The following is a 55,009-nucleotide window of genomic DNA, read 5'->3' as shown; positions in this document are numbered from 1 at the left end:
AGATCACCGGCGGTCGCGTGCGCTTCGTCGACGACGGCGAGGTCGAACGGGGCCATGGACTGTCCGTACAGCCGCTCCCCGCCCGCCAGCGCGGCCTCCAGCGGCCCGCGGACCTTCGCCAGGCCGGTGACGTCCTCGGGGTCCTCCCGGTCCACGAGCGAGGCGTACGTCGCGAACACCACCACCGGCCCCTCGCCCGCCCACAGGGCCAGCTGGATCGGGTGGGTGGTCGTCCGTACGCCCAGCCGCTCCAGGACCTCGTCCTTCTCCAGCGAGCACACCGCGACCATCGGCCCCGTGTGGCCGACCCTCCGCCAGGCCTGGGCGGTCTGCACGAGCAGGTCGAGGGTGGGGACCATGACGAGGATCCGCCCGCCCCGGAAGCACTCCAGCGCCGCCCGCGCGGCCGTGATCGTCTTTCCGGACCCGGTCGCCGAGACCACCGTCGCCCGCAGCCCCCGTGCGGACGCGGGGACCCGCACGGGAAACCCCGCCCACGCGCGGATCCGCGAGACGGCGTCGGCCTGGTGCTCCCTGAGACTGATCACGAGGCACGAAACCGCTGGTCAACGTAGGTCGCCATGAGGGGCATCATACCTACGGGCGGATGCTGCGGACCCTGCGCACGGGCACGCCGACCGCATGGAAACGTCCCGGCGGAGCACATCTCCAGCATGGGAACAGTGGTGCACGTACCGCAGACGAGGGACATGATCGGCGACGAGCTGTCCGGAGACGAGGCGTGGACCGCGCTGCGCCGCTACGGAAGCCGCCGGCTGGTGGCCGACGCGTTCCTGCGCTTCCGGTACGCCGACGGATTCAGCTTCGCACGGGCCCTCGCGTTCCAGCTGGTCATCGGGATGGTGCCGCTCGCCATCGCCCTGGTCGGGGTCTCCGCGGCCACCCACACGGAAAGCGTCGGGCGACTGATCGAACTGACCTTGAGCGACATCGTTCCACCCGCCAGCGCCGACCTCGTGAGCGACGGACTGCGGACGACCCGCGCGCACGCCGGTGCCGACGCGGCGGGCACCGTGGCCATGTGGACGGGCCTCGGTTTCGCCCTGCTGAACCTCGCGTCGGCCATGGGGCAGATCGAGCGGGGGTGCAACCGCATCTACGGGATCGAACGCGACCGCCCGTTCCTGGAGAAGTACGGCCGTAGCCTGCTGTTGGCGGTCGGTGCGGGCGGGCCGCTGGTGCTCGGCTTCCTCGTGACGGTGGCCGGCGGGCCGGTGGGTAGCGCGGTGACCGAGGTGTTCGGCCTGCCCGGGGCGTGGCTCGGCTGGTGGAACTGGGGGAAGGTCCCGCTGGGCGTGGCGCTCGCCTGCATGGCATCGGCCGTCATCCTGCGCTGGGCGCCCCGGCGCGACCAACCCGGCTACACCTGGCTGGTGTTCGGGTCCGCGGTCCAGCTCGTCCTGTGGATCGCGGCGACCTGGCTGCTGGCCCTCTACGTGGGGCACAGCGGCTCCTTCGGTTCGCTGTACGGACCGCTGACCGCCCTGATGGCCCTGTTCCTCTGGGCCAACCTGGCCGGCGTCGCCCTCTTCCTGGGCGTGGCCTTCGCGGCCCAACTGGAGGCCACTCGCGCGGGCATCACCACCCCCGTGCACCCGGACCCCGGCTCCGACCCCCGGCTGCCCGGTCAACGGGGCGGGGCGGAGGAGGAGTCGCGGCAGCACTAGGGCCTGTCCGGCGGATCTTCGATCGGTAAGGTCAGAGCCCTATGAAGGCCCTGATCGTGCTGTCCGCTGCGTTCGCCGTTCTCTTCTTGCCGACGTCCCTGGTTTGGCTGCTGGGGCGGCGAGCAAAGAGCCCTACCTGGATGCTGATCGTGTTCATACTGGCCGGGTGGGCGACGGTCTTCGCGGGCTGGTTCCTCTCGCAGCGTGCGCAGCCGAGCCTGTTTCCCGAAACGTCCCCCTGCCACGGCATCAGTGCCACCCCGGTCTCGCAGTACTTCCCGCCCGACTCGTTCTGCCGCCACGCCGACGGAGAGTTGCGGACAGTCAACGGGCCGGACTCCAGGTTCGTGTTCTGGGCCGCCGCCGGCACCACATTGGCGATGCCGATCACCGCCGTCCTGGCGCGGCGCCGGCAACAAGCCTGATCACGCTGGCCTCGCCACAGGCGCCCCGGACTCGACCGCGGCCCGGGAATCGCCGGACAGGTCCTGGGCCGTGCCCCTTCGGTCCCGGGCCGGCTCCGTGTGCGTCGGCGACGGCGCGCACCTTGTCGTGCTCGGCCCGAACGGGGCCGGCTTCGCGGCCTTGGCCGGCGATGGCGAAGAAGTGTACGAACGCGATGCCGTGCGCCGCGCATTCGTGGAGCATCGGTTCGCCGACGGGCATGTCGAGACCGAGAGCGTGCTGCTGGACCGGCTGCGTCACTACCGCGTGGTGGCCACCGTGGACGACGCCCCCGCGACCCCGGACCCCGCGTTCGTCCAGCGCCTGCTCGACGAACGCGCCCCCGGCCAGGCCGAGGTCACCGGGTCGACCTGGTCGTCACGGTTCCGCGTGCACCACCGCGTCGCCGACCGCTACCGCAACGGCAGGCTGCTCCTGGCCGGCGACGCCGCCCATGTCCACAGCCCCGCGGGCGGCCAGGGAATGAACACCGGCATCCAGGACGGCCACGCCCTGGGACACGCGATCGCCGCCGGACGCCTCGACGACTACGAGGCACAGCGCCGCCCCGTCGCCCGACGCGTGGTCGCCTTCACCCACCGAATGACCCGCGTGGCCACCGCCCGGTCCCGGGTCATATCGGACCCAGCACCTCGCCCGGCACGGCCGTCAGCTCCAGGGTCTCGAGCACGGTGAGCAACTGCCGCTCCTCGTAGCGGAAATGGCTCTCCATGATCGCGGCGATGCCTTCGAGGTGCTGGTCGAGCTCTTCGGGCGGAGCGGTCCGGTCGACCGCGGCCTGGAGGCCGCCCAGCAGATGGGCGATCATCGAGTGGTCCTGCTCCAGCGCGCGCAGCACCGGGCGCAGTTCGGGGTGCGCGGCCGCGATGGCCGGGAAGAGGGTGCGGTCCTCGCCCCGGTGGTGGCCGTCGAGAGCGGCACAGAATCCGTGGCAGTACAGCAGCAGTTCACGGGTGGCCGCCTCACCGGGTGTGCCGTCGGCGAGAGCCGCGCGGGTCACGGCCATCGCGTCCCGCAGCCGGTGGTGGACGTTACGCAGTTCTTGGCTCCAGGCAACCAGCCTGGTCGTCTCGCGCTCAGTCACGCGAGGACGAAGGGTGCGACGAGAACATCGTCGGCCTCCTTCGGTACGGCGCCTCCATGCCTGACACGGTCTGTCACCGGCACGCGACGCTTGTCATACCGTAGCGCACCCGTCGCCTCGTCAACACCGGTTTCCCGAGGAGCCCGTCGGCCCGACGAGTGCCCGCTCCCATGAACGACCGCCCCGCATCCGATATCGTATTGCGGAAATCAAATATCGTTTTATGGAAGTATCGGGGGCGGGTCGTGGAACGGTCGGTACGGGCCCGGTGGGCGTGGCGTCCGGCACACGCGCCGGACGTCTTCACCCGCGTACTGCGCGCTCTGGGACAGGTGGTGTTCCAGGCGAATCCGTGGACGGGCGGCATCCTCGTCGTCGCCCTGGGCACGGCCGACTGGCGCTACGCCGCCTACGCGGTGGGCGGCGCCGCCCTGGGCGCCGTTACCGCCCGCGGTCTCGGTGTGCCGAGCGACCGGCGGGAGGCGGGCCCCGAGAGCTTCAACTCCGCCCTGCTCGCCCTCTGTCTCGCCGTCCTCCTAGACCCGGGCCGCCCGGCGACCGCACTGCTCGCCGCCGCGGGCTGCCTCGTGGTCACCGTCGGCACGGCGGCGGCGGTGCGTCTGCTGAGCGTCTGGAACCTCCCGCCGCTGACCCTGCCGTACTGCCTGGTGGCGGTCTCCGTGACCGTCGCCGCCCCGGCCTTCCGGCGGGTCTGGCCGCACGACGGCAGTCTCGCCGCGCTGCCCGGCGCGGCCTCCGGGCGCAGCGCCCTGCGCGCGGGCGACGTGGCGCGGGCCTTCCTCCACAACGTCTCCCAGATCCTCTTCCTCGAACTGTGGCACGTAGGGGCCCTGTTGCTCGCGGCTGTCTTCCTGGCCGGCAGGACGGCCGGGCTCGTCGCCTGCGCGGGCAGCCTCACGGGCATCGCGACGGCGTGGGCGCTCGGGGCTCCGGCCGAGCGGATCGCGGACGGCACCCTCGGGTACAACGCCGTCCTGGTCGCGCTCGCGCTGTGCGGGGCGTTCCTGCCGGCAACACCGGTCACGCTGCCGTACGCCTTGCTCGGCGCCGCCGCCTCGACGGCTCTGACCCCGGCCGTCGCCGCGCTGCTCGCACCATCCGGCGGACACGTCTTCACGTGGCCGTTCGTCCTGACGACGCTCGGCTTCCTGGCCGCCGCACGCTCCTTCCCGCGGCTGACCGCCACGGAGCCGGGCGCACGCGCGGTGCGGCCGGGGCGCGCGTCATCTGTGAGACAGCGGTGACAATTGCTGATTTGTCTTGGATCATTGACGACGTTTCGTGTCTGAACGCGTGCCATGCGTGCACGGTGGCGCGCCGACATCAGGGGTGGGATCACGGGTGGGATCAGTGTTGGGCAACACGTTGGGAAGAGGCGGCGGGCTGACGGCCGTACTGCTCGCCGGTGCGCTGGCCGGGACGGTGCTGACGGCGGCTCCCGGTACCGCGTTAGCGGCCCCGGGCGCCGCCGACCCGGGCGGCGTCACGACGGCCGTGGTGCCCTCGGGGCCGGGCACGGAACTGCCGGCCGCGTCGTTCACGCAGATGGCGGTGGACGAGGCGAGCCGGCGCGTGTGGCTGGCCGGTGACCGCGCCTACCCGGACGGATCCCGGGACGGGGAACTGGTCGGCATCCTCTACGGAGGCGCCGGGCGGGCCACCGCGAGCGCCCATCTGGCGGCCCCGTTGTCCGGCGTCGCGGTGGAACCGGACGGCTCGAAGGTCTACGCCGGGCAGTCGGACCACATCGCGACCTTCCAGCACGACCGGGGGTCACTGGACCCGCTCGACCCGATCGCGGCGCCGGCCGACGACTGCGGGCGGGAGCTGGTGCACACCGGCGGGCGGCTGTTCTTCACCAGCCGGCCCTCGGTGTCACCCGGGGGCTGCGCCGACGGGCTGGGCAGCGTCGGCGTCGCCGCGCGAGCGGAGGGCGGCGGCGCCGGAGAGGTCTTCTACTCGGGCGCCCCGCTCCATCTCGAGGGCGGGCCCGGTGGCCTGCTGGTCATCGCTCCTGAGCGTCCCACCCCGCTCGACGACCCCGACCTGGGCATCTACCGGGTGACGGACGGGGCGGACGGCCAACCGCTGGAGTTCCTCGGCGAACGCCGGTTCACCGAGGACGGCACCGGCCCGGGCATGGACTTCCGGGACGCCGACTTCTCCGCGGACGGCTCCGTCCTGGCGGTGGCCGACGCGGGCCGCGGCACCGTACTGCTCGGCGGCCAGGACGCCCGCTTCCTCGAGAACCCCTACACGCCGCTGCCCCAGGGCGTGGCGCCCACGGCCGTCGCCTTCAGCCCCGACGGCAAGTGGTTCGCCCAGGGCGGCGCGGCCTCGGGCGACGAGGCCGACCTGACCTTGGCGTTCGCGGATGCGTCGATCGAGCGGCAGCCGCTGCGCATCAGCTTCGAGGACGAGGCCGCCGGCCACCGCGTGGTCCCGCGCGGCATGGAGTTCTCCGGGGACGGCGAGCAGCTCTTCGTCGTGACCTCCGACCACGAGGGCACCAGGTTCTGGCTGCACACCATCCAGACGCGGGAGGCCCTGGCCGCGTCGCGCATCGTGGACGTGACGCACGGCCCGGCCGTCGCCGGGGAGCCGTTCAGGGGGACCGGACGACTCGACCTGGACGGACTGGCCCCCACCGGGACGCCGCGGATCACGGTGCAGCGTCTGAACGGCGCGGAGTTCTCCGACCTCCCGCCGCTCCCGGTCGCCGAGGACGGGACGTTCGTCCTGGAGGACGTACTGCCGGGTGAGGCCGGCAACGTCCAGTACGTGCTCGGCTACGCGGGTGACGAGGTGCACTACCGCGCGGAGTACTGGCTCGTGGTGGACACGGTCGAGGCGCCGAGCCCGGTGGCCCGCGGCGGCCGCCGGTAGTAGAGCGACGCCGGGGATCCTCCCTCTCCGGCGGACGGCCCGGACAGAAGTCCGTGGTCTCCGCCCGGTCCCTCCCACATGCGTGGGGAAGGCCGTCCTCCCGACCCCCGTGGCGGGAGGACGGCCCGGTCCTCACCCGATGGCCGCCCGCTCAGTACAACTTGGCGACGGCGGTGCTCGTGGTCTTCTTGAAGCCGGCCACCGGAGCGTCCCCGAAGTCGCCCAGCTGCGCCCACTGCACGACGGTGACGGTCCTGCCGTCCCGCCCGACCGACAGCAGGGCGATGTCGGTGGCCCCCCAGGACGTCTCGGTGTGCAGGCCGCGGACGCGGGCGCCCTCCTCGACCGGCAGCGTGCCGTAGTCGCGGCCCTCGGCCTCGACGTCGGGCGAGCCCTCCTCCAGGCGGTCGGCGCAGGTGCGGATCAGGTCGTCGTAGTGCTTGGCCAGCGCCTTGGCGTGGGCGGCCGTGTCCGCGACGACGGTCATCTGCACGGCGTTCGTGTCCAGGTCGGTGCGGAACGTGCGGTGCCGGTAGCCGTACGAGGGCACGCCCTCCGTGTGCACACACAGGTCGAGTTCGACCGGGAAGCCCTCGGTGACCGGCCCGGCGGTCCAGGACGACGTCGGGTGCGGCGGCAGCTGCGACGCCGACAGGAACTTGGGCGTGGCGGCCTGCGGCGCCGCGCCGGCGGCGGGTGCCGTGAGGACGGTGCCGACCGCGAGTGCGGCGACGGTGAGTGCGGTGACGGTGCCCGCTCGGCTGCGCATGGACATGGGAGTCCCCCCGTGGATGAATGCGTGGACGTTGACGCCGCGGTAGGACCGGCCGGTCCGGGCCTGGTCGGCGCGACACCCAGAGCATCGGCGCAAACGACACCCGTGCGCAACAGCCGACGCCCGATGGGGCACGGTGGAACCATCCCACCCCATCTGACGTGCGGTTTCGTGGGTGCCTGGGATACCTCTCGCTGAGGTCATCGACGCCGGCCCGCCGCCCCAGGGGGCGCGACCGGTCGAGGCGCCCGGTATGCCGGAATCCGGGCAGTGCCCTCGCACGCGGTCGTCCCGCCGTATGGACGCGGTGGGCGGTGTCCGCGCAGTTCAGACCGTGGGACGTCCCGGGACGAAGTCACTTCTGGGCCGGCTCTGGCCGGACGTCATGCAGGCCTCGCAGTCTTACCGCGGAGTCGGCCGGAACGCCGTGCAGTTCGCCGGCCCCACCTGTGAGGAGCGCGCGGTGCGTGCCGCTCCTCGAAGTGGTCAACCCCTGCCCCGCCGGTAGCGGCGGGACACCCGAGAGGACAACCATGCGACCTGCTGTGACGAGGACATTCGTCAGCGCTGCCACCATCATCGGAATCGCCGCCGGAACCCTGGCGGGCGGGGCGGTCGGCGCCGCCGCATCCGAGGCCCCCGCCCAGTCCGCGGCGAGCACCCAGAGGGCATCCGTCCTCGCGGTGAACAACCTCGGCCTGAACGTCGCCCGGGCGAAGAACTGGCAGTGCTTTCTGACCCGTTCCGGCTTCGAACCCTGGGAGCACAACGGCCTCCTGGGAACCGACAGCTGGAAGGCCGCGCAGCGCCTGTTCAACGCGCAGGGCTTCCACGGAGGCACCCGCTTGGTCGTCGACGGCGTCGTCGGACCGCGCACGATCAAGGCGCTGCAGCGCTTCCTGAACTCCTACGGCTTCCGTCTCGCCGTCGACGGCATCGTCGGAGACCTGACCACGGCGGCCTTCTGGGAGTTCAACGGCGTCCCCGTCCAGGACCGTCGATGCGTGTAGGACGTCGTTTCCCGTAACTCACGGCGGCGCAAGACGCCCAGGTCGTGAGCCACGACCTGGGCGGTCGTCCGGGAAGGCGAGAGGCCGGCGGGAAGGACGATCCCGCCGGCCGAGTCCGAGGAAGCGGCGGACGAACAAGCGGCTCAGGGACCGGACTGTCGCGCAGGTCCACGCCCCATCCGAGACCCTCCTCCACCGAGCGAAGCGCCGACAGCCGAACCACCCGGAGCAGCGCACAAGTTGACGCATCAACCATGCCGCACCTAGCTTTGGTGACGCGTCAACCAAATGGGGAGGCGCCGCGATCTGCGTGAAGGGGAATCCCGTGAGTGCTCAGAACAAGGCCGGCCTCGGCGCGCTGCTGACGCCCGAGGAGAGCGTGCTCGTTCTCATCGACCACCAGCCGTTCCAGGTCGCCAACCTGCACAGCCATGAACCCACGATGGTCATCAACAACACCGTCGGGCTTGCCAAGGCCGCCAAGGTCTTCGATGTCCCGACGATTCTGACGACCGTCCTGGAGGAGCGCGGGGGCCTCCTCGTCCAGGGGATACAGGACGTGTTCCCGGAGCAGAAGCCGATCAACAGGACCTTCATCAACACCTGGCAGGACGAGCGCGTCGTGGACGCCGTCAGGGCGACCGGACGCAAGAAGCTGATCATCGCCGGCCTCTGGACGGAGATCTGCGTGGCCATGCCGGCGATACAGGCGGCCGGCGAGGGCTTCGAGGTCGTCGTCGTCACCGACGCGTCCGGCGGAGTCTCCAAGGAGGCCCACGACATGGCGGTGCAGCGCATGATCCAGGCGGGCGTGACCCCGATCACCTGGATGGCGGTGCTGGGTGAGTGGCAGCGCGACTGGGCACGCGAGAAGACCGTGCCGGGCGCCGCCGAGATCCAGGCACAGCACGGCGGCGCGAGCGGAGTCGCCTTCGCCTGGGAGACGCAACTCCTGGCCACGCACGCCGGAAACGAGAAGGCCTGATCGTGACGCAGCACAACGTAGAGCGGGAAGAGCGGGAAGACCGGGAAAAGGCCAACGTCGACATCGTGCTCACCGCCATGCGCGAGCTGTTCGCCGACAAGGACCTCACCGCGATAGACCGCTACTGGGCCGAGCCCTACATCCAGCACAGCCCGCGAATGCCCAACGGGCTCGACACCCTGCGCAACATCGTTCCCGACCTGGAAGGCTTCTCCTGGGAGCCGCAACGGACCGCCGCCCAGGGCGACCTGGTCTTCACCCACAGCATCGTCCACGGCTGGGCCCCGAACCCCGTGGCCATCGTCGACATCTTCCGGCTCGACGGCGGGCGCATCGTGGAACACTGGGACGTGGTCCAGGACCTCGTCTCTCCCGCGGAGTCCGTCAGCGGCAATCCGATGGTGTAGGCCGACCGGTGGGCAGCCCGACCCCACCGGCCCGCGGCACGAGCCCGGCGCTCATCGTTCGAAGGCGCCGAACTCAAGGGACCCGCCGAGGCCGCAGCCCCGCCCCGTCAGTCCGGCAGCCTTTCCATGTGGTCCAGCACGCGCTTGGAGAGCCGGCCGAGTGTGCTGAGCTGATGCGGGGTCAGGGCCTCGATGAAGAGGCGGCGGACGTGCTCGACGTGCTGGGGCGCGGCCTCTTCGATCGCCGTGCAGCCGGCGGGTGTGGCCACGATGAACGCTCCGCGTCCGTCGTCGGGGCACTCTTCCCTGGCCACGAGCCCGCGCTTGGCCATCCTGGTGACCTGGTGGGACATCCGGCTCTTCTCCCACTCCACCGACTTGGCCAGATCCAGCAGACGCATCCGCCCGCCGCCCCTTTCGGTGAGGCTGGCGAGCACGATGTAGTCGGACGCCGACATGCCGGAATCGGTCTGGACGCGTCGGGACAGCCGTCCGATCAAGGTCTCCTGCATGCGAATGAAGTTGTCCCAGGCGACCTTCTGTTCAGGGTCGAGCCAGTGTGGCGGTGCGTCCATGCGCCCCAGTCTAACGAAATCGTTGACACCTCATCTACTCCAGCTTGGGCGCCACGTGCCGCCGTCGCCGGAGACGCGCCACCGACATGCAGTTGATGTATCAACTTTACAGGACTAGGCTGATGTCCTGGCTGACGGGATTCCGCTGACCAGAGCAGCAACAACCCACAAGCGACAACCCCACAAGGAGGACGCATGAGCGTCGAAGTGAGCGACGTGCCCGAGGCGAGGCGCTACGAGGCGCGTGTCGACGGAGCGTCCCGAGTGGCGGGTGTCGCGGAGTACATCCGTACGCCGGAACTCATCGCGTTCGTCCACACCGAGGTCGAAGCGGACTACGAGGGCGCCGGCGTCGGCTCCGCCCTCGTCCGCGCGGCCCTTGACGAGGCGCGCGCCGCCCACCTGAGGGTGCTCGCCACCTGCCCGTTCTTCGCGGGCTGGATCGCCCGGCATCCCGAGTACCAGGACCTGCTCTACCAGTCCCGCAGCAAGGTCAGCGACTGAAGCCGAGCTCAGGCAAAGGGGAGGGGGCCAAAGTCATGCACGACCGGCACCTTCGAACAGCGCTGCCAAGGATGTGAGAAGCGATGACCCCACCCGCGACGAACTGGCCGAGCCTCCGGGTATCGGACTGGACCGCCACCCGAGACACCCTGCACATGTGGACGCAGATCGTGGGCAAGATCCGGATGGCCCACGCGCCCCTGATCAACCACTGGTGGCAGGTGACCTTGTACGTCAGCGCACGCGGGCTGACGACATCGGCCATCCCCTACCGCGCCGGTGCCTTCGAGATCGAGTTCGACTTCGTCGGCCACCGGCTCGAAGTCCGCAGCAGTGATGGCGGAACGCGAAACTTCCCGCTCCGCCCCATGCCGGTCGCCGAGTTCTACACCCGGATGCTGCACGCGCTCGACGAGCTCGGGATCGAGGCCCCCATCACCCCGCACCCGAACGAGGTCGAGCCCGCGATCCCCTTCGCCGAAGACCACGACCACCATTCCTACGACCAGGAGGCCGCCGCCCTGTTCTGGCGGCAGTTGCTCCAGGCCAACCGGGTGATGGGCGAGTTCCGGTCGCACTTCGTCGGCAAGGTCAGCCCGGTGCACTTCTTCTGGGGAGCCATGGACCTCGCCTGCACCCGCTTCTCCGGACGGTCGGCCCCGCCGCATCCCGGCGGCGCGCCCAACTGCGGGGACTGGGTCATGGTCGAGGGCTACTCCCGGGAACTCTCCAGCTGCGGGTTCTGGCCCGGCGGGGGAGAGGAGGGTGCCTTCTACGCCTACGCCTACCCCGAACCCGACGGCTTCGCCGAGTACCCGGTAGGGCCCGATAGCGCCTACTTCAGCAGCGAGTTCAAGCAGTTCCTGCTGCCCTACGAGGCCGTCCGCACCGCGCCCGACCCGGATCGCGCCGTCAGCGAGTTCCTGCACAGCACCTATGAGGCCGCCGCAGTACGCGGACACTGGGACCGCGCCTCGCTCGAGGACGACCCGTTCCGGTGGGACGGGACTTCGTCGCCTCGCGGGGCCTCGAAGTAGCCCCGGACGGCAAACCGCCCGGACCGAAGCCGGCTCTGCGGGACGCCTCCCTCAGCCCCCGCTCACGGCCGAACTCAGCTGCCGCCGTGCCTGGTTGCGGAACTGGGCGGGTGATGAGCCGACCACACGGCGGAACGCGGTGCTGAACGCGCTCTCGGACTGGTAGCCCGTGGCCCGGGCGAGTTCGGAGATCGACATGGTGTCGCGGGTGAGGGCATCGCGGGCGAGGTTCATGCGCCATCGGATGAGGTACTCCAGCGGCGGGACGCCGACGTGGCTCTTGAAGACACGGGCGAACGCGGAACGGGACATGTGGCTGATATCCGCGAGCTCTTTGAGGCTCCAGGAGTGGGCCACGTCCGCGTGCACGGCCCGAAGGGCGGCACCGATGCCGTCCTCGTTGAGGGCGCTCAACCAGCCGGCCGGACGGTCTGTCCGGCCGGCGTGAGCACGCAGCATGTGCACGAGCAGGATCTGCGCGAGATGGTTCTGGACGAGCGGCCCGCCCGCGGCGGCGATCCCGACCTCGGTCGCCAGGTGATCGATCAGCTGCGCGAGCCGCGTCCCGTGAGGATCGGCCGCGCGGACGATCACGAGCGGCGGCAGGAGATCGGTCAGCAGGGCCGCGTTCTCCTCGTCGAAGCCGATGTGCCCGACACACAGGTAGAGGTCCTCCTCGGACTCCGGGCCGATCCGCACCAACCCGTCCTCGGCGCCCGCCCACACCGGTGCCGCGGGACGCGGCCTCGCGTCGAGCGAGCCGGCCAGGACGTAGGGCGGCGGATTGCCCAGCATGAAGGTGTCGCCCTCCCGCAGGAGCACCGGCTCGTGCCCTTCGAGGATCAGCCAGCACGTGCCGCGCACGAGGCCGCCGATCCGTACGTGCAGGAACGTGTCGAAGCGCAGAGCCCAGTCCCCCGTGGCCCTGAGACTGGGCCCGATCACCGTCCGAGGCCGCAGCAGCCCGATCGCGTCGGCGACCGGATCACGAAAACCAAGCACCGCAACCCCTCAGTGGGACGATACGTAAAGAATCGAAGACTCTGCATCATTGATGGTACCCCCGATGTTCCGCAGTATCGAAGCCGAAGCAATCGGCATCGAGAGACTGACGGAGACATCACATGGGACAGCTGGAAGGCAAGACGGCGGTCGTCACCGGGGGCAGCACGGGCATAGGTCTGGCCACCGCCGTGCGGTTGGCGGACGAGGGAGCGTACGTGTTCGTCACCGGCCGGCGCGAAGCGGAACTGGATACCGCCGTCAAGACCATCGGAGCCCACCGGGCCGCAGCGGTCGCCGGCGACATCGCGAAGCCGGCGGACCTGGACCGCCTCTACGCGGCGGTCCAGGCGCGAGGCGCCGGTCTGGACGTACTCGTGGCGAACGCGGCGACCGGCGCGTTCGTGACGCTGGAACAGACCACGGAAGAGCACTTCGACCAGACCTTCGCGGTCAACGTCCGAGGCACGATGCTCACCGTGCGCAAGGCGTTGCCGCTGCTCAACGACGGGGCCTCGGTCGTATTGATCGGCTCGACCGCCGCCGACCGCGGAGTGGCGGCGTTCGGCGCCTACGCGGCGTCGAAGGCCGCCGTCCGCTCCTTCGCACGGACCTGGTCCACCGAGCTCAAGGACCGTGGCATCCGCGTCAACACGGTCTCCCCGGCCTGGATCGAGACCCCGGGAGGCACCGCCGCCTTCGGCGACGAGGAAACCGCCAGGGCCGTCAAGGAGAACGTCGCCGCGACCGTCCCCAAGGGCCGCTTCGGACGCCCGGAGGAGGCAGCCGCAGCCGTGGCCTTCCTGGCCTCCGACCAGAGCAGCTACATCGTGGGCGCCAACCTCTACGTCGACGGAGGCGAAAACCAGACCTGACCCGGACTCGCCCCGCAACAGGAGAACCAGTCCACTTTCCGCGAGCAGCTCGCGCGTCGAGCTCCTGGTCGCCGGTCAGGGTTCGGGTAGTGGGGAATTTGCGACTCGGTGACCGGCTGCGGCCCCGGGGTAAGGAGCTGGGCCCCCGATCTCCCGACGAGCTCAGTCACCACTACGCAGTCAGGGGTAAGAGCCAGCTGGGCTCAGCCCCAGGTCTGGCCGGCCGGTTCCTTGATGGTGCGGTTGATCCTGTTGAAGAAGTTGGTCAGCGCGATCTCCAGGTTGATCGCGCCAATCTGCTCCTCAGTGAAATGGGCGTGCACCTCTTCCCAGATCTCCTCGGTGACACCCTCCGCACCGTCCTGCAGCCGGGTGGCGGCCTCGGCCAGCGCCAGTGCCGCGCGCTCCGCATCGGTGTAGAACGGGGCCTCACGCCACGCCGCTACGTTATGCAGCCGCTCGTCGGTGTTACCGACCTTCTTCCCCCCGGCGACACTGGCGTAGACGCACGCCGAGCAGCTGTTGATCTGGCTGGCGCGCAGGTGGATCAGCGCGAGCAGCTTCGGGTCGACGCCGCCGGCGGCGATCGCCTTCTGCAGGTGCCCGACCGCCTTCCGCACGTCGGGGTTGTTGGTGTTCTTGTTCTTCAGTCGGTTCTGCATGGCAGGGTGCTCTCCTTGGTCGGGGTTACCTTGCGGGGCTGGTGCCCGTCACCCCTATGACGGAGCAGCTTCCAGGGAGGTAACACCATGTCCGGCGCCCATCCCGCCGATCCGATCGCCGAGGCCTTCGAGGCACACCGCGCCCGGCTCACAGCCGTTGCCTACCGAGTGCTCGGCTCGCACGCCGACGCGGACGACGCGGTCCAGGAGGCGTGGCTGCGTCTGTCTCGCCAGGACGCCAACGCCATCGACAATCTCGGCGGCTGGCTGACCACCGTGGTCGGCCGCATCAGCCTCGATCTCCTACGCTCGGGCCGTACGCGCCCGACAGTCCCCCTCGACAACCAGCTGCCCGAATCCACTGTGACGCTCGACGATGGTCCGACTCCGGAAGAGCTTGTGGCACTGGGCGACTCGGTGGGTCTGGCGCTGTTGACGGTCATGGACTCGCTGCGTCCCGACGAGCGCCTGGCGTTCGTGCTGCACGACGTGTTCGCCGTGCCCCACGGGGAGATCGGCACCATCCTCGGCAGGTCCACCGACGCGATCAAGATGCTCACCAGTCGCGCCCGCCGGAAGGTGCAGGCCGTCCGGCACTCGGCAAGCGACCGACAGCAGCAACGCGAGGTGGTCGGGGCGTTCTTGGCTGCGGCCCGCGAGGGCCGGTTCGAGCGGCTGCTGGAAGTTCTCCACCCCGAGGTGGAGTTCACCGTCCACACCCCCGGCGGACGGTTCGTCACGATCGGGGCCACCGAGGTCGCCAGCCGCGCCCGAGTGGCCGGCGGCGCGGCACACGGACATGCGGCGACCGTCAACGGGCGACCCGGCGTCATCGCCTGGAACGAGGAAGGCACCCCGCTGTCCCTGCTCGCCTTCACCGTCGCCGACGGCCGCATCACCGAGATCACCGCCGTGGTCGATCCGGCCGAGCTCGCGCTCATGGACCTGCCCGACCCGGTGTGACTGAGTGAGCATGAAGCTGCGTAGGAGTCTGTCGGCGGATGAGGCCGACACCGGCGACCACGCGCGAGGCCGCGGCCTGCGGCCACTGCCGCGCACGCTCAACGGCAGTTGGGGGGTGGGGCGAGGACCAGGCAGGCATTGTGGCCACCGAAGCCGAAGGAGTTGCACAGGACGGGCGCCGGTTGGATCGATCGGGGCTCGGTGACGATGTCGAGGTCGACCTCTGGGTCGGCGGTGGTGTGGTTGGCGACCGGTGGGATGGTGCGGTGCCGCAGCGCCAGCACGGCCGTGACCGCCTCAATGGCACCGGCGGCTCCAAGCGAATGACCGAGAACACCCTTAGGCGCCGTGACGGGTGGGGGACCTTGAGGGAAGGCGAGCCGAAGGGCGGTCGCCTCGGCGCGGTCGTTGAGCTTGGTGGACGTTCCGTGGGCCTTGACGAAACCGATATCGGCCGGTGCGAGACCGGCGTCCCTGACAGCCGCGGTAATGCAGGCTGCCGCGCCGACACCACCGGGGTGAGGGGCCGTGAGGTGATAGGCATCGCATGTCTGCGCGTACCCGCTGATCTCTGCCAGGACTTCCGCGCCGCGAGACAGTGCGTGGTCCATGCGCTCAAGGTGCAAGAATGCCGCGCCCTCACTCAGAACGAGTCCGTCTCGGTTCAGGTCGAAGGGGCGAGAGGCCAGGGATGGGGTGGCGTTCGAACTCAGAGTCCCCAACCGGGCCAGACCTGCCACCATCACCGGAACGATCGGTGCCTCTGATGCCCCGGCCAGGACTGTGTCACAACTGCCGTCACGGATGAGCCGGGCCCCTTCTCCGATCACAGTCGTGCCCGATGCGGAAGAGGTTCCGACGCTGAGGCAGGGACCATTGCGGCCGGTAAGCCGGGCGACCAGCTGAGCGGGGGCATTCGGCATCAGCAGGGGAATGGTCATGGCCGCGACGCGGGCCGGGCCGCCGCCGTGGAAGACGGCCGGCTGAGTCGACCACGACTCCGTCGCAGCGGCCGCCGAGGCCGAGACCACCGCGTGCACGCGGCCCTTGTCCGACGGAGTCCCTGCCTGATGAAGAGCTTTGACGGCGGCCACCAGCGCGTACTGGGCGAAAAGATCACTCTGCCGGATGTCTCTGGCAGACATGTACGGCGTCGCGTCGAAGTCTTTGATCTCGCAGGCAGCCAGGTGGTCCTTGCCGACAATACGGGGATCGAACCGGCCGAGCCTGTCAGCGAGGCTCTCACCATAGAGCAACTGCTTCCAGTTGATGTCCGGGACGTCTCCGGCCGGTGTGACGAGCCCCAGCCCCGTCACCGCTACGCGAGGCCGGCCTCTGTGATCGACCAATGACACTGAAGACATGTCAAGTTCCGTCTCGACTAGTGCGGCAGAAACAGGGCACCACCCATAGCCTCATCCGCACCAATCGGGAGCACGAAGGCAGGCCGGGACACCCAAGCGGGGCAGAGTCGCGCTCACCGGAGACGCGCACGCCGCGCACGATGATCTTCCCAGTCGCCAAGCGGTTCCCTGCTCTATTACACGGGTGAACGGGGTGTACGCCGGGGGCGCGCGCTGCATCCAAAGTCGGAACGTCGGTAAGTTCTGCACGTCTTGGTGCTGGCCCGATGGCGAAAAAGAGGAAGCGCTTAGGCCCCCGAGGCGTTCGTTCTATTCTGCGTTCGAGGCGGTCGGTACCGGCCGCCGAGAAGAGGAATTGCCATGACCAGCCCTTTGCCGCCCGTAACGGACCCGGACACCTCCGCCCGCACCTGCCCCGGCGATGAGCGAGGCCCCGCGCGCCGCCGACCGCCCACAAGCACGGCCGCGGCGCGCACTCCCCGCTGCGCGAGTACTGCGACGAAGGCCGTGCAGCGAGGGGTAGGGCGCCGCGCGCCGGCTGACCCTAGCCCGTTGCGCCCGGCTGCTGGCCCTTGCTGAACTCCACCCTCTGCGTCGGCCTCAAGCGCGTGACCCCCTCACACCGCTCCGGCCACTCCGCCCTGCGCTTTACGGGAGCGGGTTAGCGGCCGTCCGCCGCCGGCTGCCGGCGGACGCCGTAGCGCAGGTGCAGGACCCGGCGGCCCTGGATGACCGTGTGCGGGCCTTCCAGCAGGTGCTGGGCGTCGACGGAGCCGAAGTACCGCTTGCCGGTGCCGACGACCACCGGCACGACGTCCATCGCCACTTCGTCCACCAGGCCCAGGGCGAAGGCCTGGCCGCCGACGTTGCCGGCCGCGATCGCCACGTTGCGCTCCCCGGCCAGCTCTCCGGCCCTGCGGACGGCGTCGGCCACGTCGTCGACGAAGTGGAAGGGCGCCTGCGGGTGCCAGTCGGCGGGCTTCGGCCGGTGTGACACGACGACGACGTGGTCGCCGGTCAGGGGCTGCCCCTCCCAGCCGTTGGTCATGTCGAAGACGTGCCGTCCGACCACCAGCGCGCCGACGCCCGCCATCATCGACTGCACGTAGTGGGCCGACTCCTTCGACACCGTGCTGGTGACGACGGTGTCGATCTCCTGGTCGCCGTTGGAGTACCAGTCGAAGAGCGGCCCGACCTGGTCGTCCGCGTCGGCGATGAAGCCGTCCAGGGACACGACGTTGTGCATCACTACGGTGCTCATCCGATCTCCCAGGGTGGTGGAGCACTTCCTCGGGCATGACCGTGAGGGCGCCCGGAACTCATCGGCCGGCCGCGAGGCAGCCCAACCACAGCCACACCGCCACCCCCACAAACGGGGGTGCTCAGCCGTGAGCCGGGAGCCGGGGTTCGGCCGCCGCCCTGCGGCCGCGCCCGCGCGGCCGGGACCACCTGCTGAAAACAACTCCCACAGCCCGTCCGGCACCAGACGCCCCATCATTGCCATCACGACCGCCAGCACAGTAATCAAGCCAGTTCAGACGATCTCCTACGCACAGCAGAGGCTGCACGTTGGACAGGAGTCTCAGCGGAGCAGCTGTCGCTTAGAGGCCGTTCTCTTTCCGAATGCCGTGTGCGGATTCCGCTGGTCAGGCATGAGATTGCGGCTGTGGCGGGAGCCTCGACTCGTTGCTGATCGAGTCGGTGGGGGCGACGGATGCCGTTGATCCGGGCGCTCCTGGAAACGCGGCGGAAGGCCGCAGCCGTGCGGGTGGATGAGCTCGAAGCCGAACTGAAGCGGCTGCGGGCTGACTTGGTGGATGCCGAGGAGGTTCTCATGCTTCGGACGATCGGCCTCGAGCAGTATCTGGAAGCGCTCGCCGAGGAGGAACAGCAGGCCGGGACAGTCGTTGGCCTGTCGCCGAGGAAGCCGGTGGGCCCGCGCCGTGCGGTGCCGCATCGCCAGAACGCGGCCGGGGTCGAAGACCTGTCCGTGGACTACCAGGCGATGATGGCAGCCGCTGCCGAGGCTGGGAATGACGGGCTGGGTGCCGGGCGGCCGTGGTGCTGGGCTGGGACAGTGCCTCGGCCAGTTCACCCTGGCGTCAGGACTGCAGGCCGACGAGATCGTGCGGCTAGGCGGCGGCTCATCAGGGCGATCATCGACCAGCGGATGACAGCTTCGCTCGTCTCGGTGCGCCGTTCGTAGTCCCTGACCAGGCGACGGCTGCGCAGCAACCACGCAAAGGACCGCTCAACGACCCAGCGGCGGGGAAGGGCCTGGAAGCCCCGGACGTCCTCACTGCGGCGGACGATGTAGATGACGAGGCCGAGGTGCTGGCTGGCCAGTCGGTGAGGTGGCCGGTGTAGCCGCCGTCGGCCCAGACCCGGGCCAGCCGCCGGAAGCGGCCGCCCGCCGCGCCCGCAACGCCAAACCACCGGCCGACCGCCGAGTTCTCCTGCCGTCATATCGCCGCGTGGGGGGAAGGGGGCAGCAAACTGCGTTGGACTGAGCCCATCTGCCAGGAATGCGCGAGTCTCGACGGGTCCACCACGGCGGTGATCTCGGTGACGTGGCCGGCGACCTCGGTGGCCCCGATCGTGATGAACCGTCCGCCGGGGACGTGGACGTGAACTCCACCTCGGGTGGAGAACTGATGTGGCCGACCACCGTAGTCAGCCAGCCGCCGAGATTGTCAATGGCGTCGGTGTCCTGGCGGGACGGTCGCGGTGCGCGGCAATGACGTCGGAGACACCTGGCTGCTGAACGGGCTCGACGCAGAGACTGGGCACGGTGATATGTGTGTGGGTTTCATATGTGGGAAGCTGGCAGTCACGTCGGTCGTTGCTGGTCGAGCTCTGTGCGCGTCCAGCCGCTTCCCCGCTCCGTCGGTCACGGCGGTCTGCCGGCAACATGCACCGACACACATCCGCAGGTCGGCGCAGCGGCTCCACGACCTCACTGGCCACATTCGCTAGGCTATGTTCATAATTGGGTCGCTTCGGTCGCTGATTGGGGGGAAGGATGCCTGCTGAGCTGCGGCTTCGCAGTGACTCAGGCGAGCGCGATCCAGGCCACCCAATCGCTGACCTGGCCGTGACCGCGGCTGTCGACGCACACCTGGCGCAGCCATGTGCGGACGGCACCACACACCACGGGGTGTGGGCGGGCCAGGGGAGCCGCATCGAGCAGAATAGGTGCGGCGGTCTCACCGCACGTTTCAAACGTCCGCTTCACAACCATGGGAGGCGCCCATGACGGCGCCGCGCCCGGAGTCGCTCTCCGAGTTCGATGCCGAAGCCGTAGCCGCTCAGATTCGCGCTCAAGGCACAGCCGCACTACCACGCCCCACGCCTGCCGACGCTGCCACGTCCTCGGCCGGAGCGGCGACAGCTGACGGCCTGCTGCCCGACACGTTGTCCGACCGCGGCAATGCCAAGCTGTTCGTCAAGCTGTACGCCAACGACTTCCGGCACGTGCCGGGGATCGGCTGGTATCGCTGGGACACGACGCGTTGGCAGATGGACGAGGACGACACCGTTCTCTGGGCTGCGGGTGATCTGGCGGAGAGCATCGCCACCCATGACCCCCGCGGTATCTTCACCACGAACGCCCTGCAGAGCCACCGGCGTCGTGCTCTCTCCACCACCGGCATCAACGCCATGCTCTCCCAGGCAAAGTCGGCGCCCGGCATGGTCCTCAACGCCGCCCGTCTCGACGCGGATCATTACGCGTTGTGCACCCCCGTCGGCATCGTCGATCTGCGTACGGGGCTGCTCAAGGCCCCCGAACCGAACAAGGATTTCCACTCCCGGTCCACCACCGTGGGGCCGTTGCACACGGTCACGCCTCGTTGGGGGCGGTTCCTCACCGACACCTTCGGCGACGACGCCGAGGGCCGGGAGATGATCGACTACCTGCAACTGCTGCTCGGCTACTCGCTCACGGGCGATGTGGGCGGCCAGGTCCTGCCGTTTCTCTTCGGTTCCGGCAAGAACGGCAAGTCAGTCCTCCTGGACGTGCTCATGAAGCTGCTCGGCGACTACGCCGACGCGGCCCCTCCGGGCTTCCTCATGGCCCGGCCGTACGAGGGGCACCCCACCGATCTGGCCGAGCTGCACGGGCGGCGCGTCATCGTGTGCTCCGAAGTCAAGCCGGGTGACAAGTTCGATGAGGCGCGGGTCAAGCTGCTGACGGGCGGGGACCGGATCAAGGCCCGGCGGATGCGCCAGGACTTCTTCAGTTTCGAGCCGACACACAAGCTCTGGCTGCTGGGCAACCACCGTCCCGAAGTGGGCACCGGCGGCTTCGCCTTCTGGCGCCGCATGCGGCTGATCCCCTTCGAGAGGGTGGTACCCGATCACCGGAAGATCGACAATCTTGCCGACATCCTCGTCACCGAGGAAGGGGCCGGCATCCTGGGCTGGCTCATCGACGGTGCGCAGCGTTATCTCACGGGCAGCCCCGACCTCACCGGCCCGGAACGCGTCCGCATCGCCACCACCGCATACGCCGAGACCGAAGACCACACCGGCCGGTTCTACGAGGAGACCTGCGTGCTCGGCACCGAACTGCGAGCGGAGCAGACGGCGCTCTACGCCGCCTATAGGACCTGGTGCCAGAATGAGGGAGCACCGGTCATGACCTCGAGGGCCTTCGCCGCCCGCACTCGCGAACTCGTAGGGCTGGCATCCCCCAAGGAGATGATCCTGTCCAATCAGCGCAAGCACTATCCGGGCATCGGCCTGCTCACGGACACGGAAGGGGCTGCAGGCTCATGAGCTCCCTGATCACCGAGGACGAGATCAGCCACGAGACGCAGCTGGTCTGGCTGGAGGACGTGGAGTCTCTCGACTACGTCCGCCAGAGTCTGGACAGGCTGCCCACCCGCAAGGGAAAACCGCCCTACCACCGTGATGGACGCATGGTGGGTTACGCCCTCCTCAACACCACCGCGAAGGCCTCTCGCGCATCCGGCACGTTCCGACGACGTGTCTTCTGGCTTCTGCCTCACGACCGGGACAGCCAACCGGATGGCTTGTACGCGAAGAGTGCTCCCGCCGAGGCGGTCGACCCTCGGACGTTGGACGCGCGTGTCAAGGGCTACAAGACCGAGCGCTCCGAGGGCGGCCCACCCTCCAGCGCGATGCGGCAGCTGGGGATAACACTGCCGTTGTGACGGGTCGGCGGCCCCGCTGGGCGAGCGGGGCCAGATCTCGTGGTCGTGTGGCCGAACGGCCGGGGACGTGCTCGGGAACCCACCCCCTTGTCAGTGCTCGGGCCGCCGGTCATGCGGGACCACGCCGGCGGGGTTCCCGCCGGCGCGCTGTGGCCGACTCAGGCAGCCGTCATGTCTAGCACGACCCGGAAGCGGGCCTCGCCCGACAACATCCGCTCGTAGGCGTCCGGCGCCTGTGCGAAGGGCATGACCTCCACACTTGGCCGGATGTCATGCGCCAGGCTGAAGGCGAGGTTGTCCTCGTTCTGGATGGAGGACCCGGTCAGACTGCCTGTGACCGTGTGCGTGCCGAAGATCAGGTCCGGGGTGGCGATCGTCAGCGGGTCGGGCGTCGCGCCGACGACAATCAGCCTTCCCTTCGGGGCGAGGCCCTTGACCAGAGGATTCATGGAGCTGCCGCTGGTGGCGGTGGCAATGATGAGGGAGGCCCCGCCCCGCGCCGCGAGTTCCGTTCCGGGGTCCGTGACAGTGCTGTCGATGTACATGTGGGCTCCCAGCTTCCGGGCGTACGCCTCCTTCTCCGGGCCCCGGGCGATCGCAGCGACACGGTAGCCGAGGCTGCGGGCGTACTGCAGGGCCAGGTGGCCCAGGCCGCCGATCCCCTGGACGGCGACGAGGGCCCCCGCCCTGGTCCCCTCCTGCTGGAGAGCGATGAACGTGGTCAGGCCCGCGCACAGGAGGGGCGCGGCGTCGATCGCGGAGATGCCGTCGGGGATGCGCACCAGACCGCTGGCCCGGGCGTGGATGACCTCGGCATAGCCACCGTCGACGGTCGTGCCCGTGTGCTCCTGCTGGAGGCAGTTGACGAAGTCACCGCGCCGGCATGGTGCGCACTCCCAGCACTGGCCGTTCAGGAAGCCGACCCCGACCCGGTCCCCGACCTGCCAGCTGGAGACTCCCGCGCCGACCGCGTCGATGACACCGACGATCTCGTGGCCCGGGACGATGGGACGCGACGGGTCCTCGCGCAGACCCTCGACGGCCAGGACGTCGGTGTGGCAGATTCCGCAGGCCTCGACCCTTAGCCGGACCCGACCTGGTGCGGGGTCGGTCAGCCGGCGTTCGACCAGCTGGAGGTGGTGGACGCCGGTGGCTTCGAAGGCTCGGTAGGTCGACATGCGTTCTCCTGATTTCCATCGGAAGTTTTAAATGACCGGTCTACTTAACCATAGTGTCCGCCGCCCGGGCGCCAGGCCCCACTCGCGGACTAGGCGGGGCGGCATGCGCCCGCGGCGGCGTCCCCGCCCCGCATCGGCTCCCGGGCGACGTGCATAGACTGATGGGGCCGGCCGTCCCCCCGGTGTCCCGTCGTGTCAGTGCTGATGGCTGACGTCCGTCGGCTGCGGCGGCGGAGGGGACGGTTGTGGCCCGGGACTCAGGAGGCGAGAGGCATGGGACGAGCGTCCAAGCGCGAGGAGATCGCCGAGGCGGCGTTCCGGCAGTTCCACGCGAAGGGCTTCAACGCCACCGGCATCAATGAGATCACCAAGGCCGCGGGCGTACCCAAGGGGTCCTTCTACAACCACTTCTCCAGCAAGGAGGAGAGCGCCCTCGAAGCCCTGGGCCGCTACCGGGACTCGCTGCGATTCGAGATGCTCAGCTCGCAGGATCGCCCTCCCCTGGAGAGGCTGCGAGCGCACTTCGAGTTCCTCGGCGAGGACCTGTTGCGGAACGGCTTCGCTCGCGGCTGCCTGGTCGGCAACCTCGGCGCCGAGGTCGCCGACCACAGTGAGGTGATCAGGACCGCGGCCAAGCGTGGTTTCGACGGATGGGCCGCCCGACTGCGGGAAGTGCTCACCGAAGCCCAGGAGGCCGGAGACCTCGATGCCTCGATCGACGTCGAGAGCACCGCACTGTTCATTCTCAGCGCATGGGAGGGCACGCTGATCGCTGCGCGGATCGACAAGTCCGCGGCCCCCGTGGATGCGTTCTTCCGCACGGTCTTCGGCGGGGTCCTGCGCTAGTCCGCTCGGTCCCGCGGCCGGAGCGGCCGCACACGTCCGTAAGGTCCGCTTGACCTTAGGTGACCGGTCGTCTAGTTTAGGAGACCGGTCACCTAGTAGTGGCCGTCCGCCACGTCTAAGGAACGTTTCATGCCCACTCCGGTCAAGCTCGCCGTCGTCTACTACTCCTCCACCGGGACCATCACGGAGATCGCCAAGGAACTCCACGAGGCCGGCCTCAAGGCCGGCGCCGAGGTTCGCCTTCTCAGGGTCGCCGAGCTCGCCCCCCGCGCTGCCATCGAGTCCAACCCCGCCTGGGCCGCCAACCACGCCGCCACCGCCGACATTCCCGAGGCGACCGCGGACGACATCGAATGGGCCGACGCCGTCATCTTCGGCACGCCGACGCGCTTCGGCAACGTCTCCTCCCAGCTGAAGCAGTTCATCGACACGCTCGGCGGCCTGTGGGCCGAGGGCAAGCTCGCGGACAAGATCTACAGCGGCTTCGTCTCCTCCGCCACGGCTCACGCCGGACAGGAGTCAACGCTCCTCGCTCTGTACAACTCGATCCACCACTTCGGCGGCCTCACCGTCACGCCGGGATTCACCGACCCGAACAAGTTCACCGACGGCAACCCCTACGGCACCTCGCACGTCGACGCCCAGGGCGCGAACCCGGTGGACGACGTCACGCGTACCGCCGCACGCATCCAGGCCGAGCGTGTCATCAAGATCGCGGGTGCGGTCAAGGCCGCTGTCTGACCGCGAGCCGTGCCGCCGCCGGCACGGCTCCGCTCATTCCGGCGGCGCGGACACCCTTCCAGGGCCGTCAGGCGTACCGGATTCACTCCGTCGGCTTCCGGCGCCCTGCCCACGGCGCAGGCCGGTCGGCGATCGGCACGAGCCGGTGGACCATGAAGGCGTGCGGTCCATCGACCGCATGGCGGGCGCCGGGCATTCACCACGACTGTGAACACCGCCGGCGCCCTCTCGCCACCACTTCACGGACCACCACAGAGAGGGATGGATCATGCAGGAGTTCATGGTCGAACTGACCACCGTCGTTCCCGAGGGGACCGATCCCGCGGAGGTCGACCGTCGTCGGGCCCAGGAAGCCGTCCGCGCCAAGGAACTGGCGTCACAGGGGCGCCTGTTCCGGCTGTGGCGCCCGGTCGGTGAACTGCGCAGCATCGGCATCTGGCGTGGCGACGACGAGGAGGACCTGCGTGCCAACGTCCTCGGGTCCCTTCCGCTGTGGCCCTGGATGAACGCGGTGATCACGCCGTTGCAGTCACATCCCAACGACCCGGGCCGAGCCAGCTGAGCTCTACGCGGCACCCGTACACACGAACGACATCGGGGTGGTCCCGGAACCGCCTCGACGAAACGACAAGGAATCCTCATGCAGAGTACCGAGGCGCACCTGAGTGTCCTGCGCGGTGTCATGGACCGGTGGAAGAGGGCGGTCGACGCCCACGAACCCGACGACGTGGCCGCATGCTTCACCGAGGACGCGATCTTCCAGGGTCTGCACCCCTACAGTGTCGGACGGGCGGGTGTCGCCGAGTACTACGCGTCGCAGCCCATGGGCCTGACGGCGGGGTACGAGGTGCTCGAGACGCGGGAGCCGGCCGAAGGGGTCCTGCTGGCCTACCTCGGCGTCGACTTCTCCTTCGTCGACCGACCAACCCTTTCCGTCCACCTGAGCGTCGTGCTGAGGCGCCTCGACGGCGAGTGGTACATCAGCCACTACCAGGTCTCGAAACTCGACTGAGGCGATCGGGACGGGAAGTGCGGTGACCGCCGTGGCGGAGCGGCGGTCACCGCGCGGACCCATGCCGCGCAGACCCCTAGGTGTCATGTACATGATAACCACGGATCCGATGGGGCGTGTTGACACCTGACAGAATGCCGTGCCACTATTCGTCACCGGTTAGAACAGTGACGACTGCGTCCGTGGTATCCGAAGGGACACATGACATGCCGAAGAAGATGCCGAGGGAGAGCCGAGGTGCCCCGATGGGACGTCGTGTCTTCCTCGGTACGATGGCCGCCGGTGCCGCAGCCGTCGCCGCGGCCCCCGTGCTGCAGCGGGGCTGGGAGGGTGCCCTCGGCGCCGCTTCGCAGATCGACGCGACCGGTCTGACCGGTCTCCTGCCCAACCCCGGGGGCTTCCGGTACTACAGCGTCGTCGGTTCGGTCCCGCGCAAGGACGAGACGAACTACGGGCTGCGCGTCTACGGTCTCGTGGACCGGGCAAAGACGTACACGCTGCCCGAACTGCGCGCTTTGCCGCAGACTCGGGTAGTTCACGACGTCCTGTGCACGGACGGCTGGCGAGTGGACGACACGCCCTTCTCCGGGGTGAAGCTCGCGGCCCTCCTGGATGCCGCGGGTGTCAAGGGGCGGGGTGCGGCGGTGCGGTTCACCTGTTTCGACGGCGCCTACACCGAGAGTCTGACCCTGGAGCAGGCGCGTCGGTCGGACGTGCTGGTCGCGCTCGACATGCAGGACAAGCCCCTCACGCACGAGCACGGCGGGCCGGTACGCCTGTTCGTGGCGCCCATGTACTTCTACAAGTCGGCCAAGTGGCTCTCCGGCATCCAGGTCACCGACAGCGTGGTCCCCGGTTTCTGGGAGGAGCGCGGGTATGCGGTGGACGGCTGGCTCGACGACGCGGACCGGCGTGGCAATGCCGCCTGAGCCGGACGACCGCGTCCTTCGGTTCGGCCGCGTGCAGCGGACGGTCCACCGCACCACCGCTTTCCTGATGCTGATCTGCCTGGTCACCGCGGCCTGCCTCTACCTCGGGCCCCTGGCGCAGGTGGTCGGCCGACGCCACATCGTGGCCGCCGTTCACGAATGGTCGGGCATCTCTCTGCCGCTGCCCACGCTGCTGGGACTGATCCACCCGTCCTTCCGCGCCGACCTCCAGCGGCTGAACCGCTTCGCGGTGTACGACCGGCAGTGGCTGAGAGCCGTACGCCGACGCCGTACCTCGCCGCAGGCCCGGCCGGCCGGGAAGTTCAACGCGGGTCAGAAGATCTTCGCGGGCTGGATCGCTGGGGCGGTGGTCGTCATGATGCTCACGGGGCTTCTGATGTGGTTCTCGGGAGTGCTGCCGGCCATCTCCCGCACGAGCGCCATCTTCGTCCATGACTGGCTCGCCTGGATGATCACCGCTGTGATCATCGGCCATGCGCGTAAGGCGCACAAAGACCCCGAAGCCCGGCTGGGAATGCGCTCGGGATACGTGAGCGCCCCGTGGGCGGTACGCAATCACCCCCGGTGGCAGCCGGAGCGGGAAATGGAAATCGCGAGAAAGACGTCCCTCACCGGGAGATGTAGCATTATCCCATTGAGATCTCGGGGCCTGCCCATGAGAGGCGGGGACGCCGCGTCTGACCGCGGAAGATAATTCACCCAAGACAACACGGCTCTCGAGAACGAGCTCCGCACCGGACACCACAGGCGCGCCGGCCGATCGCTTTTGTTCACGCCGTGGAAGCAACGGAGCGGGAAACCCACATGGCCTCCACCATTACGCGGACTCTGAAGAGTTCGAACCCCGTCCTCATACAGTGGCGGCGAAGCAGCGCTCCCACGGCCGACGGGGATGCCGTCGCCCCCAGCCCGGCCCCGGTCGGGAGTCCCTCAGAACCCTTGGTGAGCCTGAGCAAGGCACCCTCCCCCCGGCACGCCGGAACGACCGTGATGACGATCGACGACGTGGTGAACCGAACGGCCATGACCCTGGGGCTCGCCGTCGCCGTCGCGCTCGCGTCATGGGTGTTGTTCCCGGACTCCGCCAACTCGGGCGCTTCCTACGGCATGGCAGGCGCCGCCGCCTTCATCGCCCTGATCCTGGGGCTCATCCAGGCCTTCGCCTCCCGGCCGATACCACTGCTGATCCTCGGCTACGCGGCTTTTGAGGGACTGTTCCTCGGCATCATCTCCAGTGCCATCGCCAATTCGGTCTCCTCCGGCGCGGTCATACAGGCGATAGCCGGCACCATGGCCGTGTTCGTGGCAGTGCTGGTCGCCTACAAGTCGCGGTGGATCCGAGTCACCCCTCGCTTCTACCGGTTCGCCATGGCGGCCATCCTGGGTTTCCTGGTGCTCAACTTCGGAAACTGGGTGTTCGCCGCGTTCGGGGCCGACAGCGGTCTCGGGTTCCGCAGCGGCGGACTGGGTGTTCTCTTCGGCCTGGCGGGTGTCGTGATCGGCGCGTGCTTTCTCGCCCTGCACTTCAAGCAGGTCGAGGACGGCATCGCCGCGGGTGCGCCGCGCGGAGAGGCCTGGCTGGCCGCGTTCGGTCTCGTCGTCACTCTGGTCTGGATCTACGTCGAGATCCTCAACCTCTTCACCCTCATCGATGAGGACGACTTCTACTGACCGGTTCAGGCGTCCGCACCGGCCCCCGGCGCACACGAGAAACCAGGATCGCGCGATGTACAGCATGCTGCGGAGAAGGCGACCGTCCCGGAGGGGGGAGGAGTCGGAAACCGCGGAGGTCCAGCCAGGTCGTGCGGAGACGGAAGCCGACTGGCCCGATGTGGCGGCCGTCTACTTCTGGAGCTGCACCGTGGTCACCTTCGGCTACGGTCCATCCCCCCAGCTGAGCTCCGGCGCGATCGGCCCCGCCCGCCCCGCTCCGGAGTGAGTCGCGCCTGGCACATTGCTTGACAAAGCAAGTAAAATTTGTCACGCTTATCGGGTCAAGCGGCCTCCTGCCGCTCCGATGTGACCTCGTCCGGCAGGGCCGCACTGCCGGTCTGCCCGGCCGTGAGTCGGTCGCGCAGTCGCGGGATCCGTTGAGTGAGGAAACCCCATGTCTGACCTCGTATTCGGCCTGGACACGTTCGGCGACGTACCCGTGGACGACTCGGGCGCGCTCGTCTCGCACGCCAAGGCCATTCGCCAGACCGTCACCGAGGCCATTCTCGCGGACGACCTGGGAGTGGACGTCTTGGCCCTGGGAGAGCACCATCGTCCGGAGTACTCGGTCAGCACGCCCGAGACCGTTCTCGCCGGCATCGCCACCCGTACGAAGCGCATCCGTCTTTCCTCAGGTGTCACGGTCCTCAGCTCCGACGATCCCGTGCGGGTCTTCCAGAGGTTCGCGACGCTGGACGCGCTGAGTGACGGGCGCGCCGAGATCATCCTGGGACGCGGTTCCTTCACGGAGTCCTTCCCTCTGTTCGGGTACGACCTCGCCGATTACGACGTGCTCTTCGAGGAGAAGCTCGACCTCTTCGTGCGGTTGCTGGAGGAGAAGCCGGTCACCTGGAAGGGCACCGTCCGGTCCGCCCTGGACCATGCGGAGGTCTACCCGACGACGGAGTCCGGACACCTGACGACCTGGGTCGGAGTGGGCGGTTCTCCCCAGTCCGTGGTGCGTACGGCCCGACACGGCCTCCCGTTGATGATCGCCATCATCGGCGGTGCCCCGTCCCGCTTCGCCCCCTACATCGACCTCTACGAGCGCGCGACGGCGCAGTTCGGCACCACGGCGCACCCGGTTGCCATGCATTCGCCCGGGTTTGTCGCCGAGAGCGACGCGGCGGCGCGGGAAGCGCACTGGCCGGGGTACCGGATGATCCGGGACCGCATCGGCGCGCTTCGCGGATGGCCGCCGGTGCGCCGAGCGGAGTACGAGGCCGAGATCGAGCAGGGCTCCCTGTACGTGGGCTCGCCGGAAACGGTCGCGCGCAAGATCGCCCGCACCGTGGGGGAGCTCCGGGTCGGGCGGTTCGACCTCATCTACACCGCGGGTTCCCAGTCGATCGGTGACCGGCTTCGCTCGGTCGAGCTCTTCGGATCGCGAGTGGTCCCCATGGTCCGCGACATGCTCGCCGACCGGCACGTGCGAGGAGAACGGTGAAGAACGAAACGGTCCGCACCATCGGCATCCTGGGGGCCGGAAAAGTCGGAACGGTACTGGCCCGGCTCGCTGTCGGGGCCGGCTATCGCGTCCTCGTCGCGGGGTCGGGCGCCCCGGGCGGGATCGCTCTCACCGTCGAGGTCCTGGCCCCGGGGGCCACCGCGGTCTCCTCGGCCCGGGCCGCGGCCCTGGCCGACGTGGTGATCCTGGCCCTGCCCCTCGGGAAGCACCGTAACGTCCCCGTGGACGCCTTGCGCGGCAAGCCGGTCGTGGACGCGATGAACTACTGGTGGGAGGTCGACGGCGTACGCGACGACTTCACCGTGCCGGGTGTGTCGACCAGCGAGATCGTCCAGCGATACCTGGCGGGGTCGAAGGTGGTCAAGGCCTTCAACCACATGGGGTACCACGACCTCGAGAACGGCGCCCGTCCGGCCGGCTCGGCCGGACGCAGGGCGATCGCCGTGGCCGCCGATGATCCCGAGGCCGGGGCCGTGGTGGCGGACCTGGTCGACGACCTGGGCTTCGACCCGATCGTGGCGGGCTCACTCGCGGACGGCGTGCGCCTGCAACCTGGAGCCGAGCCGTTCGGCGCCAACGTCGGTGCCGAGGAACTGCGTGCCATGCTCGAACGCTTCCCCGCGACGGCACACGGGCGCGAGGCCGCCGCGGCCCGGGCGGCCGCACCGGCGCCGGACGGCGGCGGGCGCCGAGGGCCGTGATCCTCCCGCTCTGGCGGGGCCTGTCTGACAACTCCCGTCTGCCCCGCGCCTCCACGCCCACGTTTTCGTCGCACCGGGCGCAGAGCCGAGTACGCCCAGTACCAGAGGCCACGCCCGGTATGGCGAGAGCACACCCCTGACGACGCGAGGCCGCCCTTCGAGCGGCGACGGGAATCGTCAGACCGGCCCCAGCGCCCGGTTCGGTCCGTCTCAGCCCGGAGTGTCGGCCAGGCGGTCGAGCAGCTCCCGGAGCAACAGCAGCTCGCCGGGACTGAGGGCGGTGGCTCCCGTGGTGTCCAGGGCCGCCCGTAGCGCCATCGCCGGTCCCGCGAACCCGGCACCGGTCGGCCCCGCCGGGTCGTCCTCCGCCCGCGGGACGATGATCGCGGCGAACACCGCTCTGCGAGTCGCCTCGGAGACCGTCAGGTCGGGTGCGGAGGAGCTGAGCAGGGTCGTGACGACGCCTACGCCTCCGGCATGCATGATCGCGGCGGCACGCTCCACGCTCATCCGCAGGCGTCCGAGCGCGCCCACCCGGGCCATCATGCGCTCGAGCTCCGACACCGCTTCGCGACTCACGGCCGTGGACGAACCCTCGATCGCCGCCCACGCCCGCACGCACTTCACCTCCTACTGCCACCTCGTCGGAACCTGCATGATGGGGGAGGACGACGCGGCCGTCGTCGACTCCCAGCTCCGCGTCCGCGGACTCGCGGGCCTGCGCGTGGCCGACGCCTCGGTCATCCCGTCGATCCCCTCCGGCAACACCAACGCCACCGTCTACGCCATCGCCGAACGCGCTGCCGAGCTGCTGCGTGGCGCGTGACCCCCAGGGTCGTCCGGCCACACTTCTCCCGAGCACGGCGTGAACCTCCGGTGGCCCGCCGTCCGTCTTCTCCATGGAAGAGCTCCCGTCGCCGGGATGTGGATCGGCTGGTCCCGGCGGCGGGAAGGCGGTCGCCCCGCGTGCACTTCCCCCGTACGCGGGGCGACCACCGCACGCCATTCCCGTACCCGCCGCTTCGGGCACGTCACCCTCACCTGCCGGGAGCCACCCGGTCAGGCGCCGGATGTTCCCCGGCTCCAGCGGAGTGCTTGAGTTCCCCGATCACTGTGTTGAGGACCGCCACCAGGGGTACGGCCACGACGGCGCCACCGATTCCGGCGATCAGGCCACCCGCGGCCACGGAGAAGATGATGCCCATCGGATGCACTCTTACGGCGCGGCCGAGGATGAAGGGCTGGAGAATGTGCCCCTCGAGCTGCTGCACACCGAGCACGATGACCAGTACCAGCAGCGCAGAGAACACGCCCTGAGTCACGAGCGCCACGACGACGGCCAGTGCGCCTGAGACCACCGCGCCGACCAGGGGCACGAAGGCGCCCAGGAAGACGACGACGGCGAGCGGCAGCGCCAGGGGCACGCCGAGCACGAAGATACCCAGGCCGATGCAGAGGGCGTCGATGAACGCGACGGCGACCGTGCCGTGCACGTACCCGGTGAGAGTGCGCCAGGCGTGGACGCCGGCTCCCGCCAGCCCGGGTCGTGCCGAGGCCGGGACCCATCTCAGGCTCCAGGCCCAGATACGCGGCCCGTCGTAGAGGAGGAAGAGCGTCGAGAAGAGCGCCAGCAGTGCCCCCGTCAGGAGCTCGACGAGGATGGTGACGCCGTGGATGCCTACGTCGGTGAGTCGCTGCCGGCTGGATCCGATGCCGTCGCGGAGCATCTCGGTGGCGTCGTCGATCTGTGATTCCGTGACGTGGAACGGGCCGTCGGCGAGCCAGCGCTTGAGATCGTCCGTACCGTCCTGCAGGCGGTCGGAGAGTTCACCGACGTTGCTCATCACCTGCCAGACCACGAACCATCCGACCAGCCCCAGTAGGACGAAACCGCCCAACGCCGTCAGGACCGTCGCCAGCCCCTTCGGCACCCGGTGGCGGTGAAGCCTTGCCACGGTGGGCTGGAGCAGTGCGCTGATCAGCAGGGAAGCGACGAACGCCAACACGATCAGGCGCAAGGAGCCCAAGATCCGCGCCACCACCCACACACCGGCGGCGATGACGAGGAGGCGCCAGACCACCTCCGCGGCCACGCGAATCCCCCAGGGCACAGCTCCCGCCGGCTCTCGTCTGCCGGTGTCGGCGGGAGCGGGTACCGCCAACGCCCCTTCCGGCGCCCGGTGCGGTTCGTCCGCCGCCCTGTCGCCCCGCGTGCCGGCACCTCGGCGCTTGAACCACTCTGCGAATCGCACCACGCTTGTTCCTCGGTCGGGAAGCACCGTCCCGACCGCGGTCGTTCCTGAGGGCGGCGCGGGCGATCTCGGGCTGGGTGTCACATCTCCTTACCGACCTTGCCCGGGTGCCTCCCGCACCGAGCGACCGCGCCGATAGATCACCGTGACGGGCTAGCCCACCGGGCGGCGCTGCGCAGCAGTCGGGCGCCGGGCTAGCATGGCGCCCGTGGAGCTGCGTCAACTGCGGTATTTCGTTGCCGTTGCCGAGGAACTGAACTACGGACGCGCCGCAGCCCGCTTGCACATCGCGGGCCCGTCCCTGTCACAGCAGATCAAGGCCCTCGAACGGGACCTGGGCGTAAGACTGCTCAACCGCGACCGTCGCTCGGTCTCGCTCACCGCCGCCGGCTCGTCACTGCTCCCGGACGTCCGGCTCCTCCTGTCCCGCGCCGACGCCCTCCAGCAACGCGCCCGCCGGCTGTCGGGCTCGAAGCCCTTGCGCCTGGCATACGTGCACTGGCTGCCGTCCGACCTGGACATCCGGACGGCCGAGGTGGCGCAGGTACACGTCGACCCCTGGGTCGCGCCGTCCCACACGCAGACGGCCCGGGTGGCAGACGGCAGCCTCGACCTGGCCGTTTGCCGCGTACGGGCCGGGGACCTGGAGCGGCTCGGTCTGCGGGCCGCCCTGCTCGGTGTCGACCGCCTGTACGCGGTTTCCTCCCGCCCGGGCACGAGGGAAGTGGCCGCCGAGGACACCCTGCTCCTCGTCGACGAGGACACCACGTGGAGGTCCTGGAACACGTACGCCGAGCAGGTGGCCGGTGCCACGGGGGCCCGAGTGGCCCGAGGCTCCGGCAGCAGTCTCACCGGACCTGCGTTCTTCGAGCACGTACGTCGCAGTCACCGCCCGGTGGTCAACGTTCCCAAGAACCAGAACGTCCCGCTCCCCCCGGACCTGGTACGCGTGGCCGTCGTCAGGCCGGAACTCTGCTGGACGTGGTCGCTGGTGTGGCGCCGCGACGACGATCGCGCCGAGGTACGAGCCGTAGTGGACGCGTTGCGCCCGGACCCGGGGGAACTCAAGGTGTGCGGCCCGGCCGCCTGGCTGCCCGACGACGATCCCCACATCCGCTAGTCCTGGCGCGCGAAGACCCGCGCGCTCGAACCGGTGGCAACTCAAGTTCCACATGGAGTCGGTACCACTGGAAGCAGTGGCTGGCCGGAGGGAAACCCATCGCAGAGGATCTATCCCCCGTTTCCGCATATCGTGGGCATGAGATCTGTCGACCTCTCCGCTGCGGGCCGCCACGTTCCTTCTGTACTACTCCTGGGCCGGCCAACGTCGATAAGGAGTCGTTATGGCAACAGCGCATGACCTCTCTGCCCTCGCCACCTCCCCCGACGCCGAAGCAGGCCTGGAGGAGGGCGATCTCTCTTTGGCGTTGGCGGGCGCCGAACTGCTGGATCTCGTCGATGTGCAGGCTGCACTTCTCGTAGGCGACCGGATTCTGCCGGTGGTCTCGCCACGCCACGTGGACACGATGCTGGCCGAGGCCGCGTCTGCGATCGTTCAGAACTCTCCCTACGAGACGGTCGAGGGTTGGCTCTGGCGGCGGGGCCGCGATCTGGCCGCGCGCTACCGCTCCGCTCGGGAAGTGACCGCGTCGGGGGAAGCAGCCCGGACCTACCGGCACCCCTTCCGTCGCGCCCACCCGGTGGTCGACCCCACGGCCCTGAGCCACGCCACCGAGCGGATCACCTCGGGTGATCCCATCCTCGTCGGTCTTGCCGCCGCAGTGGGACTGGCCGAGCCTCCAGCGAGAGAGGCGGAAGGTCTGTCCGACGACGAAGCCACCATCCTCACTGCCGTTCACGAGGCCGTCACCGAACTGGCCGCCGAACGCCGGCGTCGGTCGGTGGAGCAGGCCGCCTACGACAACATATGGCGGGCTCCGTGACGCCGTTGCCCGAGCCCAATCGCGGATCGCAGGGTGGCACCGTTTGCCGGATGGACGAGCCGGTGGTGCGATGGTAGGAGCTCGTGCCCGAATGCCGAGTGCTCGCCCGACTCCGACAGTACCCCCTCGAGCGCAGGGCCCGCGTCGGATCGCCTCTCCTGCCGAGGAGACTCTCATGGACAGCTATCGAGCCGCGCAGGTGGCAGAACCGAACGGACGCTTCGAGGTGGTCGAACGCGAGGTGGTCAGACCGGGCCGCAACCAGGTCCGGCTGTCCGTCGAGGCATGCGGCATCTGCCACAGCGACGACTTCTTCGTGAGCGGAACCATGCCCGGCGTACGGTTCCCCCTGGTGCCGGGACACGAGGTGGCGGGCCGGATCGAGGAACTCGGCGAGGGCGCCGACGCGTTCGGCTGGAAGGCCGGGGACCGTGTGACCGTGGGTTGGTTCGGCGGCAGCTGCTGGCACTGCACCCCCTGCCGCAAGGGTGACTTCATCGTCTGCGAGAACCTCAAGATCCCGGGCTGGGCCTACGACGGTGGCTTCGGCGAGTCCATGCTCGCACCGGTCGACGCCCTGGCCCGGATCCCCGACGCCATGTCCGCGGCGGAGGCGGGCCCCATGGCGTGTGCCGGAGTCACGACCTACCACGGACTGCGGCGAAGCTCAGCCGAGCCGGGCGACCGCGTGGCGGTAGTGGGTCTCGGTGGTCTGGGACACCTTGCCGTGCAGTTCGCCGTGGCGATGGGCTTCGAAACGGTGGTCGTCGCCCGTGGCCCGGAAAAGGCCGAGCTGGCGCGTGGCTTCGGGGCGCACCACTACGTGGACAGTACGGCGGACACCCCGGTCGCCGAAGCGCTGCAGTCCCTGGGGGGTGTCAAGGTCGTGCTGGCCACCGCCGGGAACTCCGACGCGATCGCGGCGACGGTCGACGGTCTGACGCCGCGTGGTGAACTCGTCGTCATCGGGGTCTCTCCCGAACCTCTGGGCATCAGCCCCCTCCAGCTCATCCTGCCGGGCCGCGTCGTCCGGGGCCACCCGTCCGGCACCGCGCAGGACGTGCAGGACACCATGGACTTCAGCGCCCTGCACGGCATTCGCCCGACGGTGGAAGTCGTCCCCCTCGCCGAGGCGGACGCCGCCTATCAGAGGATGCTCTCGGGAGCGGCCCGATTCCGGATGGTCGTCGCCCGGGGCTGAGCGCCCGTCCGGACGACGCCTACCGGTGGCCCGTCACCCGGCGCCGGGAATCACAGCGCGCCGCCGTCGCGGTAGGTCTCCAGGATGCGCAACCACACTTCACTGATGGTGGGGAACGCGGGAACGGCGTGCCACAACCGGTCCACGCGTACCTCACTCGTGACGGCGACGGTCGCCGAGTAGAGCAACTCCTGCGTGCCGGGTCCGACGAAGGTGGCCCCGACCACGGTCCGGAGGTCGGCGTCGAAGAGGACGCGTGCCTTGCCGAGGTACTCGTCCGAGAACTGCACGGCGCCGGCGATGCTGCCGATGTCGTAGTCCACGACGTCGACGCGGCGGCCGGAGCGTGCCACATCTCTGGTCGTCAGCCCGACGCTGGTCACCTCGGGCGTGCAGAAGACCACTTGGGGCACCGCGGCGCTGTCGGCGGTGGGGGAGTGCGCGCCCCACTTCCCGTCGTCGAGCGGCCGGCCCTCGGCACGCGCGCCGATCACCGCACCGGCGATCCGCGCCTGGTACTTGCCCTGATGGGTCATCAGCGCCCGGTGATTGACGTCGCCGACCGCGTAGAGCCAGCCGTCGGCGACGTCTGTGACCCGGAACGTCTCGTCCACGGCCAGCCAGTCGCCGGGGGTCAGCCCGACCGTGTCCAGGCCGATGTCCATCGTGTGCGGCGCGCGGCCCGTGGCGACCAGGATCTCGTCGGCCACCAACGTCTCCCCGTCGGTGAGGGTGACTCTCACGGGGCCGTCGCCGTCCTGCTCGCGCACCACCTCGGTCGCCGACGTGTCGAAGCGGATGTCGACACCGCAGGCGCGCAGGGAGTCGGCCACCATCTCGCCCGCGAAGGGCTCCATGCGGTTGAGCAGCCCGCCGGTCCCACGGACCAGCATGGTCACCTGCGACCCGAGGGCCTGCCACGCGGTGGCCATCTCGACGGCCACCACGCCGCCGCCCAGCACGACGAGCCGGTCCGGCACGTGCCGGGCGGCGGTCGCCTCGCGGTTCGTCCAGGGCCGGGCCTGCCTGATGCCCGTGATGTCGGGGAAGGCAGTGGTCGTCCCCGTGCACACCCCCACAGCGTGGCGGGCCGTCAGGCGCACCGTACCGCCCTCCGGGGTCTCGACCGTGACCTGCCGGGGGCCGTCCAGCCGGCCGTGGCCCCGGACCAGGTCCACGGAGACCGAGTCCAGCCAGACCACTTGGTCGTCGTCCTGCCAGTACGCGGCCATCCTGTCGCGATGAGCGAGGACCGCGGGTACGTCCAGGGGTCCTTCCACGGCACGCCTGAGCCCCGGGACCTGGCGGGCGTCCGCCCGTGCCACCACCGGACGCAGCAGGGCCTTGCTCGGTTCGCACGCCCAGAACGAGCACTCGCCGCCCAGCAGCTCGTTCTCCACGATGACGGTGGTCAGCCCCGCGGCCCTGGTGCGTTCGGCAAGATTCTCCCCCGTGGGGCCGGCTCCCAGGACCACCACGTCGTAGACGCGAGAAGCGCTGTCCATTCCTGCGCCCGCCCTTCACTCGACTCGGCGGCCGATGGCAGGGGGCCGCCGCGGGGGCGCCGGGTGGGACGTATCCATCCGCTCACACAGCGCTCCGGCCCATCCTCCGTCAGGCGGACGCAGCTCGCTCGGTGAGCGGATCAGAAGGGGCTCCGCCCGTGGTCAGTGTCCCGCCGTCTGACCACCGTCGACCGGCAGGATCGCTCCGGTGACGAACGGGGCGTTCTCCAGGTAGATCACCGCGTCGGTGATGTCGCTGATCTCGCCCATGCGGCCCACCGGGTGCAGTTCCGCGAGCGTCTCGTGGTGCTCCTCCGGGTGCATGGGGGTCTTGATCGTCCCGAGGGCCACCGCGTTGGAGCGGATGTTCCGGGATGCGTACTCGATGGCCAGGGCCTTGGTGGCAGCCTGCAGCCCACCCTTGGAGAGGGACGCCAGTACGGAGGGGACGTCGGAGTTGGGGTGGTCGACCAGGCTGGTGGTGATCTGCACGACGTGGCCGCCTCCCTGCTTCAGCATCTGCTCCACCGCGAGCTGCGAGATGCGGAAGAAGCCGGCGACGTTGACTCCGAGCACCGCGTCGTAGTCGGCCTCCGTGAAGTCGGTGAACTCCTTCGAGAGGAAGATTCCCGCGTTGTTGACGAGAGTGTCGACGCGGCCGAACCGTTCCAGGGCGGCGGCGATGACCCGCTCGGCGGTGGCGCGGTCCGCGATGTCGCCCTGCACGGTCAGGATGTTGTCGTCCTGGGAATCGGCGATGGTCCGTGACGTGGCCACCACGGCCCAGCCCTGCTTGCGGTAGGCCTCGACGAGGCCCGCGCCGATGCCCTGCGACGCGCCGGTGATGACGACGACCTTCTGTCCGACGTTGCTCATGGTGATCCTCCTCTAGTGCGGCCAGCTTTATAGCCGACCGGTCACCTAAAATAGACGACCGGTCGATTTGCGTCAACGACAGTAGTCCGTGGGCCACCGGTACCAGTGGTGGGAACTGGTTGCGATGCGCACCCCCGTGGTGCCGACGGCGGGGGGATGTGTAGTTGAGGATCACCATCGCTGAGAGCCTCCCGGTCCCAGACGCCCCGGACGCGCAACACAGCGGTCGATCCTCGGCAGACACACCCGGCGTGGCCGGCCCCTCGCCCGTGGGGCACGCGGGCGGCGGGGCTCGGACGGCGGGGGCACCTTCCGAACCGGCGCGGCGCCCTCCCTGTCAGTGTTCCACAGGCCGGGCGCATCCTCCGGTCGCCGGCATGCGGCGCGGGCGCGATCCGCGCCTACGACCGTCCGGGCAGGACCTGCGCGATCACGTGGCGACCTTCCGCAGAGCGGCGGCGAGGGACACGAGGTCGATCCCGGCCAAGTGGTCGAGGAAGTGGCGGCGCACTGCCGCCAGATTCGCCGGCCAGGCCTCCTCCAGCCTCGCGAAGCCGGTGTCGGTCAGAGCTGCGTGCCAGCTGCGGCCGTCGTGGCTACACCGCACCCGGCGAATGAAGCCCTCCTTCTCCAATCTGTGCACGACCCGGGTCGTGCCGCTGAGCGACATCTCGCAGGCGTCGGAGAGGTCGCCCATGCGCAGGCGGCGCTCTGCCGCCTCCGACAGGTGCATCAGAGCCAGGTACTCCGTGGCGGATATCCGCTGCTCCTGCGTCATGTCGGCGTCGATGGCGCGCGGCAGGGCGTAGATCAGGCTGGGCAGAGATCTGATGACCGCTTCTTCGTCCTCGGTCAGGGGGCGTACCGCCTCCTCGGACGGTGTCTGCTGGAACGTCATGGGGGACTCCTGTCTGGAGGGAGAGCCGATCGACCGGACGCGCACATGGGTGGTCTGACCACCAGGGCAAGTTGCTTGACGAAGCAAGCTTACGTCCACTATACTGGTTGCAAAGACAATTTTTCCGGAGAGGCCGAGTGTGCGGGAGGGGAGGGGCTTCGGAGACCGCTCCTCCTCCGATCAGTCTCCTCCAACGAGCAGAAGTGTGGGGCAATGACAGGAACTGCGGCCCAGCCGGATCCCGCTGAGCGCGAACTTCAGCCCCTCTCCGCGGACGAAGAGGCCGTGGTGAGGGCCCTGAGTCGTGTCATCTACGCTCTGCCGCGCGCGATTGACACAGACATGATGCGAGAGCAGCGCCTGTCGCTGATCGAGTACTTGGCCATGGCGAACCTCTCCGAGGCCCCCGACCGGAAGCTGCGTATGAGCGACCTCGCCGCCGCAGTGGAGATGTCACTCAGCGGTATGACGCGGCTGGTCACCCGGCTGGAGAGCCAAGGGCTCATCCAGCGGGTCAAGTCGTCACGTGACGCTCGTGGCTCGAACGCCATCCTGACCGACGAGGGATTCGCCCGTCTGGAGGCGGCCTGGCCTTCCAACCTGGCCGCCCTGCGGCGCCACTTCCTTGACCACCTGACGGGCCTGGACCTCCAGCGGCTCGCGGCGGCTCTGCGGGACATCGCCACCTGACGCCGCGGCGCGGGCTGCGAAGGGGGCCACTCTCGGCACTTGGAACGAGCGACCTTGAAATGGGACCGGCAGGGTCGTTGTTCGACTGCCGGCACTCGGCGTCGACCTGGGTGCGTCGCAGGTCTCGACCTTGCGCAACAGACGTGTCTGAAGATACCCCTCGCCACACCGTCACCGGCTTGACTGGTGATTAGTCGGAGTGCAAGGTTGAGGGCACGGCAGTCCGGCGCGGCTGGCCGCGCCGCGGAACAGGGAGGCAATATGAATGACGAAGGGTCTGTGGACGTCGCCGCGGCGGCACGGCATGAGCGATTCGGTCGACTGCCTGAGCCCATACGCAGGCAGGACATGACCGAGTCGAAGGAGGCGACGCCCAGCGGGGCGGTGATCGACGCCTACGACCCCGAGAGGTCTTGGAACCACTTCTCGTGCCTGGCACTGGACATGGGCCTGTGAGCGAGACCGCGTCTCCCCGCCGGCCGGCGGCACCCTCCGGAAGTCGCGGTCCGGGGAGGCGCGGGACTCCGGTGACGCAGCCGTCCGGAAGCGGATAATAATTGACTGCGCAATCATTATGGTACGGTTTGACTCCTCACCGGTCCGCTGCCACGTGAGGCGCACTCCGTCGTCGCTTCCCTGATGGGCCGCCGCCCGACGTCGTTGCCTACCGCGGCGCCGATCCAGGAAGCTCCTCCCTCGTGCGCGTACTCTTCTTCACCAACCCCCTCACCGGGCGGCTTCGGCCCTTGCTGCCGCTGGCGCGTTCCCTCCGGGTGCAGGGCCATGAGGTCGCCTTCTCGACGGCCGTCACCATGCGGAGCCTCCTCGAACCGGAGGCATTTGAGCTGCTGCTCTTCGGCGCAACCAGTGACGAGGTCAGCGCCGAGGTGAGCCGCCGCAAGGGCGCCGACGTCCTGTTCCTGCCCTCCGGGGAACTCTGGGCAGAGCACTTCGCCGCGGCCCGGATCGACCTCCTGGCCGACGAGGCCGTGAAGCGCGCGGAGGCGTGGGGGCCCGACCTGGTGATCTCCGAGTATTGCGACCTGGTCGGGCCGCTCGTCGCCACATCTCTCGACGTGCCGTGCGCGGTGGTGTCGACCGGCCCTTCGCCGAGTCCCGGAACGCTCGACTCCATGGCGCGGAAGGTGGCCGACCGGTACACCGAGCGTGGCCTTCCGCCACCGTCCCAGGTCCCGTCGGGACGCTGGTTGCTCGACCTGTGCCCGCCGAGCCTGCACCCGCGAGGGTGGTCACCGCCGCTCCGGCGCGTCGCGCTTCGCGCGGAGTTCGCGTACGAGACGGCGATATCGCCGGTGCGGTCCGCTCCCGTGGGCGATCGGCCTCGCGTGTTGCTCGGGCCGGGCACGGCGACCGGCCCTTCCTTCGGTGTCGCGACGCTGCGGCGGTCGCTGAGAAGCCTCGGCATCGAGGTCGACGCGACGGGGGAGTGGAGGACCCCAACCGGTCTCCGCAGCGACCCCCACCCCGTCCGTGCTGCCGAGAGTCTACCGGCCGGCTCCGGGGGCAAGGGTGTATCGGCGGTGCTTCACAACGGCAGCGCGGAGATGACCTTCGCCGCCGCGGCGCGCGGTCTCCCGGCTGTCGTCCTTCCCACCTCTCCTGAGCAGCAACTGCGCGCCCAGGCCGTCGAAGTTGCGGGAGCCGGAGTCGTCCTGCGGCCCGGGCATCAGGAACCGGCCATGATCGCCGAGGGCATCGCCCGGCTGCTGGATGACGCGCGGTTCACCAACGCGGCACATCGCATCGGTGGCGAAATGGCCGGCATGCCCGCTCCCGCGGAGGTGGGCCGATGGCTCGCCGCGGCGGTCTCCGGGAAACCGCGCCCCCGTACACCGTCGGACCGAAGCGGCACGGCCGGTGCATCAGGGGGCCGCTATGCGTTCCAGCACCTTGGCGGCAGCAGCGACGTCACAACCCTCGAGCCGGGAGAAGATGTGGCGGCGCACACTGGCGAGGTTCGTCGGCCACGCCTGCCGCAGCATCTCCCACCCGGAATCGGTGAGGATGGCCAGCCAAGCCCTCCCGTCCTCCGGGCACCTCTGCCGCCGGACGAGTGACTGCGACTCGAGTCGGCTGACGACCCGCGTCATACCACTGAGCGAAAAACCGCACATATTGGCCAGTTCACTCATGCGCATCTGGTGATGCGGAACCTCGGAGAGATGTACCAGCACCGTGTACTCGGTACTGGAAATAGGATGCTCCTCAAGCATGTCCGCATCGACAACTCGAGGCAACCCTGTCACCACTCTGCCCAGGGCCCGGAGGAATGCCTCCTCGTCGGCGTTGAGAGGTTCGATCGTGGTCGCGTCTGCCATGGCCACAGTCTAATTCCCGCTTCGGCAATGGTGAGCGGCCATTCCGTGAGTTCGGGTCGGAGACTTCTCCGCACTCACCGAGCCAGTGAAGACGAAACACGTGTTTCGGTACCGGGAGAAATGACGTGACCCGGCCGGTCGGGTGACGGGCCGGATCACATGTGACAACGCTAGCTCGTGGAGTCCTCGGTGCCTCCCGCTTCGGCGGAGACACCACCCTGCGCACCGCTCACGAGGGTGTACATGACAGACCGCTGCTGCTTGTGGCGCTGGACGTTCCCCTTGGCGACGAGGGACTCCAAGGTGTTCCGCACGACCTGCGGTGTCGGTGACCGGTCGGGGTGCTTGGCGATCAGCTCCTCCCGCAGCTCCTTGGCGAGGCGCGGTTCCGAGTGGCTGCCGAGCAGTTCCATAAGGATCTCTCCCAGCAGCGGCTGACGCGACTTCCCCTTCGCGTCAGCCTCCGCCTGGGCCTTCCTGAGTCGGCGTTCTCTCATGTGTGCCGAGCGACGTGTCGTCTTCTGTGTCGGCGGCGGCGCCTGCCTGCCGTCCGGTGCGTACGGCTCGGCCCGTTTCTGGGAGGGCAGGTCCGACGCTTCCGGCAGGCCCTCGTAGCGCTCGGCGAGAGTCAGGATGTCGACCAGGAGGGACTCCTCATGCTTCAATCGCGCCAGGGCCTCGGCGAGTTCCTTCTGCTGATGTCGGTTTTCCTCCAGGTCCGACGCGGCCTGCTCGATATACCGCGACCGGAGCGTGGCGGTTGATTGGCTGGTCACAACCGTTCACTCCCTCCTATGGATGATGTGGCGCATCGTACCCATGTCGCCGGGGCGGAGTAGAAGCCCGGGCCACCGGGACGGTCGGGGTGGCTTTCCGCTCGTGTGCGGCATGGTGTCCAGCGTCGCCCCTATGGATGGCGACAGCAAGGCGCCGATGAACAGATGTTCCTTCGAGGCATCGACACCTTGCTCCGCACTCCGGGCCGACCGCCATGTCCAGCAGGTGTGAACCGGGGCCGCCGCCTCGTGTTCGCTGTGTACGAGGCCGGCGTGAGCGCGTCCCCGCGGTACGTCGCGCACGCCCGTCGCGACGGGAGCGTCCGCCACGCGCCCTGATACGTCCGGTCGCCCGCCCCCGATCACGGAAGCGTCATAAAGAGGACAGTTTTCCGGCACCCCGCTCTGCCTACGGTGCGGCATGAGGAGGCACCCCCATGCCTCCGATCGGCAGGACGAGATGCAGGATGGCTCAGCACCATGGCAACGCCCCCCACGGAAACGCCCCGGTCGGAATTGCTCGCGCTCATCATGAGGGAACACCGCGACGCGCTCGTCTCGTACGCCGAGAAGATGCTGAGTGACCACGGACTGGCCGAGGACATCGTCCAGGAGACGCTCGTGCGGGCGTGGCGGAACGCCGACAGGCTGCTGGCCATGGACGGATCTCTACGAGGTTGGCTGTTCACCGTCACCCGTCACCTCGTGGTCGACTGGGTGAGGAAGCCGCATACCCGCAGGGAGGTCGTGGGTGCCACGTATCACGATCCGGCGTCGGCGGCTGGAGGGGTCGAGGGGGTGCACGACGCCATGGTGACGCTGCCCTCGCTTCGCCTCCTGTCTCCGGAGCACCGGGCGGTCCTGATACACATCTACCTCTGCGATCGGACGATCAAGGAGACGGCGGCCATTCTCGGTGTTCCCGCAGGCACCGTGAAGTCCCGGCAGCACAACGCGCTGCGCAAGCTGCGCCGCACGCTTCACCCCGAGGCCGCCTGAACGGAGCAGGGACTCGGGAGTCCGTGTCTCGCCGTGCCTCACCCGCGGCCCATCCCGCAAAGGCATCAGCCCGGGTCCGGGGGGAAGGACGTGGTCAGCATGGCCTTCAGCTGCCGCCTGAACCCTTCACCTTGAGGATGACGGCTGAGGCCGCGGTCGAGTGCCGGCAGGGTGAACCTTTCGGCGACGAGCCAGCGCGCGGCCTCGGCGCGTCCGCCGAATTCCTGAGGCCGGACGCCCGGGCGTGGGGGCGGCAGGATCACCGTCCTGTGGTGCGGCGTGAGGAGAGCGGTCGCGGCGTCGGCACTGTAGAGGTAGTGCTCGAGCATTCGGGCGCACGCGCTGGAGCGCACGTCGTGCGAGTCCGCGTCCGCGCTGAGGTCGGCCGCGAACGAGCGCAGCAGCCCACAGCCGGTGTACCGGTCGGGAGCCGCCTCCTCCAGCAGGTGATGATCGGTGAGTTCGGCCAAATCCTCGCGCGCCGTGCGCAGGTCGCTCCCGGCCAGACTGGCTGCGGCTCGCAGCGTGAATTCGTGGGACGGGTGCAGACTGAGCAGCCGGAACGTCCTCGCCGCTCCGGCACTGAGCGCGCCGTACGAACGCCGGAACGCGGTGGACGCGTCGGTGCGGGCATCGCCACTGGACAAGGCCACCAGGCCTTCCCGAAGCTCTGCGGCGAGGGACGCGAGAGAGAAGCGGGAACGCATCAGGGCGCGGGTGCCCGCCAAGGCCAGGGTCAGTGGAAGCCTGCCGCACAGCTCGACGATCTCCTCCGCGTGTGCCGGTTCGGCACGGACCCGTTCGGGTCCGATGCGGCGTTCGAGCAGCTCGACGCCCTCGTCGAGGGCCAGGGGGGTGAGTGTGACCAGCCGCGCGTCGTGGGTGACGGCCAGTCCCTCCAGACGCCGACGACTGGTGACGACGATCAGGCTGCCCGCGGACGCGGGCAGCAGTGGGCGGACCTGCTCGCAGTCTCGTACGTCGTCGAGGACCAGGAGCAACCGTCGGCGGGCGAGCGTGCTCCTGTAGGCGAGCCGCAGTGCCGCGTCGTCGCTGTCTGCCCCCGCGGAGCGAGACCCCAGGGCTTCGAGCACCGCTCTCATGGCCCGCGCGGCGCTGAGAGGAGCCCGTGTGGGGTGGTAGCCCTGGAGGTCCACATAGATCTGCCCGTCGGGAAAGTGCTCGGTGTGCATGTGGGCCCAGTGCACGGCCAGGGTCGTCTTGCCGACGCCCGCCATTCCGCACAGAGCGACGATCGTTGCCGCGGAACCATCGGTGGCTGCGGATGGCAGGAACCGCCGGAACTGGTTCAGCACCTCGGTCCGGCCGACGAAGGGCACGGAGTCGTCAGGCAGGTGCACCGAGCCGGGAGCCACGGGAACGGTCTGGGGCACCGTCGTGGCGGTGGAAGAACGTTTGCGCCGCAGATGGCGTTGTTGGACGGAGCGCAGACCGGCTCCGGGCTCGACCCCCAAATCGTCGGCCAGCGTGCGGCGGATGCGCTCGAACTGATCGAGGGCCTCGGCCTGCCGGCCGGTCGTTGCCAGAGCGGCGATGATGCGGGAGTGCAGCGCTTCGTCGAAGGGGTGCCCGTCCACCGCACGCCGCAGGGCCGTCAGTACCTCCTCCGTCGATGCCGGGGCCGCGGTCAGGACGACGTCGGCGGCTTCCTTGGCCGTAGCGACGAACTCGTGTCCCACCGAGGTGAACACGGGGTGCTGGGCGACCTGCGTGCCGTCGGCCACGACCGGACTCCGCCAGAGCCGCAGGGCGTCGGTGTAGTGCAGGGCGGCTTCCGCGGCGTCACCGTCCTTCACGGCGAGCTGTGCCCGGGCGCGGAGGTCACGGAAGTGCAGAAGATCGGAGGTCGACGCGTCCAGGAGAAGGCGGTATCCGTCGGCGGACCGCGAGAGGTGTTCGGCCAGGGCGCGGCTGCTGAGGCCGGGTTCCAGCAGTCTGCGCAGGGCACCGATGTTGCGGTGGACGATGTTGACGGCGCTGGCCGGTGGCTCGTCGTCCCACAGGACATCCACGGCGTCGCGCAGGGAGACCGGGCCGGGCGCCCGGAGCACCAGCAGGGACAGCAGCGCCAGACGCTTGGGAGGGCCGACCGCGAGCTGGGTTTCTCCGCGCGTGGCCCGCACGGTGCCGAGAATCGAGTAGTGCACTTTGGCGTCCATGGCGCAGCCGCCGTTCCTCAGCAGTGTCGGGCATCACCTGGAAGGGCCGGGCTCTGGACGGGACAGCCGACTCCTGACGAGAGTCAGTAAAGAGGATATTTCCTTGACCTGTCAAGCAGTACCGGTCTTGAGCGGCATCACCGGGACGCTCAGCGGGGCAGGTGCACCCAGGTGCCGTGTTCCGGCGCGTGCAGCAGGGAGGACAGACCTGCTTCATGGAAAGCCAGCTTCAAGTCGCTCAGGCCTTCCGAGAAGTGAGTCCAGCCGTCGTAGTGGGCCGGGACCACGACACCGGAACCCAGAACAGCCGCCGCGGCGGCCGCCCGCCTGCTGTCCATGGACAGCGGACGCCCCTCGAACTTCGCCGGCACGCGTGCGGCGCCCGCGTGCAGAAGTGCGACGTCGATGTCCCCGACGCGGCGGGACACCTCCGCCACGGTCCGGACGGAGGCGTTGTCGCCGCTGACGTAGAGGGTCGGGATCCCCCGACCGGACAGCACGAAACCGGTGACCTCGCAGTTGACGTTGCCGTCGGCATCCCGTTCGCCGTCCTCGGGGCCGTGGACCGCGGGGACGGCCAGGACGGAGAGATCACCTTGGCCGTCCCCGCGTCGCACCGTGTGCGCCGCCCAGGGCGCCAGGCCCACGGCGGGCGATCCGAGGCGGGCGGCAGCGGCCGGGCCGGTGAGGAGCAGGGGTGCGGACCGCGCGAACGCGCGTCCGCGCACATCGAGATTGTCCGGGTGGAGGTCGTGGCTGACGAGCACTAGGTCCACGGGACCCATGGACCGTTCGGCGCATGCGGGTCCGGCCGTCTTGGTGAGGTAGCCCTGCGGGCCGGGCGGGTCGAAGGTCGGGTCGCTGACGATGCGCAGACCGGCGATGTCGATGACCGCCGTCGGGCCCCCGAGCACCGTCACCGCGCTTTCCTGCCGGGACAGTTCAGTCCTCGCCATGTCCGACCTCACTGGATTTCCTGGTGACTGACACACACGTTCACGCTAGACAATTCCGGAGCGGGGGTGAAATGCCTGGGCTCGTGAAACGATGCCTGCCGGGCATGAGTCCCGGCGTGGGCGAAACCGGCGTTCACTGGCGGGCCGCCTCCAGGGCGGCGTCGACGAAGCGGCGCACGAGGGCCCCGGGCCCGTCCGGCGAGTAGACGAGACGCACGGGAACCGGCGGCGCGTCGACGAGGGCGATGAAGTGCAGGCCGGGATGAGGAGAGCGGTGCCTGGCGGTCTCGGGAACGATGCCGATGCCGCGATTCGCGGCCACCGTTTCCACCCACTCGTCGTAGTTGGAGGTCTCGACGATGTCCTTCGGCCGCAGATCCTCGGGCCATGACCACGGGCCGGTGGTGCCGCTGACGGAGTTCACGACCAGACGCCATTGACGCACCTCGCTCCAGTGCAGGTGGGTGCGCCCGGCCAGCGGACTCTCCGGGGCGCATACCGCGAAGCGTGCCTCCTCGTACAGCCGGACGGTCTCAAGGGGCTTCAGCAATTCCATGTCACCGCGGACGACGGCGACATCGACAACGTGCTGGCGCAGGGCTCGCAACGGATCGTCGGTACGGGTGAGCGCCACCGCGGCACCTGTTGCCCCTTCGAAGCTCCTGATGGTCCGCTGCGCCCAGGGCGCCGGCAGCAGCCAGCTGAAACCCAGCCGCAGGGAGGCCCGGTGGCGCGCCGTGTTCAGGGCATGATCGAACGAGGCGATCGCTCGTTGCGCCTCCTGGAGGAACTCGGCTCCCGCGTCGGTCGGTGCCACCCGGCGCGAGGTCCGTTCGAGCAGTCGAACGCTCAAGGCTCCCTCCAGCTGGGCGATCGTACGGCTCAGGGCCGGTTGAGTGATCAGCAGCTCCTGTGCGGCGCGCGAGAAGGACCGGCACCGCGCCACCGCGGCGAAGGCCCGCAAGTGGCGGATCTCGACCTCCACGCCCTTACTCCTCAGCGCATCGATGCATGTCGTGCATAGTGCCAGCCTAATCGGCATGGCACAGATCCATGCCGTGGCGCCTGGCGTCATAGGCTGTCACCACGGGCGGGATCCGGTGCCCATGACACCGGCAAGGCCGCTTCGGCGTCCGATGACGGCGGGATCACCGCTGCCCGCCGCGCGCGGAGGAGATACCAGGCATGAACCGACTGCTGTCCGACCTGGGGGTGGAACTGCCGGTCCTGGCGGCTCCGATGGCTGGAGGCGGGAGCACCTCCGAGCTGGTCGTGGCGGCCGGACGCGCGGGCAGTCTCGGGTTCCTGGCCGCCGGATACAAGACACCGGCTGCCCTCGACGAGGAGATACGCGCGGTCCGGGCGGCGGGTGTCCCCTTCGGCGTCAATCTGTTTGCGCCCAATCCGGTGCCCGTGGAGGGCGACGCCTACGCGCGGTACGCGCGGGCCGTGCAGGGTGAGGCCGACCGCTACGGGCTGAGCCTGCCCTCCGTCGAACCGACGGAGGACGACGACGCCTGGGCGGCCAAGATCGACCTGATCGCCCGATCACCGGTTCCGTGGGTCTCTTTCACCTTCGGCATCCCGGACTCCCGCGTCGTGGCGACCTTGCGGAGGGCGGGTGTCACCGTCCTGCAGAGCGTCACCTCGGTCGACGAGGCCGAGGAGGCCGCGCGGGCAGGCGTGGACGCGCTGATCGTGCAGGGGCCGGCGGCAGGCGGGCATTCGGCCACGCTCACTCCCGACCGCCCCATCGCCTCCGTCCCCCTGCCTCACCTCGTCGCACGTGTCCGCCGGAGTCTCACCCTGCCGCTCATCGCCGCCGGAGGCATCGGAGAGCCCGGCGACGTGGCGGCCGCGCTGCATGCCGGGGCGGCCGCCACCATGATCGGCACACTGCTGCTGCGCGCCGACGAAAGCGGTGCCTCCACACTCCATCAGCAGGCCCTGACCGATCCGGCGTTCGAGGGGACCGTGCTGACCCGAGCCTTCACCGGACGGCCCGCCCGGGCGCTGCGCAACGCCTTCATCGACCGCTACGAATCCGTGGCCCCGGCGGGCTATCCGGCCGTGCATCACCTCACCGCGCCCCTCCGCAGGGCGGCGACGGCGGCTGGGGACAAGGAGCTCGTCCATCTGTGGGCCGGTACCGGTTACCGCCAGGCCGCGCAGGAGCCCACCGCACACACGCTACGGCGGTTGACGCTGCCCCTGTGAGACGCCTGCGACGACGTCCCGGCCGGCCTCGCGTCGTCGGCCGGACCGGACAGCCCGGCCGTGGTGCGGCGTCAGCCGGCGAGCGGGAAGGCGGACACCGCGTTGTCGAGCTCCCGCCCGTCCGCGAAGCGCCGCAACTGGCTACCGAGCAGCCGCTTGACGTGAGGCAGCATGGCAGAGGTGAACGCACCGGCGTGCGGGCTGATCAGTATGCCCGGCGCGGTCCACAGGGCGTGTCCGGGGGGCAGCGGCTCGGGGTCGGTCACGTCGAGGGCCGCGCGGATCCGGCCGGTCCGGACTTCGGCGAGCAGTGCGCCGGTGTCCGCCACCGCGCCGCGCGCCACGTTCACGAGCAGGGCGCCGTCCTTCATCGAACCGAGGAACGTCGCGTCGGCCAAGTGCCTTGTCTGGCCGGTGAGCGGGACAGAGAGGATCACCACGTCCGCCTGCGGCAGCAGGTCCCGCAGGTCGGACGTGGAGTGGACCCGTCCGGCGGCGGTCAGGCGCGGGGTACGCGCCACCCGTTCGACCTCGCACCCGAACGGACGCAGGCGCTCCTCGATGGCAGCGCCGATCGAGCCGTACCCCACGATCAGCACGGTGGCACCGTGGAGGGAGGGCCGGATCGCTTGCCGCCAGTGCCCGGAGCCCTGGTTCCGGACGAAGTCCGGAACTCCGCGCAAGGAGGCCAGCGTCAGGGTCAGCGCCATCTCCGCGGTGCTCGCGTCGTGGACGCCGCGGGCGTTGCAGAGGAGCACCTCCGGGCGGACGTGCGGCAGGAGATAGTCCACCCCGGCGCTCAGTGCCTGGATCACCCGGAGCTGGGACATGCGTGGGAGGGGCCGGAGGATCACGGCCGTGTCCGTGGTGAGCGGAGGGGCGTAGAAGGAGACACGTGCCGGGTCCGTGGGGTACGGGCCGCGACCGTCCCACGACGCGTAGTCCAGGTCGGCCGGAAGGCCGTCCATCTCCTCGGCCGGCACCGGAAGCCAGGCGATCCTCCGCTCGCCGGCGCTTCGGTCCGCGGGAGACAGGGGGATGGCTCGGCTCATGGGGTCTCTACTCCTTGGGGGTTGCGGCGTGCGTGCCTTCGTCAGTGCGGGTCTCACGCCGCGTGATCGGGCGCTGTGAGACCCGCAGGCGAAGGCCCGCCTGGGCGACACCTCAGAGGTGGTCCACGTCCACGACTGCCTGCGCGAAGGCGGTGGGTGCCTCCTGCGGCAGGTTGTGACCGATACCGGTCAGCGTCCGGTGGGCGTACTTGCCCGTGAATCGGTCGCGATAGGAGGCACCGTCGCCGGGCGCGGTGAAGGGGTCGCGCTCGGCGTCAAGGGTAATGGTAGGCACTCCGATGACGGGCCGGGCGGCGAGCTTGCGCTCGTAGCGCTCGTAGCGGGCCTCGCCGTCCGCGAGACCGAGCCGCCAGCGGTAGTTGTGGATGACGATCGCCGCGTAGTCGGGGTTCTCGAAGGCGGCGGCGGTGCGCTCGAACGTGGCGTCGTCGAAGTCCCACGTGGGGGAGACGGTGTCCCAGACCAGACGGCACAGGTCGTGCCGGTCCGCCTTGTTCTCCATGGCGAGGCGGCCCCGCTCGGTCGCGAAGTAGTACTGGTACCACCAGGCGTACTCCGCCTTGGGCGGGATGGGCTGCTTCTGGGCCCCGACGTTGGTGATGATGTAACCGCTCACCGACACCAGTCCCTTGACCCGCTCCGGCCACAGGGCCGCGATGATGTCGGCGGTACGTGTGCCCCAGTCGAATCCGGCGAGCAGCGCGTGGTCGATCTTGAGCGCGTCCATCAGTGCGATGATGTCCAGGGCGATGGCCGACTGCTGGGCGTTGCGGAAGGCGCGAGCGGACAGGAATCGGGTCGTACCGTGGCCGCGCAGGAAGGGCACGATCACCCGGTATCCCTGTGCGGCCAGCAGGGGAGCGACATCGACGAAGCTGTGGATGTCATAGGGCCAGCCGTGCAGGCAGATGACGACGGGGCCGTGCGCCGGGCCCGCCTCCGCGTAGCCCACGTCCAGTATTCCCGCCCTGACCTGCTTGATCCGGTCGAACGAGGTGTGCGTCCCGGGGGGCACGGCGGGCACGGTCGGCGCCGCCTTGTCGCCGCCCCTCCCGTGGCCCGCCTCGCCCGCGCCCGTCGCCGCCCTGGCGCCGGCCTGCAACCCGGCGAGCGAGACCGCCGCCGCGCCGGTACCCAGGCCGACGGCCTTGCTGAACGTACGCCTGTTGATCATGAGTCTCTCCGTCGTCGATCAGGTCATCGGGGTCGCGTTGCTCCGCCGGGGCCGGGGGTGGTCGCAATGTCCGGTGACTGTTCCACAGGCGAGCATAACCAGTCAAGGCGGTGATACAAGGAGAGGTGTTTTCTGGGGTGTGTCGCTGTGGCACGGCTCACGTGAACACAGACGCCCCTCCCACCCGTGGCGTCAGTGGAAGAAGCCAGACCGCCGGGCGAGTCGTCCGTACGCCGTCACCGCCCGACCGGAACGCGTACACCAACGGCACTGCCCGCCACGACAGGCCGCGCGGTGCTCGCGCCCACGACGCCCGTACGAAGGTGAGAATTGACCAGGCATACGCAGCCGACCCGATTCGACGGTGGGTCGCGGACGATCGGGCCAGGCGCCGACCTGCTCCACGTACACGACCATTTCGAGTCGGCCGCACACCGGGACCCCGCCACGACCTGGGACACGTTCACCCGCACATGGAACTGGGCCGCACCGCTGCCCACCGCCCGGCCGGCCGTGGAACCGGGTGCCGGGCCCGTCGCCAGGCCGGTGGACGGAGGCTTCTCGCTCTCCGGTCGCTGGCACCTGAGGGTGCATCCCCACCCTGTCTGGTTCGTTCTCCCCCTGGCCACCCCCGGGGACACGGCCGACGAGGACGGGTGGGACCTCTTCGTCCTTCCGGGCGGGGAACGGCTGCCGTTCGGCCCGAGCGGCAACCGCCCGACGGGCGCCCTCGAACTCACCGACGCCTATGTACCCGCCGGACTGGCCACGCGTCGCTCGGGTGTCCCCCTCAGGGCGACGGACGAGATCTTCGTCGGTGTCGCCGTCACCGCCATGGCGCTCGGAGCGACCCGCCGCCTGACCGACGTGCTGGCGCGTCTCGCGGACGGCAACCGGTCCGCCGCGCTTCCGGCAGCCGAACTGGCCGCCCTGACACACGATGAGCAGGCGGCCCTCCGGTCGACGCTGTACGGCCTGAGGGGCGCGTGCGAGAGCGCCGCCCGTGCGACGGGTCCTCTGACCCGGGCCGTGAACGTGGCCAGACGCGTCGTCGCGGGCGCCTACGAGGGGGCCATCGCGTTCGTCAGTCCGGACGGTCGGCATCCCTTGGCCTACCTGATCGAGGCAGCGACGCCGATCCTGCAGGTCACGCGGTTCGTGGAGGACTTCGCGACCCGCCCACACCCCCACCGAGCGGAAGGCCCGGCATGACGACCGTCGCCTACCAGGGGGAGCCCGGGTCGAACTCCTCGACGGCCGCTGAGGCGCTCTACCCGGCGAGCAGCGAACTGACGTGTACGAGTTTCGACCAGGCGCTGGAGGCGGTCACCCGCGGCGCGGCCGACGTCGCGGTGATTCCGGTGGACAACTCCGCGGCCGGACGCGTCGCGGACGTCCATCACCTGCTGCCGGAGTCGGGACTCTTCATCATCGCCGAGTACTTCCTGGCCATCCGCTTCGACCTCATGGGCCTGCCGGGTACTTCGCTGGATCACGTGGAGTGCGTACGCAGTCACGTGCACGCGCTCGGTCAGTGCAGGAAGATCATCCGAGAAGGCGGCTGGCAGGGCCTCGTCAGCGACGACACGGCGGGAGCGGCGCGGGAGGTGGCCGAGCTGGGTGATCGCCGGCACGCCGCCCTCGCCCCGCCCGCCGCTGCGTCGCTGTACGGGCTGGAGGTGCTGCGGGCCGGGGTGGAGGACGATCCCGACAACACCACGCGGTTCGTCGTCCTCTCCCGGGAGGGCACGCCGACGCCGTACACGGGCGACCCGATGATGACGAGTCTGTTCTTCTCGGTGCGGAACATCCCCAGCTCGCTCTACAAGGCGCTCGGCGGGTTCGCGAGCAGTGGTGTGAACCTCACCAAGATCGAGAGCTACCAGGCGGGCGCCGGTCTGCATGCCAGCCGGTTCTACGCCGAGATCGAGGGGCATCCCGACGACCCCCGAGTGGAACTGGCCCTCCAGGAGTTGCGCTTCTTCTCCTCCGAGGTGCGCATCCTCGGGGTGTATCCCGCCCACGAGCACCGGCGTGCACGTTCCATCCGGCGCTGTCCCGGGCCCGCGCGCCGTCAGGGGGATCCGGTCCCCGAGAGGGGAGAGGCGGACGGCCGGGCCAAGCCGTCGCGTCCGCCCTCCGACCCCTGACCGCGGGCCGATGGCGGTCGGTTCCGCCCCGCACATCCGCCGTCAGGACACCTCGACGGGCTGCGCATCACGCGCGCCCAGCAGGGCCAGGCAGTTCGGCCACAAGGTGCCGAGCTGAGCCGTGTTGTTGTAGAGCTTGGCGAAGAGCACCTGGCCCTCGAGCTGCGCCACGACGGCACGCGCCGCTTCGCGCGGGTCCGCGACCGAGATGTCGCCCCGGCCCAGTGCCTCGGTGACAGTCACCTCGACCATGTCCACCTGCGCCTCGAAGATCTCCTGGAGGCGATGGCGCAGGGATTCCGTCTGGTTGCTCATCTCCAGCGAGAGATTGCCGAACATGCAGCCCGAGACGACTCCGCAGCTGTCCTGCCCCGCCCGCTGTCGGCTCTCGGTCGCAGCGAAGAGCTGCCGCAGCCGCTGCAAGGGCTCGTCATCGCTGTTCAGGACGTGCTGCCAGTCCCGCCTCTCAGCCGCCCACTGCTCGTCGATGACCGCGAGTGCGAGGGCTTCCTTGGACTCGTAGAAGTAGTAGAAGCTGCCCTTCGGCACCCCCGCCGCCTTGCAGATCTCCGCCACGCCCAGCGCCGAGTAGCCACGGTGCTCGAGCAGCGACTGAGCAGCTGTGAGAATCTTTTCCTTTGCGTCGCTCGTTCGCCCCATACGCCCAGTATACGACCGACCGACTATTTTCGTGGGCCGCTTCTCCCAGAAGCCCCATCGCCGCTGGAAGGCGATGTGCCCGCGCCGGGCGGCCTCCGGCGATCGTCCGCCGCCGGTGAACCTTCGAGCCCTGCCGAAGCGTTACCGCTGTGGAAGGGGCCCGCCTTCCACGACGCCCTCGTCCGCCACGGCCGGGTCCCCGCCGCCACCCCTCACGGCAGCCGGCCGACGCGGTACACGCCGCCGTCCCGCGACCGGCGGGGTGGGAGGCCGACGATGCCCTCCCGCCACCGGACCAGTCTTCCTCGGCTCCGGAGCGAGCCGGCCCTTCCGGCGCCCCCGGAGGGCCGCCGCGCCGGTGGGAGGCGACCACGCAACGAGACTCATGTCTGGGTAAAGCTGGCAATGTACAAGCCACAGTCGTTCATTCATCGGCATCCGGCCTGGAAGACGCTGTTCCGCGGACTGCTCCAGTGGCAGCACCGTGCACGAGGCCCTGCCCGGCCCGTGATGTGCCTGGCGGCCGCCGCTCTCGGGGCGCTGCTGGTCCTCGGGGCGATAGCCGTGAGTACGCCGGAGGAGGGCCCGGGCGATGCCGGCCCCTCCTTCGACCGGGGCTCGGTGTGCAGATCGCTCTCCGACCCGAGGTACGAGGTGTCCTGCGCGAGGGTCTCCTTCGGGGATGTCCGCTACAACTGCACCACCGGTCGGCTGGGCAGGTGCCCGGACACCACGGCGGTCACTCTGCGCAATGTGAGCAGGGTCCCGCTCAAGGTCTTCCTGGTGACGGGCAGCGGGGAGAGCGGCCATGAGCGGCAGTCACCCGCATCCGTCCTCGCGCCCGAACGCACGGTGACCCTGCGTCCGCCCGCGCACGCCACCTACGTGTTCGACGTCGTCGTGCGGTCGATGAAGAGGGGCGTCGGCACCGTGGAGGTGGTGTCGGTCGGATGAGGGGTGGGTCGGGGCGTCACCGTCCGGGGAGCCGGGTGGTGATCTCCTGGAGGGCCCATCCGTTGCCGTCGGGGTCG

General features: G+C 69.6%; 55 protein-coding genes and 3 pseudogenes (1 of these 58 cut by a window edge). 35 read left to right on the top strand and 23 right to left on the bottom strand.

The features are described 5' to 3' along the window. On the bottom strand, positions 1 to 548 hold the beginning of the coding sequence (locus IE108_RS33135; protein WP_079163910.1) for a DEAD/DEAH box helicase. Its footprint begins 2,092 nt before the window's first position; only the first 548 of its 2,640 coding nucleotides appear in the window; the start codon lies at positions 546 to 548; its stop codon lies off the left edge, out of view. 126 nt (positions 549 to 674) lie between these two features. Between IE108_RS33135 and IE108_RS33130 the strand changes: the two genes are divergently transcribed. From IE108_RS33130 to IE108_RS33120, 3 genes are all read left to right on the top strand, one after another. Continuing rightward, positions 675 to 1,688: a YihY/virulence factor BrkB family protein gene (locus IE108_RS33130; protein WP_064732293.1), complete on the top strand. Its 1,014-nt coding sequence runs from the start codon at positions 675 to 677 to the stop codon at positions 1,686 to 1,688. A 41-nt stretch (positions 1,689 to 1,729) separates the two neighbouring features. Next, entirely contained in the window at positions 1,730 to 2,113 is a 384-nt protein-coding gene (locus IE108_RS33125) for a hypothetical protein (RefSeq protein WP_064732294.1), read from the top strand. 199 nt (positions 2,114 to 2,312) lie between these two features. Next, positions 2,313 to 2,828 (top strand): FAD-dependent monooxygenase, encoded by a 516-nt coding sequence (locus IE108_RS33120; RefSeq protein WP_308433829.1) that lies wholly within the window; start codon positions 2,313 to 2,315, stop codon positions 2,826 to 2,828. Here the strand turns inward: IE108_RS33120 and IE108_RS33115 are convergent. Continuing rightward, positions 2,767 to 3,237, bottom strand: a complete 471-nt coding sequence (locus IE108_RS33115) for a hemerythrin domain-containing protein (RefSeq protein WP_064732296.1) — start codon at positions 3,235 to 3,237, stop codon at positions 2,767 to 2,769. The genes IE108_RS33120 and IE108_RS33115 overlap by 62 nt on opposite strands. Before the next feature lie 245 nt (positions 3,238 to 3,482). On the opposite strand from IE108_RS33115, the gene IE108_RS33110 reads away from it, so the two are divergent. Both IE108_RS33110 and IE108_RS33105 read left to right on the top strand, forming a co-directional pair. Next, positions 3,483 to 4,502: an urea transporter gene (locus IE108_RS33110; protein WP_229852649.1), complete on the top strand. Its 1,020-nt coding sequence runs from the start codon at positions 3,483 to 3,485 to the stop codon at positions 4,500 to 4,502. Positions 4,503 to 4,608: 106 nt separating this feature from the next. Then, a complete protein-coding gene (locus IE108_RS33105; RefSeq protein WP_229852655.1) occupies positions 4,609 to 6,144 on the top strand; it encodes a WD40 repeat domain-containing protein in 1,536 nt (511 codons plus the stop codon). Between the two features lie 151 nt (positions 6,145 to 6,295). Here the strand turns inward: IE108_RS33105 and IE108_RS33100 are convergent, their stop codons facing one another. After that, entirely contained in the window at positions 6,296 to 6,919 is a 624-nt protein-coding gene (locus IE108_RS33100) for a hypothetical protein (RefSeq protein WP_064732297.1), read from the bottom strand. 545 nt (positions 6,920 to 7,464) lie between these two features. Between IE108_RS33100 and IE108_RS33095 the strand changes: the two genes are divergently transcribed. The 3 genes from IE108_RS33095 to IE108_RS33085 all read left to right on the top strand — a co-directional run bounded on the left by IE108_RS33095 (position 7,465) and on the right by IE108_RS33085 (position 9,321). Beyond that, positions 7,465 to 7,929, top strand: coding sequence for a peptidoglycan-binding domain-containing protein (locus IE108_RS33095; protein ID WP_229852647.1), 465 nt, complete (start codon positions 7,465 to 7,467; stop codon positions 7,927 to 7,929). Positions 7,930 to 8,254: 325 nt separating this feature from the next. Beyond that, positions 8,255 to 8,914, top strand: coding sequence for a hydrolase (locus IE108_RS33090; RefSeq protein ID WP_064732299.1), 660 nt, complete (start codon positions 8,255 to 8,257; stop codon positions 8,912 to 8,914). Between the two features lie 2 nt (positions 8,915 to 8,916). Beyond that, positions 8,917 to 9,321 carry a nuclear transport factor 2 family protein gene (locus IE108_RS33085; RefSeq protein WP_229852645.1) on the top strand — a complete coding sequence of 135 codons (405 nt, stop codon included), beginning with the start codon at positions 8,917 to 8,919 and terminating at the stop codon, positions 9,319 to 9,321. Positions 9,322 to 9,428: 107 nt separating this feature from the next. Here IE108_RS33085 and IE108_RS33080 read toward each other — a convergent pair whose 3' ends face one another. After that, a complete protein-coding gene (locus tag IE108_RS33080) occupies positions 9,429 to 9,896 on the bottom strand; it encodes a MarR family winged helix-turn-helix transcriptional regulator (protein WP_064732300.1) in 468 nt (155 codons plus the stop codon). A gap of 195 nt (positions 9,897 to 10,091) precedes the next feature. On the opposite strand from IE108_RS33080, the gene IE108_RS33075 reads away from it, so the two are divergent. Together IE108_RS33075 and IE108_RS33070 are read left to right on the top strand one after the other, a co-directional pair. After that, positions 10,092 to 10,400, top strand: coding sequence for a GNAT family N-acetyltransferase (locus IE108_RS33075; protein WP_064732301.1), 309 nt, complete (start codon positions 10,092 to 10,094; stop codon positions 10,398 to 10,400). Between the two features lie 83 nt (positions 10,401 to 10,483). Next, positions 10,484 to 11,437 carry a DUF5996 family protein gene (locus tag IE108_RS33070; protein ID WP_064732302.1) on the top strand — a complete coding sequence of 318 codons (954 nt, stop codon included), beginning with the start codon at positions 10,484 to 10,486 and terminating at the stop codon, positions 11,435 to 11,437. 51 nt (positions 11,438 to 11,488) lie between these two features. Here IE108_RS33070 and IE108_RS33065 read toward each other — a convergent pair whose 3' ends face one another. Further along, positions 11,489 to 12,439, bottom strand: a complete 951-nt coding sequence (locus tag IE108_RS33065; protein ID WP_064732303.1) for an AraC family transcriptional regulator — start codon at positions 12,437 to 12,439, stop codon at positions 11,489 to 11,491. A 122-nt stretch (positions 12,440 to 12,561) separates the two neighbouring features. On the opposite strand from IE108_RS33065, the gene IE108_RS33060 reads away from it, so the two are divergent. Beyond that, a complete protein-coding gene (locus IE108_RS33060; protein WP_064732304.1) occupies positions 12,562 to 13,314 on the top strand; it encodes an SDR family NAD(P)-dependent oxidoreductase in 753 nt (250 codons plus the stop codon). A 203-nt stretch (positions 13,315 to 13,517) separates the two neighbouring features. Here the strand turns inward: IE108_RS33060 and IE108_RS33055 are convergent, their stop codons facing one another. Then, entirely contained in the window at positions 13,518 to 13,976 is a 459-nt protein-coding gene (locus tag IE108_RS33055) for a carboxymuconolactone decarboxylase family protein (RefSeq protein ID WP_064732305.1), read from the bottom strand. A gap of 87 nt (positions 13,977 to 14,063) precedes the next feature. On the opposite strand from IE108_RS33055, the gene IE108_RS33050 reads away from it, so the two are divergent. Continuing rightward, entirely contained in the window at positions 14,064 to 14,939 is an 876-nt protein-coding gene (locus tag IE108_RS33050) for a sigma-70 family RNA polymerase sigma factor (protein ID WP_064732306.1), read from the top strand. 98 nt (positions 14,940 to 15,037) lie between these two features. Here the strand turns inward: IE108_RS33050 and IE108_RS33045 are convergent, their stop codons facing one another. Further along, positions 15,038 to 16,303 carry a beta-ketoacyl-[acyl-carrier-protein] synthase family protein gene (locus IE108_RS33045; protein ID WP_079163912.1) on the bottom strand — a complete coding sequence of 422 codons (1,266 nt, stop codon included), beginning with the start codon at positions 16,301 to 16,303 and terminating at the stop codon, positions 15,038 to 15,040. Between the two features lie 661 nt (positions 16,304 to 16,964). Next, a complete protein-coding gene (locus tag IE108_RS33040) occupies positions 16,965 to 17,564 on the bottom strand; it encodes a dihydrofolate reductase family protein (protein WP_064732307.1) in 600 nt (199 codons plus the stop codon). 453 nt (positions 17,565 to 18,017) lie between these two features. Between IE108_RS33040 and IE108_RS33035 the strand changes: the two genes are divergently transcribed. Beyond that, positions 18,018 to 18,509, top strand: coding sequence for a hypothetical protein (locus IE108_RS33035; protein ID WP_308433828.1), 492 nt, complete (start codon positions 18,018 to 18,020; stop codon positions 18,507 to 18,509). Here the strand turns inward: IE108_RS33035 and IE108_RS33030 are convergent. Further along, positions 18,395 to 18,711: pseudogene (locus tag IE108_RS33030) on the bottom strand (transposase); the annotation flags it as partial. The gene IE108_RS33035 and the pseudogene IE108_RS33030 sit on opposite strands and share 115 nt — an antisense overlap. A gap of 844 nt (positions 18,712 to 19,555) precedes the next feature. Between IE108_RS33030 and IE108_RS33025 the strand changes: the two are divergent. Together IE108_RS33025 and IE108_RS33020 are read left to right on the top strand one after the other, a co-directional pair. Beyond that, entirely contained in the window at positions 19,556 to 21,082 is a 1,527-nt protein-coding gene (locus IE108_RS33025) for a DNA primase family protein (RefSeq protein WP_064732308.1), read from the top strand. After that, positions 21,079 to 21,480, top strand: coding sequence for a DUF6009 family protein (locus tag IE108_RS33020; RefSeq protein WP_064732309.1), 402 nt, complete (start codon positions 21,079 to 21,081; stop codon positions 21,478 to 21,480). The genes IE108_RS33025 and IE108_RS33020 overlap by 4 nt, the downstream gene beginning before the upstream one ends. Positions 21,481 to 21,638: 158 nt before the next feature. Here IE108_RS33020 and IE108_RS33015 read toward each other — a convergent pair whose 3' ends face one another. Further along, positions 21,639 to 22,658 (bottom strand): alcohol dehydrogenase catalytic domain-containing protein, encoded by a 1,020-nt coding sequence (locus IE108_RS33015; protein WP_064732310.1) that lies wholly within the window; start codon positions 22,656 to 22,658, stop codon positions 21,639 to 21,641. 273 nt (positions 22,659 to 22,931) lie between these two features. Between IE108_RS33015 and IE108_RS33010 the strand changes: the two genes are divergently transcribed. From IE108_RS33010 to IE108_RS32970, 9 genes are all read left to right on the top strand, one after another. Further along, positions 22,932 to 23,504, top strand: a complete 573-nt coding sequence (locus tag IE108_RS33010) for a TetR/AcrR family transcriptional regulator (RefSeq protein WP_064732311.1) — start codon at positions 22,932 to 22,934, stop codon at positions 23,502 to 23,504. Between the two features lie 129 nt (positions 23,505 to 23,633). Beyond that, positions 23,634 to 24,245 (top strand): NAD(P)H:quinone oxidoreductase, encoded by a 612-nt coding sequence (wrbA, locus tag IE108_RS33005; RefSeq protein ID WP_064732312.1) that lies wholly within the window; start codon positions 23,634 to 23,636, stop codon positions 24,243 to 24,245. Between the two features lie 268 nt (positions 24,246 to 24,513). Next, positions 24,514 to 24,807 carry a muconolactone Delta-isomerase family protein gene (locus IE108_RS33000; RefSeq protein ID WP_064732313.1) on the top strand — a complete coding sequence of 98 codons (294 nt, stop codon included), beginning with the start codon at positions 24,514 to 24,516 and terminating at the stop codon, positions 24,805 to 24,807. A 78-nt stretch (positions 24,808 to 24,885) separates the two neighbouring features. Next, positions 24,886 to 25,257: a YybH family protein gene (locus IE108_RS32995; protein WP_064732314.1), complete on the top strand. Its 372-nt coding sequence runs from the start codon at positions 24,886 to 24,888 to the stop codon at positions 25,255 to 25,257. Between the two features lie 245 nt (positions 25,258 to 25,502). Then, positions 25,503 to 26,186, top strand: a complete 684-nt coding sequence (locus tag IE108_RS32990) for a molybdopterin-dependent oxidoreductase (protein WP_229852643.1) — start codon at positions 25,503 to 25,505, stop codon at positions 26,184 to 26,186. Further along, complete coding sequence (locus IE108_RS32985; RefSeq protein WP_079163914.1) at positions 26,134 to 26,901, top strand: cytochrome b/b6 domain-containing protein; 768 nt, start codon at positions 26,134 to 26,136, stop codon at positions 26,899 to 26,901. Before IE108_RS32990 ends, IE108_RS32985 begins: the two co-directional genes overlap by 53 nt. Before the next feature lie 134 nt (positions 26,902 to 27,035). Continuing rightward, a complete protein-coding gene (locus IE108_RS32980; RefSeq protein ID WP_064732518.1) occupies positions 27,036 to 27,878 on the top strand; it encodes a Bax inhibitor-1/YccA family protein in 843 nt (280 codons plus the stop codon). Between the two features lie 436 nt (positions 27,879 to 28,314). Then, a complete protein-coding gene (locus tag IE108_RS32975) occupies positions 28,315 to 29,367 on the top strand; it encodes an LLM class flavin-dependent oxidoreductase (RefSeq protein ID WP_064732317.1) in 1,053 nt (350 codons plus the stop codon). Next, positions 29,364 to 30,089: an NADPH-dependent F420 reductase gene (locus tag IE108_RS32970; protein WP_064732318.1), complete on the top strand. Its 726-nt coding sequence runs from the start codon at positions 29,364 to 29,366 to the stop codon at positions 30,087 to 30,089. The genes IE108_RS32975 and IE108_RS32970 overlap by 4 nt, the downstream gene beginning before the upstream one ends. Before the next feature lie 210 nt (positions 30,090 to 30,299). Here the strand turns inward: IE108_RS32970 and IE108_RS32965 are convergent, their stop codons facing one another. Continuing rightward, positions 30,300 to 30,653 (bottom strand): hypothetical protein, encoded by a 354-nt coding sequence (locus IE108_RS32965; protein WP_064732319.1) that lies wholly within the window; start codon positions 30,651 to 30,653, stop codon positions 30,300 to 30,302. A 10-nt stretch (positions 30,654 to 30,663) separates the two neighbouring features. Between IE108_RS32965 and IE108_RS32960 the strand changes: the two are divergent. Beyond that, a pseudogene (locus tag IE108_RS32960) lies at positions 30,664 to 30,915 on the top strand (GMC oxidoreductase); the annotation flags it as partial. Between the two features lie 211 nt (positions 30,916 to 31,126). Here the strand turns inward: IE108_RS32960 and IE108_RS32955 are convergent. Then, the gene (locus IE108_RS32955) at positions 31,127 to 32,344 is read right to left on the bottom strand and encodes an AI-2E family transporter (RefSeq protein WP_161342343.1); all 1,218 of its coding nucleotides are present in this window, start codon (positions 32,342 to 32,344) and stop codon (positions 31,127 to 31,129) included. Positions 32,345 to 32,540: 196 nt separating this feature from the next. On the opposite strand from IE108_RS32955, the gene IE108_RS32950 reads away from it, so the two are divergent. The 3 genes from IE108_RS32950 to IE108_RS32940 all read left to right on the top strand — a co-directional run bounded on the left by IE108_RS32950 (position 32,541) and on the right by IE108_RS32940 (position 35,485). Continuing rightward, on the top strand, positions 32,541 to 33,461 hold the full coding sequence (locus tag IE108_RS32950) for a LysR family transcriptional regulator (protein ID WP_079163918.1): 921 nt from the start codon (positions 32,541 to 32,543) through the stop codon (positions 33,459 to 33,461). A 223-nt stretch (positions 33,462 to 33,684) separates the two neighbouring features. Next, positions 33,685 to 34,284 (top strand): GPP34 family phosphoprotein, encoded by a 600-nt coding sequence (locus IE108_RS32945; RefSeq protein WP_064732322.1) that lies wholly within the window; start codon positions 33,685 to 33,687, stop codon positions 34,282 to 34,284. Between the two features lie 175 nt (positions 34,285 to 34,459). Next, the gene (locus tag IE108_RS32940; protein ID WP_064732323.1) at positions 34,460 to 35,485 is read left to right on the top strand and encodes an alcohol dehydrogenase; all 1,026 of its coding nucleotides are present in this window, start codon (positions 34,460 to 34,462) and stop codon (positions 35,483 to 35,485) included. Positions 35,486 to 35,535: 50 nt separating this feature from the next. On the opposite strand, the gene IE108_RS32935 is transcribed toward IE108_RS32940, so the two are convergent. The 3 genes from IE108_RS32935 to IE108_RS32925 form a co-directional block, all read right to left on the bottom strand. Further along, positions 35,536 to 36,990 (bottom strand): dihydrolipoyl dehydrogenase family protein, encoded by a 1,455-nt coding sequence (locus tag IE108_RS32935; protein ID WP_064732324.1) that lies wholly within the window; start codon positions 36,988 to 36,990, stop codon positions 35,536 to 35,538. Positions 36,991 to 37,152: 162 nt separating this feature from the next. Beyond that, positions 37,153 to 37,866, bottom strand: coding sequence for an SDR family NAD(P)-dependent oxidoreductase (locus tag IE108_RS32930; RefSeq protein ID WP_064732325.1), 714 nt, complete (start codon positions 37,864 to 37,866; stop codon positions 37,153 to 37,155). A 430-nt stretch (positions 37,867 to 38,296) separates the two neighbouring features. Next, positions 38,297 to 38,764 (bottom strand): MarR family winged helix-turn-helix transcriptional regulator, encoded by a 468-nt coding sequence (locus IE108_RS32925; RefSeq protein WP_064732326.1) that lies wholly within the window; start codon positions 38,762 to 38,764, stop codon positions 38,297 to 38,299. 342 nt (positions 38,765 to 39,106) lie between these two features. Here IE108_RS32925 and IE108_RS32920 point away from each other — a divergent pair, with 342 nt between their 5' ends. Next, positions 39,107 to 39,454 (top strand): MarR family winged helix-turn-helix transcriptional regulator, encoded by a 348-nt coding sequence (locus IE108_RS32920; RefSeq protein WP_229852637.1) that lies wholly within the window; start codon positions 39,107 to 39,109, stop codon positions 39,452 to 39,454. 812 nt (positions 39,455 to 40,266) lie between these two features. Next, positions 40,267 to 41,259: pseudogene (locus IE108_RS34980) on the top strand (glycosyltransferase); the annotation flags it as partial. Between the two features lie 78 nt (positions 41,260 to 41,337). On the opposite strand, the gene IE108_RS35370 reads toward IE108_RS34980, so the two are convergent. Next, a complete protein-coding gene (locus tag IE108_RS35370) occupies positions 41,338 to 41,688 on the bottom strand; it encodes a MarR family winged helix-turn-helix transcriptional regulator (RefSeq protein WP_373297089.1) in 351 nt (116 codons plus the stop codon). 275 nt (positions 41,689 to 41,963) lie between these two features. Continuing rightward, on the bottom strand, positions 41,964 to 42,569 hold the full coding sequence (locus IE108_RS32905; RefSeq protein WP_189397825.1) for a BlaI/MecI/CopY family transcriptional regulator: 606 nt from the start codon (positions 42,567 to 42,569) through the stop codon (positions 41,964 to 41,966). 480 nt (positions 42,570 to 43,049) lie between these two features. On the opposite strand from IE108_RS32905, the gene IE108_RS32900 reads away from it, so the two are divergent. Continuing rightward, on the top strand, positions 43,050 to 43,568 hold the full coding sequence (locus IE108_RS32900; protein ID WP_064732330.1) for a sigma-70 family RNA polymerase sigma factor: 519 nt from the start codon (positions 43,050 to 43,052) through the stop codon (positions 43,566 to 43,568). Positions 43,569 to 43,633: 65 nt separating this feature from the next. On the opposite strand, the gene IE108_RS32895 is transcribed toward IE108_RS32900, so the two are convergent. The 3 genes from IE108_RS32895 to IE108_RS32885 form a co-directional block, all read right to left on the bottom strand. Beyond that, positions 43,634 to 45,748, bottom strand: coding sequence for an AfsR/SARP family transcriptional regulator (locus IE108_RS32895; protein WP_064732331.1), 2,115 nt, complete (start codon positions 45,746 to 45,748; stop codon positions 43,634 to 43,636). A 149-nt stretch (positions 45,749 to 45,897) separates the two neighbouring features. Then, a complete protein-coding gene (locus IE108_RS32890; RefSeq protein WP_064732332.1) occupies positions 45,898 to 46,704 on the bottom strand; it encodes an MBL fold metallo-hydrolase in 807 nt (268 codons plus the stop codon). Positions 46,705 to 46,837: 133 nt separating this feature from the next. Beyond that, complete coding sequence (locus IE108_RS32885; RefSeq protein ID WP_064732333.1) at positions 46,838 to 47,689, bottom strand: LysR family transcriptional regulator; 852 nt, start codon at positions 47,687 to 47,689, stop codon at positions 46,838 to 46,840. A 200-nt stretch (positions 47,690 to 47,889) separates the two neighbouring features. Here IE108_RS32885 and IE108_RS32880 point away from each other — a divergent pair, with 200 nt between their 5' ends. Next, the gene (locus IE108_RS32880; RefSeq protein ID WP_064732334.1) at positions 47,890 to 48,921 is read left to right on the top strand and encodes a nitronate monooxygenase; all 1,032 of its coding nucleotides are present in this window, start codon (positions 47,890 to 47,892) and stop codon (positions 48,919 to 48,921) included. A 71-nt stretch (positions 48,922 to 48,992) separates the two neighbouring features. On the opposite strand, the gene IE108_RS32875 is transcribed toward IE108_RS32880, so the two are convergent. Together IE108_RS32875 and IE108_RS32870 are read right to left on the bottom strand one after the other, a co-directional pair. Continuing rightward, on the bottom strand, positions 48,993 to 49,973 hold the full coding sequence (locus tag IE108_RS32875; RefSeq protein ID WP_064732335.1) for a 2-hydroxyacid dehydrogenase: 981 nt from the start codon (positions 49,971 to 49,973) through the stop codon (positions 48,993 to 48,995). Positions 49,974 to 50,085: 112 nt separating this feature from the next. Beyond that, a complete protein-coding gene (locus IE108_RS32870) occupies positions 50,086 to 51,168 on the bottom strand; it encodes an alpha/beta fold hydrolase (RefSeq protein ID WP_064732336.1) in 1,083 nt (360 codons plus the stop codon). A 330-nt stretch (positions 51,169 to 51,498) separates the two neighbouring features. Between IE108_RS32870 and IE108_RS32865 the strand changes: the two genes are divergently transcribed. Together IE108_RS32865 and IE108_RS32860 are read left to right on the top strand one after the other, a co-directional pair. Further along, a complete protein-coding gene (locus IE108_RS32865; RefSeq protein ID WP_064732337.1) occupies positions 51,499 to 52,380 on the top strand; it encodes a hypothetical protein in 882 nt (293 codons plus the stop codon). Next, positions 52,377 to 53,318, top strand: coding sequence for a prephenate dehydratase (locus tag IE108_RS32860; protein WP_079163921.1), 942 nt, complete (start codon positions 52,377 to 52,379; stop codon positions 53,316 to 53,318). The genes IE108_RS32865 and IE108_RS32860 overlap by 4 nt, the downstream gene beginning before the upstream one ends. A 42-nt stretch (positions 53,319 to 53,360) precedes the next feature. On the opposite strand, the gene IE108_RS32855 is transcribed toward IE108_RS32860, so the two are convergent. Continuing rightward, the gene (locus IE108_RS32855) at positions 53,361 to 53,978 is read right to left on the bottom strand and encodes a TetR/AcrR family transcriptional regulator (RefSeq protein ID WP_064732338.1); all 618 of its coding nucleotides are present in this window, start codon (positions 53,976 to 53,978) and stop codon (positions 53,361 to 53,363) included. Positions 53,979 to 54,383: 405 nt separating this feature from the next. Between IE108_RS32855 and IE108_RS32850 the strand changes: the two genes are divergently transcribed. Then, a complete protein-coding gene (locus tag IE108_RS32850; protein ID WP_159394661.1) occupies positions 54,384 to 54,932 on the top strand; it encodes a hypothetical protein in 549 nt (182 codons plus the stop codon). Positions 54,933 to 55,009 lie beyond the last annotated feature (77 nt).

The organism is Streptomyces parvulus, assembly GCF_014648855.1.
GTDB lineage: Bacteria > Actinomycetota > Actinomycetes > Streptomycetales > Streptomycetaceae > Streptomyces > Streptomyces parvulus.
This window is presented reverse-complemented; position numbering and strand designations above follow the sequence as displayed.

Bases quoted from the DNA above. Each gene is read 5' to 3' on its own strand.
- IE108_RS32900 (WP_064732330.1), top strand. From the start codon at position 43,050: ATGGCAACGCCCCCCACGGAAACGCCCCGGTCGGAATTGCTCGCGCTC.
- IE108_RS32860 (WP_079163921.1), top strand. From the start codon at position 52,377: ATGACGACCGTCGCCTACCAGGGGGAGCCCGGGTCGAACTCCTCGACG.
- IE108_RS33025 (WP_064732308.1), top strand. From the start codon at position 19,556: ATGACGGCGCCGCGCCCGGAGTCGCTCTCCGAGTTCGATGCCGAAGCC.
- IE108_RS32975 (WP_064732317.1), top strand. From the start codon at position 28,315: ATGTCTGACCTCGTATTCGGCCTGGACACGTTCGGCGACGTACCCGTG.
- IE108_RS33125 (WP_064732294.1), top strand. From the start codon at position 1,730: ATGAAGGCCCTGATCGTGCTGTCCGCTGCGTTCGCCGTTCTCTTCTTG.
- IE108_RS32855 (WP_064732338.1), bottom strand. From the start codon at position 53,978: ATGGGGCGAACGAGCGACGCAAAGGAAAAGATTCTCACAGCTGCTCAG.
- IE108_RS32890 (WP_064732332.1), bottom strand. From the start codon at position 46,704: ATGGCGAGGACTGAACTGTCCCGGCAGGAAAGCGCGGTGACGGTGCTC.
- IE108_RS33050 (WP_064732306.1), top strand. From the start codon at position 14,064: ATGTCCGGCGCCCATCCCGCCGATCCGATCGCCGAGGCCTTCGAGGCA.
- IE108_RS33040 (WP_064732307.1), bottom strand. From the start codon at position 17,564: ATGAGCACCGTAGTGATGCACAACGTCGTGTCCCTGGACGGCTTCATC.
- IE108_RS32920 (WP_229852637.1), top strand. From the start codon at position 39,107: ATGATGCGAGAGCAGCGCCTGTCGCTGATCGAGTACTTGGCCATGGCG.
- IE108_RS32925 (WP_064732326.1), bottom strand. From the start codon at position 38,764: ATGACGTTCCAGCAGACACCGTCCGAGGAGGCGGTACGCCCCCTGACC.
- IE108_RS33055 (WP_064732305.1), bottom strand. From the start codon at position 13,976: ATGCAGAACCGACTGAAGAACAAGAACACCAACAACCCCGACGTGCGG.
- IE108_RS32875 (WP_064732335.1), bottom strand. From the start codon at position 49,973: ATGAGCCGAGCCATCCCCCTGTCTCCCGCGGACCGAAGCGCCGGCGAG.
- IE108_RS32985 (WP_079163914.1), top strand. From the start codon at position 26,134: ATGCGGTGGACGGCTGGCTCGACGACGCGGACCGGCGTGGCAATGCCG.
- IE108_RS33070 (WP_064732302.1), top strand. From the start codon at position 10,484: ATGACCCCACCCGCGACGAACTGGCCGAGCCTCCGGGTATCGGACTGG.
- IE108_RS32895 (WP_064732331.1), bottom strand. From the start codon at position 45,748: ATGGACGCCAAAGTGCACTACTCGATTCTCGGCACCGTGCGGGCCACG.
- wrbA (WP_064732312.1), top strand. From the start codon at position 23,634: ATGCCCACTCCGGTCAAGCTCGCCGTCGTCTACTACTCCTCCACCGGG.
- IE108_RS33130 (WP_064732293.1), top strand. From the start codon at position 675: ATGGGAACAGTGGTGCACGTACCGCAGACGAGGGACATGATCGGCGAC.
- IE108_RS32880 (WP_064732334.1), top strand. From the start codon at position 47,890: ATGAACCGACTGCTGTCCGACCTGGGGGTGGAACTGCCGGTCCTGGCG.
- IE108_RS33045 (WP_079163912.1), bottom strand. From the start codon at position 16,303: ATGTCTTCAGTGTCATTGGTCGATCACAGAGGCCGGCCTCGCGTAGCG.
- IE108_RS33075 (WP_064732301.1), top strand. From the start codon at position 10,092: ATGAGCGTCGAAGTGAGCGACGTGCCCGAGGCGAGGCGCTACGAGGCG.
- IE108_RS35370 (WP_373297089.1), bottom strand. From the start codon at position 41,688: ATGCTTGAGGAGCATCCTATTTCCAGTACCGAGTACACGGTGCTGGTA.
- IE108_RS33010 (WP_064732311.1), top strand. From the start codon at position 22,932: ATGGGACGAGCGTCCAAGCGCGAGGAGATCGCCGAGGCGGCGTTCCGG.
- IE108_RS33035 (WP_308433828.1), top strand. From the start codon at position 18,018: ATGCCGTTGATCCGGGCGCTCCTGGAAACGCGGCGGAAGGCCGCAGCC.
- IE108_RS33000 (WP_064732313.1), top strand. From the start codon at position 24,514: ATGCAGGAGTTCATGGTCGAACTGACCACCGTCGTTCCCGAGGGGACC.
- IE108_RS32850 (WP_159394661.1), top strand. From the start codon at position 54,384: ATGTACAAGCCACAGTCGTTCATTCATCGGCATCCGGCCTGGAAGACG.
- IE108_RS32870 (WP_064732336.1), bottom strand. From the start codon at position 51,168: ATGATCAACAGGCGTACGTTCAGCAAGGCCGTCGGCCTGGGTACCGGC.
- IE108_RS32945 (WP_064732322.1), top strand. From the start codon at position 33,685: ATGGCAACAGCGCATGACCTCTCTGCCCTCGCCACCTCCCCCGACGCC.
- IE108_RS32930 (WP_064732325.1), bottom strand. From the start codon at position 37,866: ATGAGCAACGTCGGACAGAAGGTCGTCGTCATCACCGGCGCGTCGCAG.
- IE108_RS32990 (WP_229852643.1), top strand. From the start codon at position 25,503: ATGGGACGTCGTGTCTTCCTCGGTACGATGGCCGCCGGTGCCGCAGCC.
- IE108_RS32950 (WP_079163918.1), top strand. From the start codon at position 32,541: ATGGCGCCCGTGGAGCTGCGTCAACTGCGGTATTTCGTTGCCGTTGCC.
- IE108_RS32940 (WP_064732323.1), top strand. From the start codon at position 34,460: ATGGACAGCTATCGAGCCGCGCAGGTGGCAGAACCGAACGGACGCTTC.
- IE108_RS33060 (WP_064732304.1), top strand. From the start codon at position 12,562: ATGGGACAGCTGGAAGGCAAGACGGCGGTCGTCACCGGGGGCAGCACG.
- IE108_RS33015 (WP_064732310.1), bottom strand. From the start codon at position 22,658: ATGTCGACCTACCGAGCCTTCGAAGCCACCGGCGTCCACCACCTCCAG.
- IE108_RS32995 (WP_064732314.1), top strand. From the start codon at position 24,886: ATGCAGAGTACCGAGGCGCACCTGAGTGTCCTGCGCGGTGTCATGGAC.
- IE108_RS33080 (WP_064732300.1), bottom strand. From the start codon at position 9,896: ATGGACGCACCGCCACACTGGCTCGACCCTGAACAGAAGGTCGCCTGG.
- IE108_RS33020 (WP_064732309.1), top strand. From the start codon at position 21,079: ATGAGCTCCCTGATCACCGAGGACGAGATCAGCCACGAGACGCAGCTG.
- IE108_RS32935 (WP_064732324.1), bottom strand. From the start codon at position 36,990: ATGGACAGCGCTTCTCGCGTCTACGACGTGGTGGTCCTGGGAGCCGGC.
- IE108_RS33100 (WP_064732297.1), bottom strand. From the start codon at position 6,919: ATGTCCATGCGCAGCCGAGCGGGCACCGTCACCGCACTCACCGTCGCC.